This window comes from Arthrobacter sp. C9C5, from assembly GCF_013359735.1.
Classification (GTDB): domain Bacteria; phylum Actinomycetota; class Actinomycetes; order Actinomycetales; family Micrococcaceae; genus Arthrobacter.
The window spans coordinates 1-56533 of the sequence record NZ_JABFMX010000022.1 but is presented as its reverse complement, the minus strand read 5'-3'; the positions used below and the strand labels follow the sequence as shown (position 1 = coordinate 56533).

General features: G+C 68.0%; 48 protein-coding genes, 4 tRNA genes and 1 pseudogene (1 of these 53 cut by a window edge). 26 read left to right on the top strand and 27 right to left on the bottom strand.

Annotated features, from left to right (window positions below; all coding sequences use genetic code 11):
• Positions 1–635 carry the start of a HAMP domain-containing sensor histidine kinase gene (locus HNO80_RS15765; RefSeq protein ID WP_349627375.1) on the bottom strand. It extends 910 nt beyond the left edge of the window, so the window shows 635 of its 1545 coding nt (coding positions 1–635); it begins with the start codon at positions 633–635; its stop codon lies off the left edge, out of view.
• A gap of 21 nt (positions 636–656) precedes the next feature.
• Positions 657–1397: a response regulator transcription factor gene (locus HNO80_RS15760; protein WP_175323794.1), complete on the bottom strand. Its 741-nt coding sequence runs from the start codon at positions 1395–1397 to the stop codon at positions 657–659.
• 244 nt (positions 1398–1641) lie between these two features.
• On the opposite strand from HNO80_RS15760, the gene HNO80_RS15755 reads away from it, so the two are divergent.
• The 6 genes and pseudogenes from HNO80_RS15755 to HNO80_RS15730 form a co-directional block, all read left to right on the top strand.
• Positions 1642–2481, top strand: a complete 840-nt coding sequence (locus HNO80_RS15755; protein ID WP_217500992.1) for a hypothetical protein — start codon at positions 1642–1644, stop codon at positions 2479–2481.
• Positions 2482–3033: 552 nt separating this feature from the next.
• Entirely contained in the window at positions 3034–3903 is an 870-nt protein-coding gene (locus HNO80_RS15750; RefSeq protein ID WP_175323793.1) for a winged helix-turn-helix domain-containing protein, read from the top strand.
• A gap of 327 nt (positions 3904–4230) precedes the next feature.
• Positions 4231–4434: a dodecin family protein gene (locus HNO80_RS15745; RefSeq protein WP_146335814.1), complete on the top strand. Its 204-nt coding sequence runs from the start codon at positions 4231–4233 to the stop codon at positions 4432–4434.
• Positions 4435–4491: 57 nt separating this feature from the next.
• Positions 4492–5019 (top strand): SixA phosphatase family protein, encoded by a 528-nt coding sequence (locus HNO80_RS15740; protein ID WP_138767460.1) that lies wholly within the window; start codon positions 4492–4494, stop codon positions 5017–5019.
• A 114-nt stretch (positions 5020–5133) separates the two neighbouring features.
• Positions 5134–5676: a hypothetical protein gene (locus HNO80_RS15735; RefSeq protein ID WP_175323792.1), complete on the top strand. Its 543-nt coding sequence runs from the start codon at positions 5134–5136 to the stop codon at positions 5674–5676.
• Positions 5677–5706: 30 nt separating this feature from the next.
• Positions 5707–6579 (top strand): annotated as a pseudogene (locus HNO80_RS15730) (EamA family transporter); the annotation flags it as partial.
• An 812-nt stretch (positions 6580–7391) separates the two neighbouring features.
• On the opposite strand, the gene HNO80_RS15725 reads toward HNO80_RS15730, so the two are convergent.
• From HNO80_RS15725 to HNO80_RS15710, 4 genes are all read right to left on the bottom strand, one after another.
• Positions 7392–8033: a TetR/AcrR family transcriptional regulator gene (locus HNO80_RS15725; protein WP_175323791.1), complete on the bottom strand. Its 642-nt coding sequence runs from the start codon at positions 8031–8033 to the stop codon at positions 7392–7394.
• Positions 8030–10075, bottom strand: a complete 2046-nt coding sequence (locus HNO80_RS15720; protein WP_175323790.1) for a YhgE/Pip family protein — start codon at positions 10073–10075, stop codon at positions 8030–8032. The genes HNO80_RS15725 and HNO80_RS15720 overlap by 4 nt, the downstream gene beginning before the upstream one ends.
• On the bottom strand, positions 10072–10749 hold the full coding sequence (locus tag HNO80_RS15715) for an ABC transporter ATP-binding protein (RefSeq protein ID WP_175323789.1): 678 nt from the start codon (positions 10747–10749) through the stop codon (positions 10072–10074). The genes HNO80_RS15720 and HNO80_RS15715 overlap by 4 nt, the downstream gene beginning before the upstream one ends.
• Positions 10750–10880: 131 nt before the next feature.
• Entirely contained in the window at positions 10881–12338 is a 1458-nt protein-coding gene (locus tag HNO80_RS15710) for a dihydrolipoyl dehydrogenase family protein (protein WP_175323788.1), read from the bottom strand.
• Positions 12339–12438: 100 nt separating this feature from the next.
• Here HNO80_RS15710 and HNO80_RS15705 point away from each other — a divergent pair, with 100 nt between their 5' ends.
• Positions 12439–13278: a FadR/GntR family transcriptional regulator gene (locus HNO80_RS15705; RefSeq protein ID WP_349627374.1), complete on the top strand. Its 840-nt coding sequence runs from the start codon at positions 12439–12441 to the stop codon at positions 13276–13278.
• A 153-nt stretch (positions 13279–13431) separates the two neighbouring features.
• Here HNO80_RS15705 and HNO80_RS15700 read toward each other — a convergent pair.
• Positions 13432–13505, bottom strand: a tRNA-Arg gene (locus tag HNO80_RS15700).
• Positions 13506–13784: 279 nt separating this feature from the next.
• Here HNO80_RS15700 and HNO80_RS15695 point away from each other — a divergent pair.
• Together HNO80_RS15695 and HNO80_RS15690 are read left to right on the top strand one after the other, a co-directional pair.
• The gene (locus HNO80_RS15695; RefSeq protein WP_175323787.1) at positions 13785–15617 is read left to right on the top strand and encodes a phosphoenolpyruvate carboxykinase (GTP); all 1833 of its coding nucleotides are present in this window, start codon (positions 13785–13787) and stop codon (positions 15615–15617) included.
• Between the two features lie 249 nt (positions 15618–15866).
• Positions 15867–17246, top strand: a complete 1380-nt coding sequence (locus tag HNO80_RS15690; protein ID WP_175323786.1) for an FAD-binding oxidoreductase — start codon at positions 15867–15869, stop codon at positions 17244–17246.
• A 139-nt stretch (positions 17247–17385) separates the two neighbouring features.
• Here HNO80_RS15690 and HNO80_RS15685 read toward each other — a convergent pair whose 3' ends face one another.
• The 4 genes from HNO80_RS15685 to HNO80_RS15670 all read right to left on the bottom strand — a co-directional run bounded on the left by HNO80_RS15685 (position 17386) and on the right by HNO80_RS15670 (position 21140).
• Positions 17386–18546 carry a globin domain-containing protein gene (locus HNO80_RS15685; protein WP_175323785.1) on the bottom strand — a complete coding sequence of 387 codons (1161 nt, stop codon included), beginning with the start codon at positions 18544–18546 and terminating at the stop codon, positions 17386–17388.
• Positions 18547–18742: 196 nt separating this feature from the next.
• Positions 18743–19192 (bottom strand): RrF2 family transcriptional regulator, encoded by a 450-nt coding sequence (locus tag HNO80_RS15680; RefSeq protein ID WP_175323784.1) that lies wholly within the window; start codon positions 19190–19192, stop codon positions 18743–18745.
• 14 nt (positions 19193–19206) lie between these two features.
• Positions 19207–19716: a hypothetical protein gene (locus HNO80_RS15675; protein ID WP_175323783.1), complete on the bottom strand. Its 510-nt coding sequence runs from the start codon at positions 19714–19716 to the stop codon at positions 19207–19209.
• 5 nt (positions 19717–19721) lie between these two features.
• Positions 19722–21140, bottom strand: a complete 1419-nt coding sequence (locus tag HNO80_RS15670; RefSeq protein ID WP_175323782.1) for a phosphomannomutase/phosphoglucomutase — start codon at positions 21138–21140, stop codon at positions 19722–19724.
• 123 nt (positions 21141–21263) lie between these two features.
• Between HNO80_RS15670 and HNO80_RS15665 the strand changes: the two genes are divergently transcribed.
• The gene (locus HNO80_RS15665; protein ID WP_175323781.1) at positions 21264–23453 is read left to right on the top strand and encodes a RecQ family ATP-dependent DNA helicase; all 2190 of its coding nucleotides are present in this window, start codon (positions 21264–21266) and stop codon (positions 23451–23453) included.
• A gap of 69 nt (positions 23454–23522) precedes the next feature.
• Here HNO80_RS15665 and HNO80_RS15660 read toward each other — a convergent pair whose 3' ends face one another.
• The 3 genes from HNO80_RS15660 to HNO80_RS15650 all read right to left on the bottom strand — a co-directional run bounded on the left by HNO80_RS15660 (position 23523) and on the right by HNO80_RS15650 (position 27830).
• Positions 23523–25151 (bottom strand): phytoene desaturase family protein, encoded by a 1629-nt coding sequence (locus tag HNO80_RS15660; protein ID WP_175323780.1) that lies wholly within the window; start codon positions 25149–25151, stop codon positions 23523–23525.
• Positions 25152–25344: 193 nt separating this feature from the next.
• Positions 25345–25432: transfer RNA gene (locus HNO80_RS15655), tRNA-Ser, on the bottom strand.
• Between the two features lie 139 nt (positions 25433–25571).
• On the bottom strand, positions 25572–27830 hold the full coding sequence (locus HNO80_RS15650) for a prolyl oligopeptidase family serine peptidase (protein WP_175323779.1): 2259 nt from the start codon (positions 27828–27830) through the stop codon (positions 25572–25574).
• A gap of 74 nt (positions 27831–27904) precedes the next feature.
• Here HNO80_RS15650 and HNO80_RS15645 point away from each other — a divergent pair, with 74 nt between their 5' ends.
• Complete coding sequence (locus HNO80_RS15645; RefSeq protein ID WP_175323778.1) at positions 27905–29869, top strand: FAD/NAD(P)-binding protein; 1965 nt, start codon at positions 27905–27907, stop codon at positions 29867–29869.
• A gap of 172 nt (positions 29870–30041) precedes the next feature.
• Here HNO80_RS15645 and HNO80_RS15640 read toward each other — a convergent pair whose 3' ends face one another.
• Entirely contained in the window at positions 30042–34577 is a 4536-nt protein-coding gene (locus HNO80_RS15640) for an ExeM/NucH family extracellular endonuclease (protein WP_175323777.1), read from the bottom strand.
• A 424-nt stretch (positions 34578–35001) separates the two neighbouring features.
• On the opposite strand from HNO80_RS15640, the gene HNO80_RS15635 reads away from it, so the two are divergent.
• Both HNO80_RS15635 and HNO80_RS15630 read left to right on the top strand, forming a co-directional pair.
• Positions 35002–35418, top strand: a complete 417-nt coding sequence (locus HNO80_RS15635) for a hypothetical protein (RefSeq protein WP_175323776.1) — start codon at positions 35002–35004, stop codon at positions 35416–35418.
• Entirely contained in the window at positions 35415–35636 is a 222-nt protein-coding gene (locus HNO80_RS15630) for a helix-turn-helix transcriptional regulator (protein WP_175323775.1), read from the top strand. The genes HNO80_RS15635 and HNO80_RS15630 overlap by 4 nt, the downstream gene beginning before the upstream one ends.
• A gap of 44 nt (positions 35637–35680) precedes the next feature.
• On the opposite strand, the gene HNO80_RS15625 is transcribed toward HNO80_RS15630, so the two are convergent.
• From HNO80_RS15625 to HNO80_RS15610, 4 genes are all read right to left on the bottom strand, one after another.
• Complete coding sequence (locus HNO80_RS15625; protein WP_175323774.1) at positions 35681–36082, bottom strand: VOC family protein; 402 nt, start codon at positions 36080–36082, stop codon at positions 35681–35683.
• Between the two features lie 10 nt (positions 36083–36092).
• Positions 36093–36530, bottom strand: coding sequence for a helix-turn-helix transcriptional regulator (locus tag HNO80_RS15620; protein ID WP_175323773.1), 438 nt, complete (start codon positions 36528–36530; stop codon positions 36093–36095).
• A 74-nt stretch (positions 36531–36604) separates the two neighbouring features.
• Positions 36605–36835, bottom strand: coding sequence for a zinc-ribbon domain-containing protein (locus HNO80_RS15615; RefSeq protein WP_175323772.1), 231 nt, complete (start codon positions 36833–36835; stop codon positions 36605–36607).
• Between the two features lie 23 nt (positions 36836–36858).
• Positions 36859–37551, bottom strand: coding sequence for a TetR/AcrR family transcriptional regulator C-terminal domain-containing protein (locus HNO80_RS15610; protein WP_175323771.1), 693 nt, complete (start codon positions 37549–37551; stop codon positions 36859–36861).
• 230 nt (positions 37552–37781) lie between these two features.
• On the opposite strand from HNO80_RS15610, the gene HNO80_RS15605 reads away from it, so the two are divergent.
• Positions 37782–38039, top strand: a complete 258-nt coding sequence (locus HNO80_RS15605) for a hypothetical protein (protein WP_175323770.1) — start codon at positions 37782–37784, stop codon at positions 38037–38039.
• A 5-nt stretch (positions 38040–38044) separates the two neighbouring features.
• Positions 38045–38281 (top strand): hypothetical protein, encoded by a 237-nt coding sequence (locus tag HNO80_RS15600; protein ID WP_175323769.1) that lies wholly within the window; start codon positions 38045–38047, stop codon positions 38279–38281.
• 65 nt (positions 38282–38346) lie between these two features.
• Here the strand turns inward: HNO80_RS15600 and HNO80_RS15595 are convergent.
• Positions 38347–38434 (bottom strand) — tRNA-Ser (locus HNO80_RS15595).
• 158 nt (positions 38435–38592) lie between these two features.
• On the opposite strand from HNO80_RS15595, the gene HNO80_RS15590 reads away from it, so the two are divergent.
• From HNO80_RS15590 to HNO80_RS15560, 7 genes are all read left to right on the top strand, one after another.
• Entirely contained in the window at positions 38593–39576 is a 984-nt protein-coding gene (locus tag HNO80_RS15590) for an NAD(P)H-quinone oxidoreductase (protein ID WP_175323768.1), read from the top strand.
• A 141-nt stretch (positions 39577–39717) separates the two neighbouring features.
• On the top strand, positions 39718–40251 hold the full coding sequence (locus HNO80_RS15585) for a PadR family transcriptional regulator (protein ID WP_175323767.1): 534 nt from the start codon (positions 39718–39720) through the stop codon (positions 40249–40251).
• 174 nt (positions 40252–40425) lie between these two features.
• Entirely contained in the window at positions 40426–42717 is a 2292-nt protein-coding gene (locus HNO80_RS15580) for a carbon starvation CstA family protein (protein WP_502707872.1), read from the top strand.
• A gap of 11 nt (positions 42718–42728) precedes the next feature.
• Positions 42729–42920 (top strand): YbdD/YjiX family protein, encoded by a 192-nt coding sequence (locus tag HNO80_RS15575; RefSeq protein ID WP_175323765.1) that lies wholly within the window; start codon positions 42729–42731, stop codon positions 42918–42920.
• Positions 42921–43099: 179 nt separating this feature from the next.
• Positions 43100–43738 carry a bacterial proteasome activator family protein gene (locus HNO80_RS15570; protein ID WP_175323764.1) on the top strand — a complete coding sequence of 213 codons (639 nt, stop codon included), beginning with the start codon at positions 43100–43102 and terminating at the stop codon, positions 43736–43738.
• A gap of 7 nt (positions 43739–43745) precedes the next feature.
• Positions 43746–44201, top strand: coding sequence for a hypothetical protein (locus tag HNO80_RS15565; protein ID WP_175323763.1), 456 nt, complete (start codon positions 43746–43748; stop codon positions 44199–44201).
• A gap of 127 nt (positions 44202–44328) precedes the next feature.
• Entirely contained in the window at positions 44329–45174 is an 846-nt protein-coding gene (locus HNO80_RS15560) for an aldo/keto reductase (protein WP_175323762.1), read from the top strand.
• Positions 45175–45295: 121 nt separating this feature from the next.
• Here the strand turns inward: HNO80_RS15560 and HNO80_RS15555 are convergent, their stop codons facing one another.
• The 3 genes from HNO80_RS15555 to HNO80_RS15545 form a co-directional block, all read right to left on the bottom strand.
• Positions 45296–46378 carry a TRAP transporter substrate-binding protein gene (locus HNO80_RS15555; protein WP_175323761.1) on the bottom strand — a complete coding sequence of 361 codons (1083 nt, stop codon included), beginning with the start codon at positions 46376–46378 and terminating at the stop codon, positions 45296–45298.
• Positions 46379–46555: 177 nt separating this feature from the next.
• Positions 46556–46795 carry a hypothetical protein gene (locus tag HNO80_RS15550; RefSeq protein ID WP_175323752.1) on the bottom strand — a complete coding sequence of 80 codons (240 nt, stop codon included), beginning with the start codon at positions 46793–46795 and terminating at the stop codon, positions 46556–46558.
• 36 nt (positions 46796–46831) lie between these two features.
• A complete protein-coding gene (locus HNO80_RS15545) occupies positions 46832–47797 on the bottom strand; it encodes a hypothetical protein (protein ID WP_175323760.1) in 966 nt (321 codons plus the stop codon).
• Between the two features lie 70 nt (positions 47798–47867).
• Here HNO80_RS15545 and HNO80_RS15540 point away from each other — a divergent pair, with 70 nt between their 5' ends.
• Positions 47868–48341 carry a DUF2231 domain-containing protein gene (locus tag HNO80_RS15540; protein WP_175323759.1) on the top strand — a complete coding sequence of 158 codons (474 nt, stop codon included), beginning with the start codon at positions 47868–47870 and terminating at the stop codon, positions 48339–48341.
• A gap of 812 nt (positions 48342–49153) precedes the next feature.
• Entirely contained in the window at positions 49154–50833 is a 1680-nt protein-coding gene (locus tag HNO80_RS15535; RefSeq protein ID WP_175323758.1) for a trypsin-like peptidase domain-containing protein, read from the top strand.
• 307 nt (positions 50834–51140) lie between these two features.
• Here the strand turns inward: HNO80_RS15535 and HNO80_RS15530 are convergent.
• The 4 genes from HNO80_RS15530 to tmk all read right to left on the bottom strand — a co-directional run bounded on the left by HNO80_RS15530 (position 51141) and on the right by tmk (position 54769).
• A tRNA-Thr gene (locus HNO80_RS15530) sits at positions 51141–51213 on the bottom strand.
• A gap of 103 nt (positions 51214–51316) precedes the next feature.
• Positions 51317–52900 (bottom strand): alpha/beta hydrolase, encoded by a 1584-nt coding sequence (locus tag HNO80_RS15525; protein WP_175323757.1) that lies wholly within the window; start codon positions 52898–52900, stop codon positions 51317–51319.
• Between the two features lie 61 nt (positions 52901–52961).
• Positions 52962–54104 carry a DNA polymerase III subunit delta' gene (locus HNO80_RS15520; protein ID WP_175323756.1) on the bottom strand — a complete coding sequence of 381 codons (1143 nt, stop codon included), beginning with the start codon at positions 54102–54104 and terminating at the stop codon, positions 52962–52964.
• Positions 54101–54769, bottom strand: a complete 669-nt coding sequence (gene tmk, locus HNO80_RS15515; protein WP_175323755.1) for a dTMP kinase — start codon at positions 54767–54769, stop codon at positions 54101–54103. Before tmk ends, HNO80_RS15520 begins: the two co-directional genes overlap by 4 nt.
• An 89-nt stretch (positions 54770–54858) precedes the next feature.
• Between tmk and HNO80_RS15510 the strand changes: the two genes are divergently transcribed.
• Positions 54859–56055 (top strand): trans-sulfuration enzyme family protein, encoded by a 1197-nt coding sequence (locus HNO80_RS15510; RefSeq protein WP_175323754.1) that lies wholly within the window; start codon positions 54859–54861, stop codon positions 56053–56055.
• A gap of 9 nt (positions 56056–56064) precedes the next feature.
• Positions 56065–56418 (top strand): DUF2516 family protein, encoded by a 354-nt coding sequence (locus HNO80_RS15505; RefSeq protein ID WP_175323753.1) that lies wholly within the window; start codon positions 56065–56067, stop codon positions 56416–56418.
• Positions 56419–56533 lie beyond the last annotated feature (115 nt).

Sequence of the window (56533 nt, the reverse complement as noted above, 5' to 3'; positions counted from 1 at the left end):
GAGACCTTGGTGGCCACCTCGGAGAGCTGTTCCAGCGGCTTCATGGTCCGTCGGATGAGAGCCGTGCCGGCGAGGCCGATCAGTACGAGGCCGCCCGCGGACACCACCCCCAGGGTCCAGACGAGCGAGGCCAGCGTGTTCTGCTTTTCGTCCAGTGGAAGGCCGGTGACAATGACGTCGCCATAGGGTGCGCGCACGGCCGTCAGCCGGTAGTCGCCGGCCGAGAGGGTCCGGTCCACGGGCACGCCGTTCGGGGTCAGCGCCAGGAGGACTGCATTGTCATCGGAGGAGAGGCTCTTTCGGGTGGCGTCACCGGCCAGGAAGCCTGCGCTGGCCACCGTGCCGGCCAGCAGCCGGGCGTTGAGCGTCCCGATGCCCTGCCCCCGGGCTTCGAGCGGGTCAGGGCGCCTTCCCGCATCCTCCGGGGAGGGCCTGCCGAACTCGCTCGACCGGTGGGATGCCTGCTCCAGCTGGGTGTCGAGCTGCCGGGTGAGGAAAGCGTCCATGGAGGCGTAGCTGAAGACTCCCACGGCGCCGCAGATGGCCACGAGCAGCGCCATGGCGACGAGGACCAGCCGGGTACGCAAGTGCCACGTGGCCGGGTTGCGCCAGTCGCGCCCGGGTACGGGTGTCACGCCGGAAAGAGTGGGCACGGATCAGTCCGCCGGTTTCAAGACATAGCCGGCGCCGCGCACCGTGTGGATCATCGGTGCGCGGTTGGCGTCGATCTTCTTGCGGAGGTAGGAAATGTAGAGTTCCACAATGTTCGCCTGGCCGCCGAAATCGTAGTCCCAGACCCGGTCGAGGATCTGGGCCTTGCTGATGACCCGTTTGGGGTTTTCCATGAGGTAGCGCAGCAACTCGAACTGGGTGGCGGTCAGATGCAGTTCCTCACCCGCCCGGGTAACGTCCCGGGTATCGACGTTGAGCACCAGATCACCCACCACGAGTTCGGCTGTGTCCATGGCGGCCACCCCGGAGCGCTGAACCAGCCGGTGAAGCCGGAGCAGCACCTCTTCCATGCTGAACGGCTTCGTGACGTAGTCATCGCCACCGGCCGCCAGACCGGTAATGCGGTCCTGGACGGCGTCTTTGGCCGTGAGGAACAGCGCAGGAACTTCCGGTGCGAACGCGCGGATCCGGCTGAGCAGTTCGACGCCGTCGAACCCGGGGAGCATCACGTCCAGCACCAGCACGTCGGGGCGGAAATCCTTGGCAAGCTTCACGGCTCCAGGGCCGTCCGCCGCCACGGCCACGGACCAGCCGGCCATCCGCAGCCCCATGCTCATGAGCTCGGACAGGCTGGGCTCATCGTCCACCACCAGCGCGCGGATGGGCGAGCCGTCCGGATGCGTGAGCTGGGGCAGATTATTGGTCATGGAGTGCGAAGTGGCCATGGGACGACTCTCCGATCTGCCGTTGAGGCGCGGCTTTGGAGACCCTGTGCGGCACCTGTGAATCCCAGACTACCGAGCTGGAAGCCGCCCCGGGAGCGGGAGGCCCGGTTCGGTAGGGCTGCCGACCGGGCGTCCGGTGCCGGTGAAAGGTCACAGGCATGGCAGTCGGCCCGCACAGCCCCGGCACAGGATCGCTTACCACGCTGAGGTGGACACGAATCCGCACCCCGACAGGAGAAACACTATGAGCGGTCAGCAGCCCGAATCCGGTACCCGGCCAACCCCCGACCCCGGTTCCGACGCCCCCACCCCGGCAGCGCCGGCGCCCGTGACCACGCCCTATGCCGCCGGGCAGCCGGCGGCCGCGCCGGGGGCAGCCGGACAACCCGCTGATGGCGGGGCCCCCGGCTGGGGTGCGCCGGCCGCGCCGGGGTGGGGCGTGCCGTCAGCCGCAGCCCGGCAAACCTCGGCGGAGAAGTCGTGGACCCTAAAACGGGGACTCGCCGTCGCGGGCGCGGCAGTTGTGCTGGCAGCCGGCGCCGGCGTCGGCGTGTATGCCCTCACCTCAAGTTCGGCGGCGGCCAGCGGCACCGGGGCCGGGGCAGCCGGCGGGCCCGGCAGCGCCAACCAAGGCTCCGTTCCGGGGATGCCAGGCGCCCCGCAGGGAGGGTTCGCGGGAGGCGGAATGGCGGGGCAGGGCGATCACGACGACTTCGCAGCCGGCGGCATGGGCGGCATAGTTGGCGGGCTGTCCGCCGCTGTGCACGCCGAGTACGTCGTGCTGAACGGAAGCCAATACACCGCCATGGCCGAGCAGCTCGGAACAGTGAGCCAGGTCGGCGCGTCCTCCGTCACAGTCAAGAGCAGCGACGGGTTCACCCGCAGCTACGCCCTCGGCAGCAACCTGGTGGTGAGCAACATGGAACAGCGGCGCCAGCAGGCCGGCGGTACGGGCACCCAGTTGAGCGTGGCGGACATCGTGGCCGGCGGGACCGTGCGGGTCGTCGCCGCGAAGGACGGGTCCGGTTACACGGCGTCGTCGGTCCAGATTGTGGCGTCCACCGCCACCGGCCAGACCAACTGACCTCCGCGAACCTCCGCAGCGGGTGTGGCTGCCGGGCCAGACGGGCCCGGCAGCATGCCCACTCCGTGGACTAGGGGCGGCGGCGGAACTCTTCCGGGAGAATTCCACCATCTTTGCCTATAGTGAACGTTTCCCGGCGTGAGGCGCTGGCTGGCGAAGAATATTCGGTAAGAAGCGCCGAAAGGCCGCTAGTTCGACAAAACACGAATTGATTCGCAGGCTTATCAAAATTGTGATTTGCACTACAATCGCCATTTTCGTCTCACGATGCGGACTTTGGAGTCCATTGTTACTTGCTAGTTCTCATTGTTACGTTGCACACTTCAATTGTGAACAAGAACTCAACAGCACCTGCAGCCGCAGCTTCCTGGATCAGCGCACCAGCTGGTACTGAGATGCCCTGTTGTCGAATGCACGCCTAACTTCTACACCCCAGAACGTTTCTAGGCATTCGCCCCCAGCCCAGCGTCGGGCGCCCCTCCCCAGTTTTCATTGCGGGGAAATTAGCATTCGAGCCGCGATGACGGCCATTCACATTGAGGTAAGCATTCCATGTCAGTTGCATCCGGATACGTCCACATCTCCGTCCGTAACGCCAACAAGGCCGGCCAGACCGGCCTCCGCCAGGGCTTCGGCGGCCGTCCGAGCTTCGGCCCCGCCGGATCCGGCAACAGCTTCCCCGCCCCCGGCTATGCCGCGCAGGGCTACAACCCCAACTCCTACGGCCAGCTCCGCGCCGTCCCCGCCGCCGAACCGGCCCCGGCCACCGCGCCGACCCCCGTGATCGCCCCCGGCAACGGCAGCCCGGTCCGCCCCGTGCCCAACGACAACGTGGCCCGCGGCTTCGTGCTCTACATGGGTATTGACGAGGAGACCGCAGCCGCTGCCGGCACCTCGATTGCCAAGCTGGCCCAGGAAATCCGTGCCTACGCACAGTCGCTCGTGGCCGGCGCCGAAAGCTACGCCGCCGTCGCCGTCGCCCCGGCGTCCGCGCCGGGTTCCGCGCTCGACGTCGTCCGGTCCACCTTCGGCGATCCGACCGCCGGTGCCCGCCAGCGCGCCGAGAACGCCCGGCTGCAGCAGCCGCAGGACCCGCGCCCGTCCGGCGTGCTGATCGACCTCGCCCGCCGTGAAGTGGCGCTCGACGGCGAATCGCTGAACCTCACGTTCAAGGAATTCGAGCTGCTCAACTACCTCGTGGAGAACGGCACCCGCACCGTGGGCCGCGACGAACTCCTTGAGGGCCTGTGGCGCAATGCCGAAGAGGTTCCCAACGAGCGCACCATCGACGTGCACATCCGCCGGCTACGCTCGAAGCTTGGCCGCCTGGCCAATACCGTGCGGACTGTGCGCGGCCAGGGCTACCGGTTCTACGAGCACCCCGAGGTTGTTGTCTGGGCCGCTCCGGAATACTCCATCTAGCTTTTAGCTTTTCGCAAGGCGTCCGTCCCTTTTGGGGCGGGCGCTTTCGCTTTCGCGGCACGATCCCTCGGCGCCTGCGCTCGCGCCGCCGCACCCTAACCTCGCAGGGCTCGGTCAGGAATCCGACGGCGGCGCTCACGCAACAACGGCGCTTTCGGGATGTGCCGCTGCGCTGCAGCGCCCTCGCAATACGCAGTGGTCGCCTTCAGTGGTCCGGCTGACGGAGCATGCGCCTCGGCCGCCGGTGGGGCTGCGGCTTTGGACTCTGTTGTGTTTCCTGCCGTCGGCGTAGTCTCGGTCCCGTCGATCCGACTATTGGGAGGAATCATGTCTGTTGCACGTATTACTACCCTGAGCTCCAACTCCAAGACCTCGTTTGACGCCGCCATCAAAGAAGGCGTCGACCGGGCCAACAAGACCTTGCGGAATGTCACCGGGGCCTGGGTCAAGGAGCAGAAAGTTGAAATCAGCGACGGCGCCGTCGTGGCCTGGCATGTGGTGCTGGAAGTGACCTTCGTCCTGGACGACTGACAGGTCGCCCGCTGTGGAGCGCGCTCGTGGCGAAGCCGGCCGCACTAGGATTGAGCCATGAGCGCGCATCACATCAAACGTCTGGTGCTCATGCGGCACGCCAAGGCGGACTGGCCGGGCGGCGTCGCCGACCACGAGCGGCCGCTCGAAGAGCGCGGGCACCGGGAAGCGCCGCTGGCCGGGAAATGGCTCCTTAAACACGGCGTGGTCCCCGACTTCATCCTCTGCTCCAGCGCCCTGCGGACGCGGCAGACCTGCACCTGGGTGTGCAGCGAACTGGGGGACAAGGCCCCGACGCCGAAACTCGAGGACGGCCTCTACGGCGCCTCGGCCCTGCGCATGCTGGCGGTCATTAACCACGTCCCGGACACCGTCACGACGCTCATGGTGATCTCCCACATGCCCGGCGTGCAGGACCTGGCCATGCATCTGGCCTCCCGGGACTCCAACCATGACGCCTACATGGACGCGGCCACCCGCTATCCCACCAGCGGCCTGACGGTTTTCGAGACTGAGAAGTCCTGGGCCGAGCTCGACGGCCAGGACGCACGGTTGACCCACTTCAAGGTGCCCCGCGCAAAGTAGCAGCCAGCGCGCCGGCCGACCGATGGTCAGCACTCTCATTGTGTTGTTTACTGATGCTGTTATTGCTTTTACTGCCGGTGTTTTCTTAGCGACCGAGGGAAAAGGTGGATCAACGTGGATTCAGGACAGCTCGTAGGGATTATCGTCGGCATCGTAGTGGTGCTCGCGATCATCGCAGTGGCAATGTATCTCAGCCGCAAGCGCAAGACGGAGGCGGACCGCAAGCGGGCCGCCGAAATGCGTGAAAAGGCGGAGGCCGACCAGCTGGCTGCGAGGGACCATGAGGCCAAGGCGGCGCGGGCGGAAGCCGACGCAAAGGCCGCCGAAGTCGAAGCCGAACGCCTCCGCATGCAGGCCCGCGGCACGCAGCAGGAGGCAGAGACCGTCCGTGCCGGTGCCGAGGAGCAGCTCCGCCGGGCCGACGACGTCGATCCGGATGTCGTAACGACAGAACGCGGCGATGCCCAGGCCCAGGAGATCCGCACCCACGATGCCCGCCCGCACGAGGAACTTCACCCAAACGAGGAACTGCGCCGGGACCGGGGTGACCGCGATCGCAAGGCAGGAACCGGCGACGCCGCGGGGTTCCGCGAGGAGACGGTGGCGGAGCGCCGCGACACCGAGGACCCGCATGGCGAACGGCCGCGTAATCTCTGAGGCGCGGCAACGGCGACGGCCGCGGGTGCGATGACCCCTCGACATTCCGGACTTGCCCTGCTCGTCGCCATCCTGTGGGGCGTCAACTTCGTCGCGATTGACCTTGGCCTGCACCCCGACGGCGCGCAGATGCCGCCACTGCTGTTCGTGGCGATGCGCTTCGCCCTCGTGGTGTTTCCCTGCATCTTCTTCATCCGCAAGCCGGACGTCAGCTGGAAGGCCATCATCGGCGTCGGGCTCCTGATGAGCGCAGGCCAGTTCGGCCTGCTCTACCTGGCCATGGCCCTCGGCATGCCCGCGGGCCTGGCCTCGCTCGTTCTTCAGGCCCAGGTCCTGCTGACGGTGCTGCTGGCGGCGGGGATCCTGGCCGAACGGCCGACCCGGAGGCAGCTCGCCGGCGTCGTGCTGGGGATTGCCGGGCTTGCCGTCGTGGCCGTCGGCCGCAGCCTCGTGGCCCCGCTGCTGCCCCTGCTGATCGTGCTGGCCGCGGCGCTGTCATGGGCCGGGGGCAATATCGTGGCGCGGAAAGCGAAGGCGGCCTCCGGGCTCGGGCTGGTGGTGTGGTCCGGTGCCGTCGTCCCGTTGCCGCTGGCCGGACTCTCGCTGCTGGTGGACGGCCCGGCGGCGGTGTCGGATGCCCTGCTGCAGCTCCAGCCGGTGACGATGCTCAGCGCGCTCTACACTGCCGTGTTCGGATCCCTCGTCGGGTACGGCATCTGGAACCGCCTGCTGGGGCTGTACCCGTCCTCCGCCGTCGTTCCCTTCACCCTGCTGGTCCCGGTGGTCGGCATGACGACGGCGTGGCTGGTGCTGTCCGAGGTGCCCTCGGCGGCGGAAGTCGCCGGCGGACTGCTGCTCCTGGCCGGGGTGGCGACCGCCGTTCTGCGGGGGCCGGGAACGCGGAATCCCGGCACGCGGAACGCCAGTACGGGAAGCCGCGGGGACCAAGGCGGCGAAGCCCGGAGTGGTCAGCGCCGGGTGGGGGATTTGGCTGCAGGCCGGGCCGGGGCCTTGACCGGCGGTTTGACCGGCGCCTTGGCAGCCGGCGTGGACGCCGACGACGCCGACGGTGACGCCGGCCGCTTGGCGACCGGCGCGGCGGACCGTGGCGCCGAAGCCCGCGGCGCGGAAGCCCGCGGCGCGGCGGAACGCGGTGTTGCGGGCCGTGCTGCGGAGGCGCGGGGCGCCGCAGACCGCGGCGTCAACGCCCGGGCGGCAGGGCGGGCAGCGGGCCTGCGGGGTGCCGTCCCACTGGACGCAGAAGCCGGGCGCCGGGATGCGTAAGGGGCGCGGGGTGTGGAGCGGCGGCCGGGCAGCACGGTGCCGGCGAGCAGCAGGACCAGCGTGAGCGCTCCGGCGGCTGCCGAGAGGTAGAAGTACAGGTCCGGATGCTCGGCATCAACGTTGGTGGACAAGGCGTTCGGATCCGGGTTGAAGGCCAGCCCCCACTGGCGCAGGAACGCGATGCCAAACGCGATGAAGAGGATGCTGCCGACCCCGCTTGCCAGCAGCGTCTTGTACCGCCGTCGGACCAGCACCTCGGCCACGGACGCCACATAGGCGACGGCGGAGGCGGCCAGGAACCAGAGCCCCACCGTTTCGTGCAGGGTGACGCCGGTGAGGGCCAGCAAGGCCAGGGCGGCGAGGGACGCTCCGATGGCAGTCTTGCCGCTGTTACCCATGTGGCGCATGTGACTAATCATCCCCGAGCGTGGCTACTTCACAACGTAGCCACGCATGATCGCCATGATTGCGGCGACACTTTGCGCCCGGGTGCGCTCGGGGTTGTAGGTCTGGCGGTCCAGCCCCACCACAAAACAGGCCCCGAAGATCGCCGTCTCCAGGCTGCCGCGGGACAGTGCGGGATCCACCGGGTACTTGGCGGCCACGGCCTCGATCGCGGTGCCAATCACCCCGAGCAGCCGGCCGCGCAGCTCGGTGAAGGTGTCCTGCCACTCGCTGGGCGTCCGCCAGTTCTCGCTGACCCACAGCCGGGCGAAGGAAGGGTATTCGGCCATGAAGTCCATCGCCTGGCCGATCATCTCGTCCATTGCCTCCAGCGGATCCGCCGACCCGTCCTTGACGCTCAGCAGCCGTGCCATCAGGATGTCCACGCCGTGCCGCAGCAGTTGCGCGATCAGATCCGACTTGCTGCCGAAGTTGTAGTACACCGTGCCCTTGGACACCCCCGCGGCCGCGGCGATCTCGTCGACCGTCACGCCAGCGGCCCCGCGCTCGCCGATCAGCTCCATCGAAGCCTCGAACAGCTTCTGCTTGGTCGCGTTGGTGCGACCGGGCCGCAGCTTCTTCCCGGCGTCGGCGTCGGTCGCCACGTCCACGCGGGGCTTGGTGCTCATACGGCGATCTCCGGCTTCAGGGTCTTGAGGGTCCAGAACTTGTGTTTCCGGACGGCAACGGCGGACATCGCCAGTCCCAGCAAAGTGTAGCCAACCAGGCCCAGCATGGTGGGCAGGATGCTGGCCAGATCGGCTCCGTAGATCAGGTGCCGCATGCCGTTGACCACATAGCCCATCGGCAGCAGCTGGTGCACCACGTGCAGCGGCTCCGGCGTGGTCTGCCAGGGGAAGGTGCCGCCGGAGGAGACCAGTTGCAGGACCAGCAGGATCAGCACCACCAGCTTGCCGGGCGAGCCGAGCAGCGCCACCACGCCCTGGATGATCGCGCTGAAGGCCATGGCGGCTGCCAGCATCAGGACCCACATCAGCACGGGATGGGCGGGATCGAGGCCCAGCCCCACATCCACCACGAGGGTCAGCAGGCTGGCCTGGACCGCGGCGACCGCCAGGAACGGCAGCCAGCCCCCGACGGCGATCTTCCACGTCGGAGCGTTGGACGCCAGGGCGCGCTGGGTGACCGGCCGCATCGCCTGGATCAGCATGAAGACGCCGATCCACAGGGCCAGGGTCAGGAAGAACGGTGCCAGTCCGGCCCCATAGGAACCCGCCTTGGCCTGCGAAACGTTGCTGACCGCCACGGGGTCCGCCATGACCTTGGCGAGGCTGTCCTTCTGTGCGCCATCCGGGTTAGGTACCTTGCCCGCGCCCTTGGCCAATTCGGTTGCGAGGGTCCCGGCGCCGTCGGACGCCTTCGCCGAACCGCTCTCAAGCCGCGCTGCGCCGTCGTCGAGCTGCTGGGCGCCCTGGGCGAGTTTTTCCGCGCCGGCCAGGGCGTTCTGTTGGCCGGCGGCGAGTTCCGCGGTGCCGCCGGCGAGCTGGTCCGCCCCGGCGGAGGCTTTCCCGACGGCGTCGCTCAGGGCCGGGGCCGCGCCCGCCAGCTGCGCGGCACCCGCGCTGACTGCGGCGGAACCGTCCGCCAGCTGCTGCACTTGGGCCGCCGCGCCCTTGAAAGCGCCGGCCGCTCCAGAAGGTGCCGGGGCGGTGTTGGCATCGTAGTCGGCCAGGATGGCGTCGGCCTGGGCCTGGGTAATGACGCCGGCGGCGACCAGGCGGCCATTGGAGGCCACCACCCGGCCGCGCTGGGCCTGCGCCGCGGCCTGTTCCGCGGACGCGAGCTGGGCGGCCATGCCCTGCAGCTTGGTGTTCAGTGCGGCGTTTCCGGCGGCCACCTGGGCGGCGCCGTCGGCCAGCCGCTGCGTATCCGCGGGCAGCGTGGATGTCTTGTCGTTGAGCTCGCGCAGTCCGCCGGCGAGCTGCCCGGCCCCGGCGTTCAGGGTGTTGGCCCCGTCGAGGAGTTTGCGCTGCCCGGCCACCAGTTCGCCGGTCCCGTTCCTGAGTGAGGAGGTGCCCTGGTGCAGGCTGGCCGCGCCGTCGTGGAGCGACGAGACCCCGCCGGCCAGGTCCCGAGCGCCGTCGGACGCCTTGAGCATCTGGGAGTGGATGGTGCCGAAGCCGGTGAGTAGCTGGTTGGCGGTCTCCTCGCCCACTTCCTTCGCTACAGTCGAGTGGACGGCGGTGGTGAGCTTGTCCACGATCGTGCCGAGCAGGTAGTTGTTGGCGTCGTTGGTGGTGACGTTCAGCATGGCCTGGTTGGCGGCGTCGAAGCTTCCCGGTGAGACCAGGTTGGCGGAGAAGTCCCGGGGGATCTTCAGCGCGAACGCGTACTGGCCGCTGCTCACGCCCTGGTCCGCCGCCTCCGCGCTGGAGACGGTCTGCCAGTTGAAGACGTGGCCCTCGACGAGGCTGTCGGCGACCTTCCGGCCGGCCTCCAGCCGGGTGCCGTCGGCGGAGCTGGCGCCGGTGTCCTCAACCACCAGGGCTGCATCGATCTGGTTCAGCTTGCCGTAGGGATCCCAGTTGGCGTACAGGTACACCGCCCCGTAGAGCAGCGGCACCAGGGTCAGCGCCACGATGGTCAGCTTGGGCAGCAGGCCGCCGGTCATGCGCTTGAGTTCGGAACGGGCCAGCCGCAGCACGGTCATCGGGCCTCCTCGGTTTCGGGGTCTTGGTGGGCGGCCGCCGGTTCCGGCGCGGGGACGGCATTGCCGATCTCCCCGGCTGGACCGGTCCACCCCGGCGGGACGCTGCCGACGGTGGCGACGACGGCGAGCGGACGCCCGGCGTCGTACGCCAGCTCCTGAAGCCGCGGCAGCCAGTCGGCCGGATCGCCGCTGTGGCGGTCCGGGGAATCGACCACCAGCAGGTCGGTGTGCGGATTGGCCAGGGCCAGCGCCGTCAGCAGCTCGAGGCGGCGGTCGGCGGGCAGCTCCTCGGCCCAGCGCCCGGCGATGTCCTCGAAGCGGTTGACCTTGAGCCACGGCGTGCTGAGCAGCGCGCCCCGGTAGCGGCGGGGGATCAGGGCGAGGTCCTCGGTGACCAGGTCGCGCACGCTCAGGTGCTGCTCCGGCTCGTTCACCCCGGGGGAGTCCACGACCGCGCTCGCCTGCCGCAGCTGCTTGATCCGGGTGCCGCCGTCCCACTCGAGGGTGCCGGCCGAGGGCTCCATCCGGCCGCTCAGGGTCAGGGCCAGGGCGGTGCGCTGGTCCTGGCGTTGGCCGGTGACGAGCAGGAGTTCACCCCGGGCCGCCTGCAGCGAGGTGGGCGGGAGCAGGTAGTCCCGCCGGCCCTTCACGTGAAGCTGTTGAACGCAGAGCAAGGGAAGCCTTTCGCAGAAATGATCTACTCCTAGGCTAACTAAACTGACCGGTCAGTTCAAATAGATGTGGGCGAGCGGACACTTGAGGCCCCGGAATCGTTGATTTCGGGGCCTCAAGTGTCCGTTCGCGCTTAGAGGCCGTAGTCCTCGAGCAGCCGCAGCCACACCTCGCTGATCGTGGGATAGGACGGGACGGCGTGCCAGAGCCGGTCCAGCGGGACTTCTCCGACGACGGCGATCGTCGCCGCGTGCAAGAGCTCGGCGACGTCCGGCCCGGCGAAGGTTGCGCCCAGCAGCACTTTGCGGTCCTCGTCGACCACCAGCTGGGCCCAGCCCTTGTAATGCTCGGAATGCAGCGAGGAGCCTGCCACTTGGATGGGGAGCTGCACGGAGGTGGCCCGGTAGCCGTCCCTTTCGGCCTGTTCCAGGCTGCGGCCGACATTTGCCAGCTCGGGGTCGGTGAAGACCACATTGGGGACGGCGTGCTCGTCGGCCGTTTGGGCGTAGCGGCTCCACGGGGCCGGCTCGCCGGTGAGCGTGCCCTTGGCGCGGGCGGCAATCGCGTCGCCGGTGGCCCGCGCCTCGTATTTGCCCTGGTGGGTGAGCAGGACCTTGCCTGCGGCGTCGCCGACGGCGTAGAGCCATGGGCTACTGTCGTTGCCGTCGGCTCCCCGGACGAGCCCGCTCGCGTCCGTCTTGAGCCGCGGGGGCTTTCCGTCGTCGGCGGACAGTCCCACGCTCTCCAGCCCGATGCCTTCCACGGCGGGGTGCCTGCCGGTGGCGACCAGGAGCTTGTCCACCGTCACGCTGCCGCCGCCGTCGAGCGCCAGGGTCAGGGAGCCGTCGTCGTTCTCATGGACGCTTTGGGTGCCGGTGCGGAGGTGGAGTTCGACGCCGTCGGCGCGCAGCCCGGCCTGGACCAGCTCGGCCGCCGGTGCCGGAAAGGCTCCCAGCAGCCCGCCGCGGGCCACGACCGTCACGGCCGACCCGAGCCGGGCAAAGGCCTGGGCGAGCTCGGTGCCGGCCACGCCGCCGCCGAGCACACCGAGCCGCGCCGGGATCTCGTGCGCGGAGGTGGCCTCCCGGGTGGTCCAGTAGTCGACCTCCTCGAGGCCCTCAATGGGCGGGATGGTCGGGCGCGACCCCGTTGCCAGGACGACGGCGTGGCGCGCCACGAGCGCGTAGCTGTTGCCGTCCACCCCGGCCACCTCCGCCCGGCGGGCCCCGGTGATCCAGCCGTGGCCGCGGATCAGCTCGATCCCGGTGTCCTCGACCCACTTGACCTGGCTGTCGTCCTGCCAGTTGGAGGTGAAGTAGTCCCGCCGCTTCAGCACGGCTGCGGCGTCGAGCACCCTGGTGACCGCCTCCTCGGCGCCGGGCACTGTCTGGGCGCCATGGAGTGCGGTGCCGGGCCGGAGCAGGGCCTTCGAGGGCATGCAGGCCCAGTACGAACACTCGCCGCCCACCAGCTCCGCCTCCACTAGGACGGCCGTCAATCCGCCCCGCACAACGCGCTCGGCCACGTTCTCGCCCACCGCGCCGGCCCCGATCACGATGACATCGAATTCACGCTCAAAGTGTGCCGTCATGGCAACAGCCTAGCCCCGCCGGGAGCGGCTTTGGCGGCACCCTGTGCAGGAGGTGGGACGTCCGCTACCCTGAGGATCACCTTTGGGGAGGAGTCCAGCCGTGTGCGCAGCCAGTCCGAACGCGGGCAACGCCGGGCCGCCGCGCCGGTTGGGCGCGCAGGCCCGGCTGCGCGCCCTTCAGGCCGACATCATCGAGCTGATCCTTGAGCGGGAGCTGGGACCGGGCGACCCGCTGCCTACCGAAAACGAGCTGGCCCCGTTACTGGGGATCGGCCGGAACACGCTGCGGGAAACGCTAAAGGTCCTCCAAGCCCTGGGCGTGATCGAGATCCGGCACGGCTTCGGCATGTTCGTGGCCGGGAGCAACTTCGAGGCCCTGGTTGGCGGGCTCAGCTTCCGGGCGCGGATGTCGCTGCGGCACCGGGGGCGGGAGGCGCTCGAGCTGATCGAGGCGCGGCGGCTGCTGGAGTCGGGGCTGATCGGCGCGTCCATGGCGCGCATGACGGCGGACCACCTGGCGGGACTTGAGGCGGCGGTGCTGCGGACGGAAGAGCTGGCCCGGTCCGGGGAACACTTTGTCGAAGCCGACGCCGACTTCCACCGCAAACTGTTCGAGCCGCTGGGCAATGAGCTGCTGCTGGGCCTGGTGGACGCGTTCCAGACGGTCTACCGCCGGATCCAGCTGGAACTGGGCGGCGACGGCCGGCCGTTGACCGCCGAGGTCCGCGCCGACGTCGGCAGCGCCTCGGCCGGCACGGCTGACACGGCCGGCGTCCGTCCCGCCGTCGACACCGCCGACCTCGATCCCGCCGCGGGGGCTGCACTGCACCGAGGTATCTACGAGGCCGTGGCGGCGGGCGACGCCGTCCTCGCCGCGGAACGGTTGGGCAGCCACTTTGACGGGATGCGCCGGCGTATCGCGGCTGCCGTGGGGGAGTAGGGCGCCGGGCCGTTGCCCGGGTTTCCGCTACGGTTTGAGACCGGTGCGCCCCGGATCCGGCCTGCCCCTGTCCGAAACCGCCGCGGATTTCCGAAACGAGCCGGGAAAACAAAAGATCCGCACCGGCGGACCGGTGCGGATCTTTTCTATCTGTGCGCCCAAAGGGATTCGAACCCCTGACCTTCTGTTCCGTAGACAGACGCTCTATCCAGCTGAGCTATGGGCGCATTCTCGGCTCTTCGGGAACTTCTCGCTCCCCCGAACCTCGAATTACTTTACGCGAGATGGGCCCGGAGTTCCAAATCGAGAGCCATGTAATCTGCCTGACTAGACCGGTCTACGTGACCTTGATCACAAAAAGAACAGCGCTTGGAGATATTAAACCCTGAATTTCCGGGGATTTTGGAACTCGGCTCCATCGTCAACCCGTATTTGGGCCTGAAGCTGAACCACCCGCGAGACCTAGCATTTAGGACACACCACTGAACCCGAGGAAGGGAACCGTAATGGGCGATCTGGCGCGACTGCCGCTGCTTGAGAAAGCACCCACCACACATGCTGGACTGCTGGCATGGGTTGAAGAGGTTGCTGAACTGACCCAGCCGGACCGGATCCACTGGGTTGATGGCTCGGAAGAAGAGAACACCCGGCTCACGGACGAGCTCGTGGCGGCCGGAACCCTGACCCGGCTGAACGAGAAGCTGTTCCCGAATTCCTTTGCGGCATTCTCAGACCCCGCCGACGTCGCACGCGTCGAAGAGCAGACCTTCATCTGTTCCGAGAACGAACGCGATGCGGGCTTCACCAACAACTGGATGGCTCCGGCGGAGATGAAGGAGAAGCTGCGCGGCCTGTTCAGCGGCTCCATGCGCGGCCGCACCATGTACGTCATCCCCTTCGTCATGGGCCACCTCGACGCCGAGGACCCGAAGTTCGGCGTGGAGATCACGGACAGCGCCTACGTTGTCGCCTCCATGCGCATCATGGCCACGATCGGCACCGACGTGCTGAACAAGATCACCGCCACCAACGCCTTCTTCGTCCCGGCCCTGCACTCCCTGGGCGCCCCGCTGGCCCCGGGGCAGGCCGACGTTGCCTGGCCCTGCAACCCGGACAAGTGGATCGTGCACTTCCCGGAGGAGCGCTCCATCTGGTCCTTCGGCTCCGGCTACGGCGGCAACGCCCTCCTCGGCAAGAAGTGCTACGCCCTGCGCATCGCCTCGGTCATGGCCCGCGACGAGGGATGGCTGGCCGAGCACATGCTCATCCTCAAGCTGACTTCGCCGGAGAAGAAGAACTACTACATCTCCGCGGCGTTCCCCTCGGCCTGCGGCAAGACCAACCTCGCCCTGCTCGACCCCACGATCGAGGGCTGGGACGTCGAAACCCTCGGCGATGACATCACCTGGATGCGGATCGGCAAGGAAGGCGAACTGCGCGCCACCAACCCCGAGGCCGGCCTGTTCGGCGTCGCCCCGGGCACCGGCTGGGGCACCAACCCGAACGCCATGCGCGCCATCGCCAAGGGCCACAGCATCTTCACGAACGTCGCCCTCACGGACGACGGCGGCGTGTGGTGGGAAGGCATGACCGACGAAGTCCCCGCGCACCTGACCGACTGGCAGGGCAACGACTGGACCCCGGCGTCGGACCAGCCTGCCGCGCACCCCAACTCCCGCTTCTGCACCCCGATCTCGCAGGTCGACATGCTGGCTGAGGAGTACTACAGCCCCGAAGGTGTGGAGCTCTCCGCGATCCTCTTCGGCGGCCGGCGCAAGACGACGGTTCCGCTGGTGACCCAGGCCCGCAGCTGGACCAACGGGATCTTCATGGGCTCCACGCTCTCCTCGGAGACCACGGCCGCCGCGGCCGGTCAGGTCGGCGTGCTCCGCCGCGACCCGATGGCCATGCTGCCGTTCATCGGCTACGACGCCGGCGACTACCTGAAGCACTGGATCAGCGTCTCCGGCAAGGCCAACCCGGAGCGGCTGCCGCACATCTTCCTGGTCAACTGGTTCCGCCGCACGGCCGACGGCGACTTCGCCTGGCCCGGTTTCGGCGACAACGCCCGTGTCCTCAAATGGGCCATCGAGCGCATCGAGGGCAAAGCCGACGCAGTGGAGACGCCCATCGGATTCGTCCCGACCGGCCATTCGCTGGACCTTACCGGCCTGGACCTGACCCACGCCCACGTCGAGGATGCCGTCCGCGTGGACCGCGAGGAATGGGACGCCGAGCTGGCCTCCATCGAGGAGTGGTACGCAAAGTTTGGCGACTCGCTGCCGGACGCGCTGCGCGCCGAGCTCGGCTCGCTCAAGGAACGGATGTCCGCGCACTAGCAGGCGGCTGATCCAACGACGGCGGCCCCGCACCTTGAAGAAGGTGCGGGGCCGCCGTCGTTCCCTCATCGATTGGCAGGCGGCGGCTGCCGGGACTTAGGTCCCTAGCCCGCAGTCGGGAGGGGCCCTTAGGCTCGTCGCATTCATCAGCCGGGCCGGCCGCTGACTGCCGGGGATGCGGGGAACATTCCGGGCGCACGGTGACGTGCCCTCCGCCTGCCGCGGCGGGCGAGACCCCAGGAGCGCATCATGCTTGTCACTGACGATATCCAGGCCCTCTCCGAAGTTGTCAGCGGCCCGGTCGCTTTGCCGGGCAGTCCCGAATTCGCGGCCGAGACGTTCGCCTTCAACGCCGCTACCGTCCACCGGCCCGACGTCGTGCTGGGCGCCAGCACCGCGCAGGACGTGGCGGCCGGGGTCAAATGGGCCGCAGAACGCAGGCTCCCGGTGGCGGTCCAGTCCACCGGGCACGGCGCCGACTCGGTGGTCGAGGGCGGCCTGCTGATCAACACCAGGCGGCTGCAGGGGCTGCACATCGATCCGGTGGAACGCACCGCCCGGGTGGGCGCCGGGGTGAAGTGGCGCAGTGTCCTGGAAGCGAGTGTTCCGCTCGGACTCGTCGGACTGCACGGCTCAAGCACCGACGTCGGCGTCGTGGGGTATACGGTCGGTGGCGGTCTTCCGGTGCTGGGCCGCGCCCACGGCTTTGCGGCGGACCATGTCCGCAGCATGGAAGTCGTCACCGCGGACGGCGCGCTGCGCCGGATCGACGCCGAGGCCGAGGCCGAGCTGTTCGCGTTGATGCTCGGCGGCAAGGGCAACTTCGGGATCGTCACCGAACTCGAGTTCAGCCTCTTTCTGCTGGGCGAGTTCTACGGCGGCGGCATCATCTACCCGGGCGCCGATGCGGCCCTCATCCTGGCTGCCTTCCGGGAGTGGCTGCCCACGCTGCCGGATCACGCCTCGCCCTCGATCTCGCTGCTGCGGCTTCCGGACATGGAGTTCGTTCCCGGGCCGCTGCGGGGGCAGTTTGTGGTGCACCTCCGCTTCGCCCTGATGGGGAACCGGGAAGACGGCGACGCGCTGCTTGCCCCGATGCGCGCCGTCTCGACCCCGTTGATGGACACGGCCGGGCCCATGAGCTACCTCGACGTGGACCAGATCCACATGGATCCGGCGGATCCGCTCCCTTTCACGGCAGGCGGAGCGATGCTGAAAGACCTCGGCGACGAGACCCTGACCGAGCTGCTGAAGCACACCGGCGAAGGGTCGGACTGTCCGCTGCTGCTGGTCGAAATCCGGCCGCTGGGTGGAGCTTTGGCCCGCGAAGGGGCACTGCCGAACGCCGTGTCGGGGCGGGACGCGGCGTTTCTGCTCTTCCTGCTCGGGTTCAAGATGCCGCCGGTTGCCGAGGCCGTCTCGGCAGCCATCCGCACGGTCCTGGCTGCGATGGCTCCGCACTCCACCGGATTTACTCTGGTCAACTTCCACGGCGAACCCGGCGATGAGGCTGACCGGGCCAGGGCGTGGTCGCCCGCTGTTTACGAACGGATGAGGGCCGCGAAGTCCAGCTACGACCCCGGCAATCTCCTGCGGTTCGGCCACACGATCACCGGTGTGCCGTCATGAGGTGAGGTGTCTCTCATCGATTGTCCCCACCGGTTCCCTAGCCTCACAAGTTCGGTTAAGGAACCCTGCCGGCGTGGGCCCTCCGCAGCGGCCCTTTTGACCTCCCAAAAGGGCATCTGCGGAGCAATCGATGAGAGACTCAGTTGGCAAGCCAGATGTCCGGCCCGAAGACCTCGTAGTGGATCTTGGTGGCGGGGATGCCCGCATTGATGGCCTCGTTGCGGATGTTCTTCATGAACGGCAGCGGGCCGCACAGGTACAGCGAGGCGTTGGCCGGCAGGTCCACGTCACGCAGCGACATGAAGCCCTCCTTCGCCCCCGCCTCCGGCCGTTCGAGCCAGAGCTGCAGCTCGGCCGCTTCCAGGCGCTCGACGTCGTCCGTCATCTGGGAGCGCAGCGCCCAGCTGTCCAAGGTGCTTTCCGCGTGCAGGACCAGGACCTGACGGTCCGAGCCGGCCTCGGCGAGGGAGCGCAGGATCGAGGCCGACGGCGTGCAGCCGATGCCGGCCGAGGCCAGGACCACGGGGCCGTCGCTCTCCTTGAGCGTGATTTCGCCGTAGGGGTTGGAGATCTCGAGGATGTCCCCGACCTCGACGTGGTTGTGCAGCACAGGGGAGACCTCGCCGCCGTCGTCGAGCTTAGTGGTGAAGCTGCGGCTGGTGCCCGCGTCGCCGGAGAGCGAGTACTGGCGGACCTGGCGCAGGCCGTCCGGCAGGGTGACCTTGACGCTGACGTACTGGCCGGGGAGGGCCGGGGTGATGGGGGTGTCGTCGGCCGGTTCCAGGGTGAACGTCATGGAGCCGGTGCCGGCGGGGGTCTTCGCGGCGACCTTCCACGGGCTCCACATCTTGCCGTTGGCCTGGCTGGCGTAGAGGCCCTTCTCGAGTTTGATCAGCGCGTCGGCCATAAGCCAGTAGACCTCGGTCCAGGCCTCGGCGATTTCCGGGGTGATGACCTCGGCCAGGTCCTCGGCGATGGCGGCGAAGAGGTGCTCGTAGACCACCTGGTACTGCGGCTCGGTGATGCCGAGCGAGGCGTGGCGGTGCGCGATGCGCGACAGCACGGTCTCCGGCAGGGTGCCCGGGTTGCTGACGAGGTGGCTGGCGAAAGCGGCGATGCTCCCGGCCAGGGCCTGCTGCTGGTTGCCGGAGCGCTGGTTGGAGCGGCTGAACAGCCCGTCCAGCAGCTCGGGGTGGGCGCCGAAGAGCCGGGCGTAGAACTTGGGGGTGATATCGCCGATGCGGGAACCGACCAGCGGCAGGGTGGCCTCGATGACGGGGAAGGACTTGTCCGAGAGCATGCTGACTCCTGAGATAGTGGCCCGGGGTCTTCAACCGGACCGTTTCTGAAATACACGCATTTGAAATGCGAGTATTTATGTCTCAGTTCTACACGTCGTAGAAAAGGGTTGCAAATCGGCTGACGCCCGGGCGGGGCGGACTCCGGCGGGGGATCGCGGCCTCCGGAGCGGGGGGCCGCGCCCGGTTACAGGCCCGCTACAGGCCGGGGCGCAGGCCGATGGCCTGGAAGACCGGATTCATTTGCCGGGAGGTCGGCAGCGATGCGACGACAATGTCATCAAGCTCACGGTAGAACGCCTCGCGGGCGCGGCCCAGGGCGCTGCGCAGCCGGCACTCGTTGATGAGCGGGCAGGCGCCCGCGGCGGCCACGCAGTCGGCCGGGTCGGTCCGGGTGTCCAGTGCGCGCAGCAACTGTCCGACGGTGGCGGCCCGGCCGGCACCGCTGAGCCGGGACCCGCCATTGCGGCCGCGCTCGACGTCGATCAGGCCGAGTTCGCGCAGCTTCGCCATCGCCTTGCTGACGTGGTTGTAGGGCGTGCCGACGGCGTCCGCGATGCTCTGGGTGGTGAGCAGTTCGCCCTCAGCCGCGGCCGCGAGCACCATCATCGCGCGCAGGCTCACGTCCGCGAAGGCGTTGATCTTCATGGCACCCGCTTGGTCTAGTCCACCCAGACGGCGGGTTCGTTGGTGTCGGCGGAAAGCTCGCCAAACTCCAGCTCGTGTGTCGCCGGATTCGCGCCGTAGGGCAGCACCGCCGCGAAGACGGAACCGTCCTGGTGCTCGGCGGCCACGTGGATCGCGTCCGAGTCCTCTTCCAGCAGGGTGATGTCGCAGACGATCGCGGCGGCGCGGAACTCGTCCCGGTGCTGCCGGAGCAGCTCGGTGAGGTCGTTGATCATGCCGTCGGCGTCGAAGTCGGCGTCGCTGTCCCCGGCCGCGTCCGCCGGGGTGACGGCCACGAGGCGGACTTCGCCGTCGTTCTCCACCACCAGGGCGAAGGGCAGGAAGCCCCCGTTGCGCTCGAGCTGCTCCTGGGCCGCCCCCACCCCGGTGCCGAGCAGGTTCTCTAGGTCGGTGGCGCTGGCATCCGGCACCGAGCCGCGCCAGGAGTCCTCGGCCGGATCCGCCGGCTGCAGGACGGCCCCCTGGGTCTCCGGCGAATCGGTCATGGCGATCAGCCCCGGACCAGGGCCAGGACCCGGTCGCGGACGCGTTCCATGGTTTCCTTGTCCGTGGCCTCGACGTTCAGGCGGAGGAAGGGCTCGGTATTGGACGGGCGCAGGTTGAACCAGTAGCTTCCGTCCGCGGCGATGAAGGTGCTGCCGTCGAGGTAGTCCACCTCAACGTCTTCGTCGTAGAAGTCCACGCGGACGCGCTCCACGGCAGCGGCCTTGTCCTCGATTTCCGAGTTGATCTCGCCGGAGGACTTGTAAGGCTCGTATTCGCGGCCGAGCTCGGACAGCGGGCCGTCCTGCTCGCCGAGGGCAGCCAGGACGTGCATGGCGGCCAGCATGCCGGTGTCCGCATTCCAGAAATCGCGGAAGTAGAAGTGGGCGGAGTGCTCGCCGCCGAAGATCGCGCCTTCGGCCGCCATCACGGCCTTGATGAAGGAGTGTCCCACCCGGGTGCGGAACGCGCGGCCGCCGTCGTTGACCACCAGTTCGGGCACCGCCCGCGAGGTCAGGAGGTTGTGGATGATCGTCGGAGTTTCCTCGCCGTTGGCCTTGGCGCGGGCGATCTCGCGGCGCGCCACCATGCCGGTGACGGCCGACGGCGAGACCGGCTCGCCCTTTTCGTCGATTACGAAGCAGCGGTCGGCGTCGCCGTCGAACGCCAGGCCGATGTCCGCGCCGTGCTCGACGACGGCGGCCTGCAGGTCCCGGAGGTTTTCCGGCTCCAGCGGGTTCGCCGGGTGGTTCGGGAAAGATCCGTCGAGCTCGAAGTAGAGCGGGATGATCTCGAGCGGCAGCTTGGGCAGCAGCGTGTCGCCCAGCACGGCGGGGGTCGTCATGCCGGCCATGCCGTTGCCGGCGTCCACCACGACCTTGAGCGGACGGGATCCGCTGAGGTCAACCAGGCTGCGCAGGTACTCGGAGTAGTCCTTGAGGACGTCGCGCACGCTGATCAGGCCGCGGGTGCCGTTCGCGGGGATGGTGCCGGCGTTGAGGTATTCCTCGGCCAGGGCCTGGATCTCCTTCAACCCGGTTTCGGAGGAGATCGGCACGGCGCCTGCCTTGGCCATCTTGATGCCGTTGTATTCGGCCGGGTTGTGGCTGGCGGTGAACGTGGCGCCGGCCGCGTTCAGGGCGCCGCAGGCGTAGTACAGCTCGTCGGTGGAGATCAGGTCAAGCAACTGGACGTTGGCGCCGCGGGTAGCCGCTCCGTTGGCGAAGGCCCGGCTGAACTCGGGGGAGGAGGGGCGCATGTCACCGCCGACCAGCACAGTCTGCCCGGCCAGGTCCAGGACGTCCACGAAGGCAGCCCCGACGGCTTCGACGATTTCCGCGGTGATTGATTCGCCCACAATTCCGCGCACGTCGTAGGCCTTGAAGGAAGCCGAGAGGTCAAAAGTCTTCGTCTGGTCGCTAGTCACGGCTCCTATCTTACGTGGAAGCTGCAGCCGACCGTCCGGACCGGCCGCGTATGTGGACACGGCTTATCCACATACGGTTCCGCCCGCTTCGTGGCTGTCGGAGGGGACTGGGATACTGAAGCAATGGCCAATAACCAGAACGCTGCAGTCCTTTCCGCCCCCGAATCACCCTCCGCCGGGGGTACCGGGACGCGTGAGCAGGCCCAGGCGGTGCTGCGCGAACTTGTGGGGCACCCCGATGCTGAGTTCCACGACGGCCAGTTCGAGGCCATCGAGGCCCTCGTGGACGGCGGCCGGCGCGCCCTTGTCGTGCAGCGCACCGGCTGGGGCAAGTCGGCCGTGTACTTCGTCGCGTCCCTGCTGCTGCGCCGCCGCGGCGCGGGCCCAACCCTGATTGTGTCCCCGCTGCTCGCGCTGATGCGCGACCAGGTCGCCGCCGCCGCGCGGGCCGGGGTCCGGGCCGTGGCCATCAATTCGGCCAACCAGCTCGACTGGGACACCGTCCGCGAACAGCTCGCGGCCGACGAGGTGGACGTGCTTCTCGTGTCCCCGGAGCGGCTCACCAATCCGTCGTTCCGGGAGAACCAGCTGCCCGAACTGGTCCGCCGGACCGGACTGCTGGTGATCGACGAGGCTCACTGCATCTCGGACTGGGGCCACGACTTCCGCCCCGACTACCGGCGGATCGCGGACCTGATCACCCAGCTGCCGGACAGCGTCCCGGTCCTGGCCACCACCGCTACCGCCAACTCTCGGGTGGTCCACGACATCGAGGAACAGCTCGGCGAGGGCGTGCTGACCATTCGCGGCGCCCTGGGCCGTGAGTCCCTGCGGCTGGGCGTGCTGCGGCTGCCCGACTCCCGGGAACGGCTGGGCTGGCTGCTCACCCACCTGAAGGACATGCCCGGCAGCGGCATCATCTACACCCTCACCGTGTCCGCCGCGGAAGACACCGCCCGCCTCCTGGCCGAGGCCGGCCACGAAGTGCTTGCCTACACCGGCCGGACCGACCCCGCGGACCGGGAACGCGCCGAGCAGCTGCTCAAGGACAACCAGGTGAAGGCGCTGGTGGCCACCTCCGCCCTCGGCATGGGCTTCGACAAGCCGGACCTTGGCTTCGTGGTGCACCTCGGGGCGCCGTCGTCCCCGGTGGCCTACTACCAGCAGGTCGGCCGTGCCGGTCGCGGCGCGGCAAATGCCGACGTGTTGCTCCTGCCCGGCTCCGAGGACCGGGACATCTGGCAGTATTTCGCCACCGCGTCGATGCCCTCGGAAGAAAAGGCCTCCGCGGTCCTGACCGCGTTGGCCGAGGCCGGCACCGCGGTGTCCACCGTGGCGCTTGAGGCCCGGGTGGACCTGCGCCGGACGCCGCTGGAACTCTTGCTGAAGGTGCTGGCCGTGGACGGGGCCGTCGAGCGCGTGGGCGGCGGGTGGCGTTCCACCGGCCAGCCGTGGACCTACGACGCCGAGCGGTACCGCCGCATCGCGGAGGCACGCGTCGACGAGCAGGACTCCATGGTGATCTACCAAGACACCGCCGGCTGCCGGATGGAGTACATCACCTCGGTCCTCGACGACGAGACGGCAGCGGCCTGCGGCCGCTGCGACAACTGCGCCGGCCGTTGGTTCCCGGCCGACATTGCCGCCGACGCCACCGAAGCGGCGGGCGCGACCCTGAACCGGGCCGGCATGGTGCTGGAACCGCGGCTGCAGTGGCCCAGCGGTATGGACCGCTTGGGCGTGAACGTGAAGGGCAAGATCAAGCCGGACGAAAGCCTGGCCAACGGTCGGGTGCTGGCGCGGCTGACAGACCTGGGCTGGGGCGGCGCGCTGCGCGAGACCTTCGCCGCGGGCGCCCCCGACCGGGCTGTGGACCCGGGAATGCTGCGGGCCTGCGTGCAGGTCCTGCGCGAATGGGGCAACGGCGATGCACGTAACCCCGGCTGGAGCGGCGCTGGCCGTCCGGCCGCGATCGTCAGTGTCCCGTCCCGGGGCAAGCCCGAACTGGTGGAGTCGCTGGCCCGCGGCATCTCCGAGATCGGCCGCATCCCGTACCTGGGCCAGCTGCAGCTCGCCCACGGCGGACCCACGGGCGGCCGCGGCGGAAACAGCGCCTACCGTCTAGCTGGGGTCTGGGACCGACTCGTGGTCGGGCCCGAGCTCGCTGCGGCGCTGGACGGCATCCAAGGCCAAAGCGTCATGCTGGTGGACGATCTGGTGGACAGCCGCTGGACCGTCACCGTGGCCGGACGTGCCCTGCGGCTCGCGGGCGCCGGGGCAGTGTTGCCGCTCGTGCTCGGCCAGGCAGGCTAACCCGAGGCCATCCCGGCCCGACCTCCTGGACCGCGCGCCTAGCAGCTGAGCGCGCTTAGCTGCGCGCGCTCAACTGCGGGGCGGCCGCTCGGACTCCAGCACGGCCATGGCGGCGTTGTGGCCGCCGATGGCGCTGACGGCGCCGCCGCGGCGGGCACCGGAGCCGCAAAGCAGGAGCTGCGGATCGTCCGTAGCGACTCCCCAGCGCTGCGCCGGGGTGTCCAGGGGTGCGTCATCGTCCACGAAGGGCCAGTCGAGGCCGCCGTGGAAGATGTTGCCGCGCGGCATGCCGACGGCGCGTTCGATATCCAGGGTGGTCTTGGTTTCGATGCACGGCCGGCCATCCGGACCTGTCAGCAGCAGCTCCTCGACCGGCTCGGCGAGGACACTATTGAGCGACCGCAGCACCGCGGCCTGCAACTCCGCCCGCCGGGCCTCGTTGTTCTGCGCGGTGATCAGCCTGTCCGGGACGTGCAGGCCGAACACCGTGAGGGTATGCGCGCCGGCCGCCTGCAGCTCCGCGGACAGGATGCTGGGGTCGGTCAACGAATGGCAGTAGATCTCGCACGGCAGGGGATCCGGAACATTCCCTCCCGCGGCGGTGAGGTAGGCCGCATCCAGCTGGGACCACGTCTCGTTGATGTGGAACGTGCCGCCGAAAGCCGCTTCCGGACTGACGGTGTCGTCCAGCAGCCGGGGCAGCCGCTTGAGCAGCAGGTTCACCTTGACCTGGGCACCCTCGCGGAGATGGTTCGGGTTCTGCGTGGAGTGCGTGGCGGGTGCAGCCCCGGCCGGCGCGGCGTTGCGCAAGCGGTCCAGGACCACGGGGGCCACATTGGACAGAACCCGCGCGGCGGAGACGGTGTGGTCCGCGCCGTCGTGCCGGTAGCTGACGACGCCGCCCGGGCGGACGGAGGTGACCTCCGCCGCCGTAAGGATGGTCGCGCCCGCGTCCCTGGCCGCGCGTTCCAGCTCCCCGGACACCGCGCCCATCCCGCCCACGGGCACGTCCCAGGCACCGGTCCCGCCGCCGATCAGGTGGTACAGGAAACAGATGTTCTGCTGGAGGTCGGCGTCGTCGGCGCGGGCAAAGGTGCCGATCAGGGCGTCGGTCAGGACCACGCCGCGGACCAGGTCGTGCCGGAGTGCCTCGGCGATGGCGCGCCCGACCGGCTGCTCAATCATGGCCTCCCATGCCTCCGCCGCCCCGGCCCCGAGGGCGAGCGACCTCGCCGCCGACCGGGTGGGCAGGGGGGACGTCATGGTGGGCCAGAGCGCCCGGGTGAGCTTCCCGCAGCCCGCGTAGAACTCGTTGAAGGCGCGGAACTCGTCCTCGGAGGCCCCGATCGCACCGAACGAGGCGGCCGTGGACGCGGCGTCCTCGTTGTCGATCAGGAGTGCCCGGCCGGGATTGGCCGGGTCCGGGGTGTACGAGGAGTACCGCCGCCGCGCAAGCGTGATCCGCAGGCCGAGGTCGTCGATGATCTGCTGCGGCAGCAGGCTCACGAGGTAGGAATAGCGTGAGAGCCGGGCCCCGACGCCGTCGAACGCCTGCGCGGACACCGCGGCGCCGCCGGGGTGGTCGAGTTTTTCCAGCAGCAGGACCTTCAGGCCGGCCTTGGCCAGGTAGGCTGCCGCGGCCAGGCCGTTGTGGCCGCCGCCTACGATGATCGCGTCAAACGCGTGGTTGATCGACATGCGCCCATCCTGCCATCCGGACGGGCCGTCCGTTCGAAGCGGCCCCGCCACCGCGCCGGGACGCCCCGGACGCCCGAGGGGTTTCTCAAGTTTCCGCCGAACGTGAGGGAGGGCCGGGTTGGTTCCCGCCGAACGTGAGAGAGCGTCGGAACCGGGTACGCAAAAGGCCCCGGTCCAGGACCGGGGCCAAACGCGGAGACGGGGGGATTTGAACCCCCGGTGGAGTTGTGCCCCACACTTCATTAGCAGTGAAGCCCATTCGGCCGCTCTGGCACGTCTCCAATTGCTATTACTAGCCAACCAAGGATACGCAGAAGGGGCCATGCAGTGCAAAACGGTCGACGCGGGGTCACTTGCGGCCCGTCCGGCGGCCCGGGATGGGCCGTGAGTGACCCCGCCTCGCGGTGTTGCGTCGCGGGCTCAGGCGGTCCGGCCCGCCAAGGCCCGCCAGAGGAAATGCTGGCTACGGCTCTGCAGCGCCGCGGCCTGGCGGTTGTCCGAGGCGCCGGCGTGGCCGCCCTCGAGCGCTTCGTGGAACCAGACATTGGGGATGCCCATGGCCTGCATACGGGCGGCCATCTTGCGAGCCTGCACCGGCCCCACCCGGTCATCCGAAGTCGCAGTCCAGATGAAGGTCTCCGGGTACTCCACACCGTCGCGGAGCAGGTGGTAGGGCGAGAAGGTCCGGATGAACTCCCACTGTTCGGGCACATCGGGGTCGCCGTATTCGGCAATCCAGGAGTACCCCGCGGACAGCTTGCTGTACCGGCGCATGTCCAGCAGCGGCACCCCGCAGGAGACGGCCCCGAACAGGTCCGGGTACTGGGTGAGCATGTTCCCCACCAGCAGGCCGCCGTTGGAGCCGCCCACGCAGCCGAGCCGCTGGCGGGACGTCACGCCGCGCGAGATCAGGTCCTGCGCCACGGCGGCGAAGTCCTCGTAGGCGCGGTGCCGCTTGTCCTGCAGCGCGGCGCGGTGCCACGACGGCCCGTACTCGCCGCCGCCGCGGATATTCGCCACCACGTAGACCCCGCCCCGGCTGTGCGGCGAGTCGCCCTCGGCGCCCGCTGATTCCTCCGTGCGCCGCTCCAGCCAGGCCCGGCCGACGGCACCGCTGTAGGCAGGGGTGCGGGAAATCTCGAATCCGCCGTAGCCGGAGAGCTGCGTGGGGTTCTGGCCGTCCAGCACCAGGTCCTTCGCGGCGATCTGGAAGTAGGGCACCCTCGTGCCGTCCTTGGACACCGCGAAGTGCTGCTGAACCTCGTACGCGTCCTCGTCGAAGAACGACGGCGCGGTCCGCACCACCTCGTGCGTGCTGACGACGCCGTCCGCGCCGGCGCGCGTCAGCGTGCCGCGGGTCAGCGTGCTCGGCGTCGCAAACCCGGTGGCGACCAGCCAAAAGTCGTTCCCGGCCCCGTCGTCTGCGCCGCCGTCGCCGTCGTCCTCGCTGCCGTCTTCGCTGCCTTCTTCGTCGTCGACGGCGTAGGCGTTGACGTCATGCAGCGGCGGGCAGGCGTCGAGCACGCTAGAGGCCCAGGCGACGTCCGTGCCGGGCCGCTGCGGGTCGAGCACCCGGATCTCGGAGGAGACGTCGCGGAGCAGGTTCAACAGCAGGAAGTCCCGGGTCCAGCTCCAGGACTGCAGGGAGGTGTGCGCATCCGGAGTGAACAGCACGGACAGTTCCCGGCTGCCGGCCAGGAAGTCCTCGAAGCGCGCCGCCAGCAGGGACCCGGCCGGGTAGCTCGTTCCGTCCACGGTCCACTCGCCCTGCGGACGGAAAAGCAGCCATTCCCGGTGCGAGCTAAGGTTCACGTCCTCGGGCACGTCCAGCTCGACCCAGACGCCGTCGCGCAGTACCGAGGTGCGCTTTTCGAAGAAGCTGATCCAGTCCACGGCGAACGTCCGCTCGAAGCCGGGGGTGGAGTCGTGCGCCAGGAGCGCCATCATGTGGTCTTCCGGGATTTCGAAGAGCCGCTCGGCCGAGGCGAGGGACTCGCCGCGGCGCAGGACCACGCCGGTCCGGGCGTAGGAGGAGGTGGTTTTTGGCAGTCCTGCGGCGGTGCTTGCGACCAGCAGGGTGTCGGCGTCCAGCCACGAAACGTTGCCCTTCGCGGTCGGGAGGTCAAAGCCCCCCTCCGCCGGGTCGACAAAGCTGCGGGTCTCGACGTCGAACTCGCGGTAGCGGTTCGCGTCGCCTCCGTCGGGGGAGAGCGCCAGCAGGGCCAGCCGGTGCGGCTGCCCGGCCGCGGGGCGGAGGAAGCTGGCGCCGTGGAAGACCCATTCCTCGCCTTCGGCCGCGGCCAGGGCGTCGACATCGAGCAGGGTTTCCCATGCGGGTGAACCCGCCCGGTAGCTCTCCCAGTCCGTGCGCCGCCACAGGCCCTTGGGATTGTCGCGGTCCTTCCAGAAGTTGTAGTACCACCGGCCGTGCTTGCCCACCATGGCGATCCGGTCGGTGGAGTCCAGCACCTCCAGGATCCGGTCTTCGAGCTCGCCGTACTCGGCGTCCTCCAGCAGTTCCTCGGTGCGGGCGTTTTGTTCCCGGACCCAGGCCAGTTGTTCCTCGCCGTAGATTTCCTCCAGCCAGATGTTCTCATCGACGGGTTCGGGGGCGATCCCTGAAAGCGCGCCGGAGGGCTCGCCGGGCGCGGTGGGGTACTCAGCTGAAGAGGTGGTCATGGGCCCATCCAAGCAACACCGGTGCCGGGCAGGCAAGTCAAGGCGGCAGCCCGGATGCGGATACGCTGGATGCCGTGGGTAAATCGCAGAGCATCCGGACGGCACTGATTGGCGCCGGTCCCCGGGGTACCAGCGTGCTGGAGCGGTTGCTCGCCAACTGGGCCGCGACCACCCCGGAATCCGGCCTGCACATCGATGTGATCGACCCTTATCCCGCGGGCCCCGGCCACGTCTGGCAGCCCGGGCAGTCCCGGCTCTACCTGATGAATACCCAGTCCTTCTATCCCACGGTGGTCCCGGAGGACCCGGAGCTGGCGGCGCCGCTGGCCGGGTGCACCTTTGACCAGTGGCGTGAACTGCAGCGGAAGGATCCGCACCCGGCGCTGTCCGCCGACGAACGCACCGAGTTGTTCGGCCTGGGTTCCGCCGACTTCCCCAGCCGTGCGCTGTACGGCCGCTACCTGAGGTCCACTCTCGAGGCGCTGCTGGAGGAGCTGCCCGCCGGGGTCACCGTGGATTTCCATCAGACCACCGCGACGTCGGTCCGGCCGGCCGCCGGCCCCGGGAACGCCGGGTTCGACGTCGCGCTCGCCGACGGTACCGAGCTCACCGTCGGGTCCGTGGTGCTGGCACTCGGCCACCTGGAATCCCGGCTCAACCCGGAGCAGCGTGAGCTCCAGGCGGCGGCGGACGAGCTGGGGCTGAAGTACCTGCCGCCGGCCGCCCCGGCCGACGTTGACTGGTCCGGGGTCCCCGCCGTCCAGCCGGTGCTGGTGCGAGGTATGGGCCTGAACTTCTTCGACGTGATGGGCCAGCTGACCGAGGGTCGCGGCGGCAAATTCCTGCCCGCACCGGACGGGGTGGGGCTGACGTACCTGCCGTCCGGCCGGGAACCGTCCATCATCGCCGCCTCGCGCCGCGGAACCCCGTACCGGGCGAAGGCGACCCTGGCCGGCTACTACCCGGCAGCGGTGTCGCTGAGGTACTGCACCGAGGAAGCGTTCTCGAAGTTCGCCGCGGCCGGGATCCTGCCCGCCTTCGACCACGACCTGTGGCCGCTGCTGCACCGGGATGTCGTGTGGGCCTACTACTACACCCTGGCGCGCTCGCAACCGGACGCCGTGGGCGCGGATCCCGCCGGATTCCTGGCCGAACTGGAGGAGGCGCTGCAACCGCACGCCCACTCGACCGTGAAGTGGGAAGAGGCCGCCGGCGCGGTGATCGACGCCCACGTCCGCCCTGCCTACCGGCTGGACCTGCTGGGCCTCGCCGCGCCGCTGGCCGGCCGCCGCTTCGCGTCCCGGGCGGACCTGAATGCCGCCGTCGTCGACTATCTGCTCGACGACGCGAGGCGCTCCGCGCTCGGTGAGGACGATCCGGTGAAGATGGCTATTGGCGCCCTGCATCACGGCCGGGCAGTGCTGAAGACGGCCGTGGCCGACGGCGGCATCACCGAGCAGTCGTGGGTCGCCGGCCTGCGCGGCTGGTTCGAGTCCTTCGTGGAAGGGCTCGCGAGCGGCCCGCCTGCCCTCCGTGCCGAGCAGCTTGCGGCCCTGGCCCGGGCCGGGGTGGTCAGCTTCGTGGGACCGGACCCCAAGTTCGGCGTCGACCGCAAGGCCAGGGCCTTCACGGCGGCCTCCCCGTGGGTGGCCGGGCGGGATAGCGACGGTGGGGAGGCCGTGCAGGCCACGGTGCTGATTGAGGCGCTGGCCCCGGCCAACCGGGTGGCAATCAATGCCTCGCCGCTGCTGGAGCAGCTGCTCGCGGACGGCCTGGTGCGCCCGCGCCTCATGATGAGCGTGGAAGGCACACCCGTGCAGAGCTCCGGGCTGGAGGTGCTCCCGCATCCCTACCGGCCGGTCGGTGCGAACGGATCGGTCACGGAGGGGATCTACGTGCTGGGCCTGCAGCTCTCCGCCGCGCAATGGGGCACCGCCATCGCGGCAGAGGCGCGGCAGCAGCGGGGGCCGGTCTACCGCAGCGGACAGCGCACGCTGCGCGATGCTGACGAGATTGCCCGGGACATCCTCGGCCGGTAACGCCCTAGTTCTCGGCGTCGGGGTGGATGCTGCGGCGTTGTGACGGCGGGAGCCCCCAGGGCCAACAATAAATAAGCATGCTCCCTCCCCGGACCGGGCAGTGGACACTTGCACAATATGTCCACCGCTCCGGCTGGGGGAGGGGCATGCTCACTCGAAGTGGCTCAGCGAGTTAGCCCCGCAGGCATTTCTGGTACTTGACCCACGCGATCGAGTACTTGATCCAGCCCGCCACGTCGTACCACTTCTTGGGCGGCACCGGCGCGGTGCACTTCGGCGGGACGGGCACGCTGGCCGCGACTGGCACGTCCGCCTTCACCACGGTGCCGGATTCGACGGCGGTGAGCACCAAGGTGCCCGTGCCCGCAGCGGCGCCGGCCGGCACCATCACGCTCACGGTGGCCGCACCGGCGGTCACTGGCACGCTGCCGAGTGCCGTCACGGTGCCCGCGGCGTCGGTGAACTCGGCCCGCAGCGAGGTGTTGACCGGGCTGCCCAGCGAGGTGAGATCCAGCTTGGAGACCGCCAAGGTGATGGGCTGCCCGCTCTTGACCTCGGCAGCGGTGGTGTTCACCACGGCCACGGAGCGCCGGGCGAAGTCCGGCGAGACCGGGGTGTGCGTCTGCAGGTACTTGATCCACGCATCACGGTCCACGAGTCCGGAATCCTTGGTCCCGGCGCCCTCCTTGAAGATACGGAAGTTGTCGCCGCCGGTGGCCAGGAAGTTGAACGTCCCGATCCGGTAGGACTTCGCCGGATCAATCAGTGCCCCGTTGATCCGGATCGCGGTGATCCGGTCACCGGCTGCCCGGGCGGCGTCGTAGGTGTAATTGACGTTCTTGGACAGGCCCAACTGCTGGTAGGCGCGGCTGGGGACCGTGCCGTCCGGGTTGGTCTGCCACTGCTGCTCCAGCAGCGTCTTGAACTGCGCGCCGGTGAGCGACGTGGTCCAGAGGTTGTTCACGAACGGCAGGACCGCGTTGGCCTCGGCGTAGGTGATGGTGCCGTCGGGTGCGTAGTACAGCTCGTTGCGCAGGCCGCCCGGGTTGACGACGCCGATTTCCGCGGCGCCGAGCTCCGGTGCCTTGAGCGCGTCCACGAGCGAATCCGCCACGAGGTTGCCCAGGGTGGATTCGCTCGCGCGGTCATCACGCACGGCGGGGGTTCCGCCGAACGCGGTCGTGATGTCCGCGGTGACCTTGCCGACCGGCTGGTTGCCGATCACGGCCGCGTCCGTGACCGCCTTGTCCACGATCGCCTTCACCGCAGCCACCCGCGGGTACGCGGCGACCAGGTCGGCCGCCGGGTCCGTGGTGCGCTTGACGTTGGCCGCCTTGTAGCCAGTGACGGACATGGTCTTGGTGTCGATGGTGAGCTGGATCTGTCCGATGAACTCGCCGTAGTTGCCGGTCTGGACGATCGGACGGGTCTTGCCCGTCGGCTGCCCGGCAGAATCCAGCACGGGTGCATCCCAGGCGTACTGCTTGTGGGTGTGGCCGTTGAAGATTGCGGCGACATCCGGGGTGACTTCCTGGACCATCTTGGCGAAGGGTCCTCCGGCGGCAACTTCCTGTTCCAGGGTGGCGCCTTCGGGAGCGCCGGAACCGGCGCCGTCGTGGTTCTCGACGATGATCACGTCGGCGAGCTTCTCCGCCTTGATCTTTGCGGCGACCCGGTTGATGGCATCGACGGGATCGCCGAATTCGAGGTCCGCGATCCCGGCCGGGGTGACCAGCGAGGGCACTTCCTGCGTGACGGTGCCGATCACGGCGACCTTGATCCCGTTCATGTCCAACACGGTGTATTCGGGCAGCGCCGGCTCGGTGGTGCCCTTCTTGTAGACGTTGGCGCCGAGGTACGGGAACTTGGCGTTGTTACCGCCGGCGATGACGCGGTCGCGCAGGTCGGCCCAGCCGCCGTCGAACTCGTGGTTGCCCACGGCCGAGGTGCGGAGCTCCAGGGCATTCAGGACATCGATGGTCGGCTGGTCCTTGGCCACGGCCGAGGCGAACAGCGAGGCGCCGATGTTGTCGCCGGCGGAGAGGAACGCGGTGGCGCCGGGGGTCGCGGCGGCCCGGAGCTTCTCGATGGTTCCGGCGAACTGCACGGTGTTGGAATCGATGCGGCCGTGGAAATCGTTGATGCCCAGGAAGTTCAGGTCAACGCTGGCCGGGGTGGTGGGCAGGTCCAGTCCGACGACGACCGGATCGTGGTCGCTGGCGCGGAACTGGTTCGGAGCGTGGTAGTCGGTGACGTTGTTGTTGTAGCGGCTGTATTCCAGCGCCACGGACTCCACCGAGTTGATGTTCCAGATGTCCGCGCCGGTGACGACGGCGTTGGCCGACGGGGAGGCGAGGATGTGGTCCAGCGAGCCCACCAGGCCGCCGAAGAGGTAGGAGTGCTTCGCGCTGCCGTCGGCGTTCTTGGCCTTTTCGTCCTGGTTGACGTACCCGGCCGCCGTGAGGACGTTGATCGGGTCCTCCTTGGCGTAGGAGTTGAAATCGCCGATCAGGAAGACCTTGTTGGTGCCCTTGGACTTCTGCAGCTCGTCGGAGAAGGCCAGCAGGGACTGCGCCTGGGCGGTGCGGGCGAGGTTGGAATTGCCCTGGCCCTTGTCGGTGTCGTCCGGCGTTGCTGCCGAACCCTTGGACTTGAAGTGGTTGGCGATCGCGATGAACTTCTTGTCATCGGAGGCGCCGACCGGCTTGAAGACCTGGGCCAGCGGCTTGCGGGCACTGGCGAAGGCAACCGTGTCGTTGTGGATGATGGACTCGCCGATTGGTTCGGCCGCTGCCTTTTTGTAGATGAAGGCGGTGCGGATCATGTCCTCGTCGGACAGCGGGGGCGCGTTCGCGGGGGTGCGGACGTAGTCCCAGATGCCGGGGGTGGCGACGTTTAGGGCGTCAACCAGCTTGGCCAGGGCGTCGTCCCGGTCCTTGGCGAACTGGGCCGAGTTCTCGACCTCCATCAGGGTGACGACGTCGGCGCCGGACTTCGAGATGGCGGCAACGATCTTGTCCTGCTGGCGCTTGAAGTTTTCGGCGTTCGCGGCGCCGCGGACGTTGCAGCCGCCGCTGACGGTGATGGGGTTGCCCGCCCGGTCCGTGTAGAACTTGCAGCCGGCGACCTGGTCGCCGGTGGTGGGGAAGTAGTTGAGCACGTTGAACGAGGCAAGCTTGAGGTTGCCGCCCACCGCCGTCGGGGCCTCCGCGCGGGTGTCGCCGAAACCGGCCGGCTGGACCGTGTCCGCGTTGGAAGCGGTCAGCTGGGTCAGCGGCTGGAACTTCCAGGCGCTGTTGGCGTAGCTGAGCACCACGTTGGTCTTGAACGTCACCGGCGAGCCCACCCGGACGTGGTCCGCGGTAGTCAGGTACGGCAGCGTCAGCGCCTTGTTGGTGGCGTCCCTGAGGAAGTTGGTGCTGGCGCCGTCGTCGAGCTTGATGCCGCGGGCGGCGTTGGCTGCGACGGTGGCGGTGTATTCGGCGGAGCCGTAGGGGGCGACGGCGGTGGGCTGCTCCAGCGGGGTGGTGCCGCCGGCCAGGCCGATTTCGCCGTACTGGTTCAGCGAGTAGTTGTCCGCGACCGTGACCGGACCCTGCGGCATCAGCAGCATGGCCTCGAGGGATTCGCGGAACGCCTCATCGGCCGGAAGGGCGAAGCCGGTGGCCTTGACCTCGGGGGCGGCCTCGGTCAGCTTGGTGACTCCGGCAGCGCCGGCGACGTTGAGCTGGGTCATGCCGTAGTACTCGGCAACATCGCCGGTGACCTCGACGTAGTCGCCGATCTGCACCGCGGCGACGGCGGAGGGCGCGTAGACGAAGATGGCGTCCGACGCCGTGTGGTTGGCCGGGGTCAGATCGCCGCCGGTTCCAGGCGTCTGGATGTAGAAGCCTGCGAAGCCGCCGGTCGGGAAGGTCGCCGTGACCTTGCCGCGGGTGATCACGGAGGTGCCGGCGAGCGGGCTGGCCGCGCCGGTGCCTTGGATCTCCGCGATGCTCTTGGCAGTCGGGGGAGTGACCGGTCCCGGATCGACCGGGGTGCTTTCACCGTTGGCCGCCTTGGGCGTGATGGCGCCGTTAAGCGTGAAGTCGGCGGCGTTGTTGTTGCTGTCCGCTCCGCCGCTGCGGTTCATGCTCTTGACGTCCGTGTTGCCCGACGGCGCCGTTGCCGCCTGGGTTTCGAAGGTGTTGGAGGTGCCGTAGCCGAGCAGGTCGGCGACGTTGGTGGGTTCGACGACGGAGCCGGTGGCCAGCGGGTTCAGGGCGGTGGCCTGCTTGGCCAGGACGATCGTTCCGCCGGCGCCGGCCGGGTTGAACCCGGTGGCGGTGACGTCGGCGGCGGGCAGATCAAGTCCGACGGTGCCGTTGCTGCCACCCTTGAGCAGGTAATACCCCTTGGCGGCGACGCTGCCGGACAGGGGCACCGTGGTGCTCGGGGCGGTGGTGCCCGCGGCGGAGCGGTACTGGATGGACCAGCCGTCCAGCGCGACCGGGGTGTCCGAGGTGTTGTACAGCTCCACGAACTTGTTCTTGTAGGCCGCTCCGGCGCTGCCGCCGCTGAGGTAGGCCTCGTTGATGATGACTGGCGAAGTTCCGGCGGCTGCCGGTGAGACCTCCAGTGCGGCGGCCGGCAAAGCGGTCAGCGGTGCTGCGATGAGCCCCGCGGACAGTGCTGTGCCCAGCGCTGTTTTCCAAGGTGTGATTTTCATCCGCTCTAACTCTCATTAGGGTGCCCGGGTAAGGGCTGGGTGCGATGTCCGGGTAGGTGGGCCGCGGACTGGCCGGTCTGCTCGTGGTCAAGCAGATCCGGCACAGCAAAACAGGGGTGAATGAACACAGGGTGGATTGCATGTGCATTCGGCGAGACGGCCCCCAGCGGACCGCCTCACAGCCGGCACGGAACTCCAACAAGGTGCCCCAGCGACGGTGTTGGTATGACTCTTTTGACGGCCCGGGGCTATCCCCAGACCTGGGCAGTCAAGAGAATACCGGCCAGTAGCCGCTCGGAAAGCGGTTGGCTGGGAATTCTAAACGCAGTTTTTTGCAAGGATTTCACGGCGGGCGTGCGTGGCCGCCCGCCGTGAGGTGACAAGCACCCTTGACACCCTGACCGGCGGGACGCACACTGGTCGCATGACAAACAAACTTGACAGGCAGGACCGTAGCGAAGGCGATCGCGCGCGGGCTCGCGCCTACCATCTCGAATTCTGGCCGGGCATGGCCGCCTATGCGGTGGTGCTCGCGGGTGTGCTGCTGTGGGGGGATCTCGACGGCGGCAGTCCCTGGCGATTCCTCTGGGCCGTGCTGCCGGTAATCCCCGCACTCTGGATCGTCCGGGCGGTCCTCCGGCACGTGCTGCGGAGCGACGACTATCAGCGGCTGCTGATGCTGCAGGGACTGGCTGGCGGCTTCGCCGTGGCCATGATCGCCTCCGTGACGCTGGCCTTCCTGGAAATAGCCGGACTGCGGATCGACGGCACCGGCTGGTTGATCTACGGCGCGGGTATGCTCGGGTGGATCCTCACCGGAGCAGTTGCGGGACGACGGTGAATAACCATCTGCGGACGCTGCGGGAGGGGCGGGGCTGGACTCAGGGTGTGCTCGCGGACCGGCTCGGCGTTTCCCGGCAGACCGTAAATGCACTGGAAACGGGCCGCTACGATCCCGCGCTGCCCCTGGCCTTTCGAATCGCCCGGTTGTTCGGGCAGCCCATCGAAGCCATCTTCATCCCGCCTGAGGACGAAGTAAACGCCTCTGCCGGCCGCTGACAAGGCTGCCGGCAGAGGCGTCCGTTCGGAGGGCCGCCTTCCTGTCAGGCCTGGTTGAAGCGGACCATGTTGCCGGACGGGTCGCGGAAGGCGCAGTCCCGCGGCCCCCACGGCTGCACGATGGGTTCCTGGAGCACCTCGGCGCCGGCGGCGCGGACAGCCTCGAACGTTGCATCCAGATCGTCCGTGCGGAACACGATCACGGGCAGCACCCCCTTGGTGAGCAGCTGCTGGAGCGCGTCGCCGTCGGCCTTGGAACGGCCGGCGTGCGGGGGCGAAAGCACGATCTCCAGGTCGGGCTGGGCGGCGCTGCCGAGGGTGACCCAGCGGTGGCCGTCCGAGCCGACGTCGTTGCGCACCTCCAGGCCGAGCACGTCGCGGTAGAAGGCGAGGGACTCGTCGACGTCGTTGACGGTGACTTGTGCGTACTGCAGTGAAATGTTCATGACTCACACGCTACGACGGCGGGAGCGGGTGCGCTTCTTCAATCCTGCTCGGCTTCCGAGACGGCCGCGTGTGCTGTCGGGCGACGCAGGACGGCATGGCCTTCACCGCGTGGTGCTCCCGGTCGCGGTAGGTGCTGGGGGTCATCCCGACCACCTCGGTGAACCGGGAACTGAAGGAGCCAAGCGAGGTACAGCCGACTTCCATGCACGCGTCGGTCACGGTGGCGCCGGCCCGCAAAAGCGCCATGGCACGCTCGATCCGCCGCGTCATCAGGTAGTTGTACGGCGTCTCGCCGTAGGCCGCCTTGAACTGGCGGGAAAAATGCGCGGGGGACATAAGGGCGCCGGCGGCCATGGTGGGCACATCGAGCGGCCGGGCGTAGTCGCGGTCAATCAGGTCCCGCGCCCGGCGCAGGTGGGCCAGGTTGGCCAGCTCCTGCGGTGTCATGCCGCCATCTTAGCGCTGGCCAGGAGCCGTGCGGGATACTTCGCCGGGCCGGCTACCTGCTCGACCCCGGTCTTTCACCAGGCCAGCGATTTTGCCTGCCGCGACTTGATGGCCGAGATCTGGCCGCAGTTCGAGCAGGTGATCCGGTAGGTCCTGGAGGTGGTGAAGACGGGGATGAAAAACAGCGTGAACTTGGTGGCGCGTTGCTGCAGGTGGTGGTGAACGAACTGGCCGCAGTGGTGGCAGGTGGCCAACCGCCCCGGCAGATCGTTGAGGACAGTCTTAAGGCCGAAAAGGAGGAACATTCGGTGGCACCTTTCGAAAGTGATCAGGCCGTCGGCGACAGGCGGGCTGCGAGGCCCGTCAGCAGGATGGTGATGCCCTCATCCAGTTCGGACATTCCGTCGTAATCGGCGAGGACCGGGGCCAGTGCCCGGAGGCGGGGAAATTCCTTCGGGGGCAGCCGGTGCAGGCCCAGGCGGAGAAGGGCCTCATTTTCCTCAGGATCCACGATGAATTCCTGCAGTTCGTTGAGGATGTGGCCGTACAGGTAGCCGTAGTAGGCGCGGTAGACGTGCAGGGCGTCGGCCGGGCCGAAGCCGGCGTCGATCAGCAGGGCGAGAATCTGTTCCAGCGGCCGCAGGGTCCCCAGCGGCCGGAGGCCCAGAGGCGTGGACAGGGGGCGTGTCACGAGCAGCGGCACGACGTTCGGGTGCCGGAGCGCGAGCTCGCGCAGGCAGTGTGCGATGCGCCGCAGTTGGGCCTGCCAGTCCGGGTCGTCCGGAACGATTTCCAATTCATTGAGGACCAGCTCCGAGACGCCGTCCAGGAGGGCGGCGCGGTTTTCGGCATAGCGGTACAGGCTCATGGGGTCCCGGCCGAGTTCCTGCCCGAGCCGGCGCATGGTGAGCGCTTCGAGTCCCTCGGAGTCAACCAGCGCCAGGGCCGCGGACAGCACAAGCTCCCGGCTGAGGCGGCTCTTGGGCGCCGGGGCGGGTGCCGGCTTTTCTGCGGGGGACATGGGTTCCGATCGTGTCGGGCGGGGCCGGCCCTGCAACGGGGCCGTCCCTGGAGAATTGATCAACTAGCTTGCCTACACTGAAGTCTACGCCTACAGTCTACATTGTAGATAAGTCCCGGATCTGCCGCGCTGCGGCGTCCAGACCCGCTTGGCGCCCCGTGCATAGCGTTCAAGTACCTGCTGCTGTAGCCCTCGGCGGCACCCTGTGCACCCAGCGGAAACGAGCCACCATGGCAGATTCGCAGTATGACCAGTTCCTTCAAGAAGCCACCACCCCCGACGCCGCACCCGGCTCCGTCCTCGGACGGGATTCTCTCTATGGCGTCTACACGAGCTGGTGCTTCCTGTCCCGGGCAGTGCCGCGGCCCGAAGACGCCTTCTGGGCGGCCATGAAAGAGAAAAGGATCCGTCCCGGACACACGCCCCTGCGCATGAAGGGTCCTGCGGCCGCAGACTATATTCTGTCCAGCTACCCCGGGCTGGTCTAAGCCAGATGACCGTCACCTCCGGCACCTACCGGCCGGTCAGCGCCCACCAGCCCCGGGGGCGCCGGCCCTGGTTTGCAGGCTGCCACAGCGACCGGCACCTCCTCGCAGGTTCCGCCGCGGTGCTGGACGCCCGGGACGAAACCCTCGCCCTGGCTGTCACCTGCACCCGGTGCGGCCTCTCCCGCGTCCTGGCAACCACCGCAATCTTCGCCGCGGCCATTAGCCGCCGCCGGAACAGGTAAGGCCGGCGGCGGCAATCTTTCGATCGCCGCCACCGGCCTCTGAACCGCGCAAATCTGCGCTCCCGCGGAAGGTAAGAGATTCGAACTCTTGGTACGGGGTTACCGCACACTGGTTTTCAAGACCAGCTCCATCGGCCGCTCGGACAACCTTCCCTGAAGAGTAGTGTTTCATAGCCGGTAGGCAGCCACAAAAGTGGCGGCGCTCGCAGACGACGCCGGATTGGCCACCTACTCTGGAAACGGGAGTTGTCCGTGCCGTGTGCCGCGGGCGCCCCGCCCGCACGAAATCAGTTAGGAATCGGGAGTTCTCCATGAAGGCTGTCTACATCTCAGAGCCCGGCGGTCCGGAGGTCCTGGAGGTCCGCGAGGTCCCGGCGCCCGTTCCCGGCCAGGGCGAGGTGCTGATCGATGTGGTTGCTGCCGGGCTCAACCGGGCGGACGTCCAGCAGCGCATGGGGTTCTATCCGCCGCCCCCGGGTGCCTCGGAAATTCCCGGACTCGAGGTGTCCGGCCGAATCGCGGGCTTCGGCCCCGGTGTTACCAAGCCCTTCTCCATCGGGGACAAAGTCGTGGCGCTGCTGGCCGGCGGGGGCTACGCCGAGCAGGTGGCCGTTCCGGCCGGGCAGGTCCTGAGGATTCCCGACGGCGTGGACCTGGTCACCGCCGCGTCGCTGCCGGAAGTCGCGGCCACGGTCTATTCCAACCTCGTGATGACGGCCCAGCTGCAGGCCGGGGAAACGGTACTCATCCACGGGGCCACCGGCGGCATCGGCACCATGGCCATCCAGCTGGCGAAGGCCCTCGGCGCCCGGGTGGCGACCACCGCGGGCACCGCGGAGAAGGTCGGTACCGCGAAGGCCTTCCTCGGTGCCGACATTGCCATCAACTACGCGGAGGAGCACTTCCCCGAGAGCCTCCGTGCCCAGAACGGCGGGAAGGGCGCCGACGTCATTCTCGACGTCGTGGGCGCCAAGTACCTCGGACAGAACGTGGACGCCCTGGCCGACTACGGCCGGCTCGTCGTCATCGGGCTGCAGGGCGGCACCAAGGGCGAACTGGACCTCGGCCAGCTACTTCGAAAACGGGCGGCCATCATTGCCACCTCGCTCCGGCCCCGCCCGGTGGAGGAAAAGACGGTCATCATGAACGCGGTCCGCGACGCCGTGTGGCCGCTGCTCGCGGACGGCCGGATCCGGCCGCTCGTGGCGAAGACCTTCCCGCTCGACCAGGTCCAGGCAGCCCACCGGTACTTCGACTCCGGTGAACACGTGGGCAAGGTCCTGCTCGTCACCTAGCCCCGTGTGACGGATAGCATACGCGGATAGGCATATGCGTAGTGGCTGTCCCGGGTAAACGACGATAATGTAATTCCATACGCGGTATACACGCGTCTTGGGGCGCGTGTATGCCGTCGTCCTGCTACCGTCGGGAGCACCATGTCTATCCGCCACAGCCTTCTTGCGCTGCTGCAGGACCGGCCGCGCTACGGGTATCAGCTCAGGACCGAATTCGAGGATCGCACCGGCTCATCCTGGCCCCTCAACATCGGGCAGGTTTACACCACCCTTGACCGCCTCGAACGTGACGGCCTCGTCCAGAAAGACGGCGCCGACGGTGAAGGCCACATCATCTACAGCATTACCCCGGCGGGCCTCGCCGAGGTCCGGGACTGGTTCCACGCTCCCGTGGGCCGTGCCAATCCGCCGCGCAACGAACTGGCCATCAAGCTCGCCCTCGCGCTGACGCTGCCCGCCGTCGACGTCGGCGGACTCATTCAGGCGCAGCGCGCCGTCTCCATCCGGGCGCTGCAGGAGTACACCAAGTCCCGGCGCGAGGCCGTCGTGCATCCTCGCCCTGCGGACACGGCCAGGCTGCTGGTCCTCGACTCGCTGATTTTCCAGACCGAGGCGGAGGTCCGCTGGCTGGACCTCTGCGAGGCCCGCCTGATGCAGCTGACCGGCCCGGCCTGACCGGCACCTTCGTTGTGACGCCGTTCACCGCGGACTCTGCACCGCTTGGCGAGCCGCGGGGCGCGGCGGCCCCGGCTCCATGTCCATTCGGATGCCGCGTTGATAGGGTGCCATGGGGCAGATCTGACTGCAGATCTGTCAGATGGGGTTTCTCAAGGAGGAGACATGGGCACAATGCCAGATGGCGGGCCAAACACCGCACGGGTCGACGACGGCATCACGCCGGTTCCGGGCCTTCCGGCCACGGCCGTCGACGAGTCCGTCCGCGAAGCGGAAGAGCGCAAGTGGACACCGGCGAAAATCGCGCTCTGGGCGGCGATCGCACTGCTGGGCGGCGTCGCCTGGTTCATGCTCGCGATCGTCCGCGGCGAGACGGTCAACGCGATCTGGTTCGTGTTCGCCTCGGTCTGCACGTACCTGATCGGGTACCGCTTCTATTCCAAGGTCATCGAGCGGTACATCACCAAGCCGAACGACCGCCGCGCCACCCCTGCCGAATACAAGGCGGACGGCAAGGACTACGTCCGGACCGACCGTAACGTGCTGTTCGGCCACCACTTCGCCGCCATCGCCGGCGCCGGCCCGCTCGTCGGCCCGGTCATCGCGGCCCAGATGGGCTACCTGCCCGGCACCATCTGGATCATCATCGGCGTCGTCCTGGCCGGCGCCGTCCAGGACTACCTGGTGCTCTTCTTCTCCATGCGCCGCGGCGGACGTTCGCTCGGCCAGATGGCGCGTGAGGAACTCGGCGTGATCGGCGGCACCGCCGCCCTCATCGCCACCCTGCTCATCATGGTGATCATCGTGGCCATCCTGGCCCTCGTCGTCGTCAACGCCCTCGGCGAAAGCCCCTGGGGTGTGTTCTCCGTCGGCATGACGATCCCGATCGCCCTGTTCATGGGCGTCTACCTGCGCTACCTCCGCCCCGGCAAGGTCATGGAAGTCTCGCTCATCGGCTTCGTACTCCTGATGGCCGCCATCATCGGCGGCGGCGCCGTGGCCGGCACCGAGTGGGGTGCCGCGTTCTTCCACCTGGACAAGGTCACCATCGCCTGGGGCCTGATCATCTACGGCTTCATCGCCGCGATCCTGCCCGTGTGGCTGCTGCTGGCACCGCGTGACTACCTCTCCACCTTCATGAAGATCGGCGTGATCGTGATGCTGGCCCTGGCCATCATCGTGGTGCGGCCCGAAATCACGGTCCCGGCGTTCAGTGAGTTCGCCTCGCGCGACAACGGACCCGTCTTCTCCGGAGCCGTGTTCCCGTTCCTGTTCGTCACCATCGCCTGCGGCGCCCTCTCCGGCTTCCACGCCCTGATCTCCTCCGGCACGACGCCGAAGCTGATCGAAAAGGAACGCCAGACCCGCCTGATCGGCTACGGCGGCATGCTGATGGAATCCTTCGTCGCCATCATGGCGCTCGTTGCGGCGATCTCGATCGACCGCGGCATCTACTTCGCCATGAACGCCCCGACCGCACTGACCGGCGGCACCGTGGAAACGGCTGCGCAATGGGTCAACAGCCTGGGCCTGGCCGGGGTCAACATCACCCCTGACGTCCTGGCCCAGACCGCCAAGGACGTCGGCGAGCAAAGCATCATCTCCCGCTCCGGCGGCGCTCCCACGCTCGCCGTCGGCCTGGCGCACATCATGCAGCAGTTCATTGGCGGCACCGCGATGATGGCCTTCTGGTACCACTTCGCCATCATGTTCGAGGCGCTCTTCATCCTCACGGCGGTCGACGCCGGCACCCGCGTCGCGCGGTTCATGCTGCAGGACTCGATCGGCAACTTCGTGCCGAAGTTCAAGGACCACTCCTGGCGGCCGGGGGCCTGGCTCGCCACCGCGGTGATGGTCGCCGCGTGGGGCTTGGTGCTGCTGATGGGCGTCACGGACCCGCTGGGCGGCATCAACACGCTGTTCCCGCTGTTCGGCATCGCCAACCAGCTGCTGGCGGCCATCGCCCTGTCGGTGGTGCTCGCCATCGTGGCCAAGCGCGGCACCTTCAAGTACCTCTGGATCGTGGCGCTGCCGCTGGCCTTCGCGGCCGTCGTCACCATCACCGCGAGCTTCTACAAGATCTTCTCGCCGGTCCCCGCCGTCGGGTACTTCGCCAACAACGCGGCGTTCGCCAAGGCACTGGCCGATGGAAAGACCTCCTTCGGCACGGCCAAGACGCAGGCCGCCATGGAAGCCGTGGTCCGCAACACGATGATCCAGGGCTGGCTCTCGATCATCTTCGTGGTGCTGAGCATCATCGTCATCATCACGGCGCTGATCGCGACGGCAAAGGCCTTCCGCAATGCCTCCGCCGGCATCGCCAACGTCGAATACGAGGATCCGGCCCAGCCGTCCCGCGTCTTCGCGCCGGCCGGGCTGTTCCCGACAGCGGCCGAGCGGGAGCTGGACGCGAAGTGGAAGAAGCTGCCCGCAGACCAGCGGCTCGAACACTCCGCACGGCACTGACGGTTGCTGCCATGAATGCACTCGTAGCGGGATTCCGGGGCTTTGCTGAGTACTTCAGCGGTGTCCTCGGGGCCGATGCCTACAAGAAGTACCTGGAGCACCACGAGGCCTCGGGCCACGACGGTCCGCCGATGTGTGAACGGGACTTCTGGCGCGACCACACGGACCGCCAGGACAGCAACCCGCAAGGCCGTTGCTGCTGACACCGCTATCGCAATCCGGAAGGCGCCGACGGGAACACCCGTTCCCGACGGCGCCTTCCGTCGTTTTCGGGACACGACGCCGGGCCCTGCGCCGCGCACTGCGCAGGCGCTTTGCCGGGGTGCGGCACGGGGCGTCATCCACCCCTGCCCTCCGCTGCCGCGCGTGAGAGTATGAAGCCATGAGCGATCCGATCGACACTCAGTCCGGCGACGGCACTCCTGTGGAGGGCATCACCACGTCCACGGCACCGCGGGACGCACCCGACAACGAATCAGCGCCCATGGGACCGGCAACGCGCAGCCGGGCCAGCCACCTCCACGACCTGGTGGACGAACCCGCCAAGGTCATGCGGATCGGCACCATGCTGAAGCAGCTGCTCGACGAGGTGAAGTCCGCCCCGCTGGACGACGCGGCGCGGATCCGGCTGGCCGAAATCCACGAACGTTCGATCAAGGAACTGGAAGACGGGCTCGCGCCCGAGCTGGTGCAGGAACTTGAGCGGATCCATCTGCCGTTCCCCGAGGACGGCACCCCTTCCGACGCGGAATTGCGCATCGCCCAGGCCCAGCTGGTCGGCTGGCTGGAAGGACTCTTCCACGGCATCCAGACCGCGATCGCGGCCCAGCATGCCGCCCGCGAGCACGCGGCCGCGCAGTTGCAGCTCCGCCAGTTGCCGCCCGGCACCATGATCGCGCCCGGCGTTATCATCGGGGAAAACGGCGAACCCCAGCGCGCCGCCGAGCCTCAGCCCGGCGCGGATCCCACGCAGCCCGCCCGACCTGCCGATCCGGACCACGGTCCCGGCCAGTACCTCTAGGCCACCGTTGGGTTTCTTTAGCGCGGCACGGCAGGGACGCAAGGACGACGCCGAACTCGGCAAGGGCCTGTGGCGGCGCGCCCACGACCGGTTCGTCCGGGGACTGGACCGGTACCACCAGGTCCTCGAAGGCGTCGAGGACGAGGCCCTCTACTCGGAGCTGGTCGAGATCGCCAACGAACTGTCCGCCTTGGCCGGGCGGGTCCGGCAGATCTGCATGGAGGCGCAACGCCGTTCGCCCAGCGACGGCCTCGACATCCCCGGGGCCCTGGCCGGCGTGCACCGCTCCCTGTCCACGGCCGGCAACTCGCTGGCCATGACCGCGGAAGCAGCGGCGATGCTGCGCCTCGCCGTCGGGCCGGTCCCGGTCGGCGCGGCGTCCGTGCGCCGCCGCGCGGAGTCCGTCGTGGAACACATCGACGACGCCGAACGGCGGCTCGCTGAGGCAGCAACGGAAGGCTGACGCTGCGCCGCCCCGCGGCGGGCGACCGGGCCGAAACACCGGGTGTTAAGGATATTCCCGGTTAAGCGCCTAGCTTAGCGGCGTCAAAACACTGGCCTGAGGGGCAGCCGGTTGGCAGGATGGACGAATGACTTCTTCACCCGAACTGACATTCAATGACGGCAACACCATCCCGCAGCTCGGCTACGGCGTGTGGCAAGTTGAGGACGACATCGCCGAGAAGGTCGTCGTCCAGGCGTTCGAGGCCGGCTACCGGCACATCGACACCGCCAAGATCTACGGAAATGAAGCCGGGGTAGGCCGCGCGATCGAGCGTTCGGGCCTGAAGCCGGAGGAAATCTTCATCACCACCAAGCTGTGGAACGCGGACCAGGGCTATGAGTCCACCCTGAAGGCGTTCGAGGAATCCATGGAACGCCTCGGCCTCGAGACCCTGGACCTCTACCTCATCCACTGGATGCAGCCCAAGCAGGACAAGTACGTTGACACCTGGAAGGCGCTCATCGAGCTGCAGAAGCAGGGCCGCGTGAAGACCATCGGTGTCTCCAACTTCACCAAGGAGGGGCTGCAGCGCCTGATCGACGAAACCGGCGTCGTCCCGGCGATCCACCAGATCGAGCTGCACCCGTTCTTCAACCAGGCGGAGCTGCGTGAGTTCAACGCTTCCAAGGGCATCCTCACCGAGGCATGGTCGCCGCTGGGCCAGGGCGGCGAGCTGCTGGAAAGCCCGGTCATCGCCCAGATCGCGGCCAAGCACAACGCCACTCCGGCGCAGGTGGTCATCGCCTGGCACCTCGCGATCGGCAACGTCGTGATCCCCAAGTCCGTCACCGAATCGCGGATCCGCGAGAACTACGCGGCCCTGGACGTCACCCTGGACGAGACGGACGTGCAGGCCATCAACGGTCTGGACCGCTCCGCAGAGGGCGCCGGCCGCATCGGTGCAGACCCGGCGGTCTCCGACTTCGCCTAGCCATCCCGGCGAAATAGGGTTTCCTCCCAAGAGGTAAGAAGTGAGCGGTCCAGGGCTATTGGCCTTGGACCGCTCTTTTCGTCGGTCTTCTTTGCGTCGGCTACGGGTGGTCCCGGCGCCGTCAGGCGCCGGGGCTGCAGGGGGCGACGTCGAAGGCCCCGTCTGGAGCCTCGGCCAAGGTGCGGATCTTTGCGATGAGCGCCCGCGTGGCGGAATCCTTTTCAAGCTGCGCGTAGACCGGGGCCGCCGCAGCTTCGAAGGCTGCGATCTGCTCATCCGTGGCTGCGACGATCGTGCCGCCGTTTCGGCAGTAGGCAGCCGCCTCGTCGGCGGTATGGACCATGGAGCTGGATACTGATTCCCGCGTCTTCGCGGCGGCCTCCATCAGGATCCGCCGGTCGTCTGCGGCCAGGTGCGAATAGGTCTTGGTGTTAATGGCCAGCGAGTTGACCTTCATGTACAGCGGCAAATTCCCCGTTGTCGTGCTGGGCCGAGGAAAGGTTCCGGCCCGGGTGAAGGACGACTCGGCGGCCTTAACCGTGCCTTTATTCAGCGCGTCGGTGAACAGTTCCCCCGCCAGTGACTGCGGGCTGGCCCCCAAGGCCTTCAGGGTCGCGTATCCCGTGCTGGAGCCGGGGGCGCGGACAACTTTTCCAGCCAAGTCGGCCGGTGCCGTCACGGGTCCGTCGAAGGAAAAGAGCATCCGCGGGCGGTCGGGCAGCAGGGCGAGCCCGGTGAGTCCGATCGGCCTCAGGCCCGCCATCATGCTGCCGGCGATCTCTGGTGCGACGATCTTCGCCACCACCTGCTCCGAGGCCCGGAGGAAAGGTGCTGAGAGTGCCGTGAAGGACAGGACACCCTCCGACTCCCAAGTCCGGGTGGGGATCAGCGCCATGTCGAAGTCGCCGCCCTCGGTGGATTGGGCAACGGCTTGATCCCATGCGCCTGCTTCGTCGGCGGCCGCTTTGAGCACGAGTTCGATCCGGATCGACCCGCCGGAGAGTTCCTTCACCTGGCTGGCGAATTCCCGGACTTGCGCTGCAGAATGACCGTCGGGACCGCCAGCGGTGGCCAAGGTCAGGACCGTCGCGTCAGCGGACTGCTGATCAGCCTGCGAAAGTCCGCTGGCGGCCCCGCATCCGGCCGCCGTCAGGACAAGGGCTGCCGCCGCCATGATCGCCGCACCACGCATCCGTGTTTGCATGCTGGCCTCTTTTCGGGTCCCAAGGCGAAGCTCCCCCCGGTGCTGACACCGGAGAAGAGGAAGCCTTCACTTCGAAAGCTACTCCTTTGGGCCGTCCGCCAACAGGCCAAACGGACGGACTTCCAGGTTTCCTGACGAGCCCGGACCTTCACACAAGGTCCGCAGCTGCCCGCCGTTCTACGCCGCGGCCCGGCCCTGACGCGGCCGCACGGCGTCGATGATCGCCCAGCCGTGTTCGTCTTGGATGCGCCGGCTGGCAAAGCGCTCGGCAGCGGCGGCGTCGTCGAACGCTTCGGTACGGATCCGGCCGCACTCGGTGTCCAGGTAGGTGACTTCCCAGTGCTCTGCCGCGGACGGGGTTGCTGCCTGCCGGGCTGCTGTGAACTCCTGATGTTGGAAATCCTGATGCTGTTCCATGAATTAAGTCTGCAACCGCCCTCTGACAGTAAGTGCTCATCCGCCCGGCGTGTTGCCCAGCCGCAGAACCCGTTCCCGGGTCAGGTCCTCCCGGCGGCGGTCCTTCTCCGCCGTCCGGGCTGCCTGCTGCGCGGCGGCGGAGGCCAGTTCGAGCCGCTTGCGGGCCTGCCGCAGCCCGGCCTCGGCACGCGCCAGCTGTTCCCTGAGCCCGGCAGCCTCCTCCGTCAGTGCAGCCGCAGCGTCCGTCGCGTCCTTGAGTTCCCCGGATGTGCGTTCTGCTTCGGCGGCGCTGGAGCGGGCGGCGTCGGAGGCCTGCCGGAGGGCGGCCTGGGCGCGCTCCCTGGCCGAGGGACTGGGCGCCGGCCGTTCCTGCCGGACGGCCCGCAGGCGCGGCTGGCCGGCTGTCGGGGGCGTGCCTGGCGCCGGGGACGCGGCGTTCTCCGGGGGAGTGGCCGGCGGTCTTGCCCCTGGCGCATCCGGGACGGCGACGGCGCCGTCGAGGTCAACGACGTCGACGCCGTCGGCGGAGAGTGCCCGGAGCAGCCGTCCGCTCTGGACGGCGGCAGCGGCGCCCTCGTCAGCCGTGGCCGCACGCAGGGTCTGTTCCACTTCCGCCGCGACGGTGCCGCTGATTTTCCGCCCCTGTTGCTCCGTCACGGTGCGGGCTGCGTCGACCGCGCAGGCCAGCATGGTCCGCCGCTCGCGGGAGAGGCTGCGGAGCGTTGCCGCGTCCAGGGCGGCCTGGGCCCGGCGCATTGCGAGTCCCAGCTCGGCCAGGTCGCGGAGTGTTTCCGGCCGCCGCCAGGCGAGCATGTTGACGGCCCAGGCGCTCACCGAGGGTTTGGGCAGGGAGCGCACCTCCGCCGCGCGGGAGCGTAGCTCCGGCGTCGCGGAGGTTGCGGAGAGCAGTTCCTTGGCCGCGGCATTGCGGCCTGCGACAAAACCGTCGAACGGCATCCCATAGAGCTGCCCAGCAATGTCCGCGAGCTCAAGTTTTGCCATGCAAGAATCATAGAAGCTCCGGCCCCCACGCCGGGGGCGCGCAGCACACGTCCACCGTAGGAGATTCCACGTGATTGAAATAGGCGGCCTCCCGGCCCACATCCTTCTGGTCCACGCCGTCGTGGTGCTTGGCCCGATCGCCGGCCTCGCCGCCATCGCCTACGCGGCGGTAACCCGCTGGCGGAGGTACCTGGCCTGGCCGCTGGGTGTTCTCTCGCTGGGGCTGGTTCCGGTCGCGCTCGTAACCGCACAGGCGGGGGAGCAATTGCAGAAGGCCCGTCCGTCGACGGAGTTGGTCCGGGAACATGCCGAACAGGGTGACGTGCTTAAGGTTGTCTCGGTCATCTTCTTCGTGATCGTCGCGGCGATGATTGTCGTGAGCTTCGAACCGATCGGCCGGCGGTTCGCCTTCCTCGGTGGCCTGCGCGAAAACCGGGTCCTGCGGACCGTCTTGCTGGTTGCCGGAGCCCTGGCCGGGGCCTTCTTTCTCTACCAGAGCATCATCACCGGTCACTCCGGGGCCGCTTCCGTGTGGGCCCGCTGACGGCGTACTGAAAGTGCACTGACGGTGCGGAGGGCGCGCCCGGGCCTCGGGCCCGGCGCGCTCTCCGCACTGTCATGAGCAGTAGCACCAGGGCAGCCGCCTGCAGCGCGGGCCGGGCCCCGTAGAGGGCGCCATAGAGCGCGCCGCCGGCCAGCGCGCCGAGTGCCGCCGCGCCCATGGCCGCGGCGTAAAGCAGCGGCACCACGGGCGCCAGAACCGCCACAGCAGCGGTCAAATCTTAGGAGATGACGCCGAACGCCGTTTATCCGCCAGACCTATCCGGAATCGGGCTCGCCCAAACGCTCACCGAGAAATTCGACTCCATAGGCAGGCGTCCCAGCCTGGCTTCCGACGCCGGAGCGCCGAGCGGAGGTGGTAAGGCCAGCCGACATTGGCAACACCGTCGTCCCCAGTATTTCTGTCAAGGGTAGGGCGGCGGTGATGATGCAGAAGTGGCTTTATCGCTGGCTATCATTCCGGTGCCGGCAATTACGCCCAGTCTTATTAAGGAGTGACGGGTCTTCCGCGACGCCGGCATATCGTTCGCGCAGACTATGGGAGGCATGACGCCACAGCTAATCAAAAAAGGTCCAAATACCCTGCCGCCGGTGGAGTGAAATTTCGACAATTTAGGAGGGCACTCTTAGGGGTCCCGATAGATCAGGTTTCGCACCGAACCTTGCATGCTGAGGCAATCGAGTTCCCGCGATGTGGGCCAAGAAAAATGGACCTCCGATCCGCACCTGCTTTTCTGACCCATGTGAACGCTTCTCACCGACAACAGCGAACGGTCATGCGACAGGAAAAAGAAAATGAGGATCTTCTCCAGCACGTCACCCGTTGGACTTCGCGCCATGACAATGATGGCATTGACCGCGTACACAGTTGTCGCGGTCCCTCAAGCCGTTCCGAGTAATGGCACCCTTGACTCGGTCCGTCTATTCGCCCAGTCCGAGCCAGCCACCGTCTGGATCCAAGGTCAGGTTTCAGCGCCTCTAGTTAGCTCGACGCCTTCCATGAATATTGAGGTGCTGGTCAACGAGCTAAAGGTCGAAGCCGGACAGGGCCAGATCACTTCGGCAGCTCAGATCCCCGCGAGGACGCTGGAGCTCGTTACCCAGTACCCCGACCAGACCATCAAAGCCGGGGCCGCCAGGCAGATCCCGTCCACATCCAGTTGGACGGGATCAGGCTTCATCGTGGACGAAAACGGCTATGTCGTTACCAACGCCCACGTCGCAGCACCGAGCGACGAAGAAAGCAAGAAAGAACTGCTCGAAGCTGGCCAAGCCAAGCAACTTGAGATCGATGTACCCAAGCTACTGGCCGAACTGGTGTCGGCCGGGCTGTTGGCCAGCAACGCGGCAGCGCAATCAAGTGTGAAAGATAGCTTCACCGCCGCCTATGCCAAGTGGTTAGTCGCCAATAGCCAGCTCGGCAGCATGAAAAAGGAGTTCTCAGTCCTTGAAGGCGCCAACCTCGCCGGAGTTGCCACCCTCCCTCTAGCCGTACCCGCAACGCTGGTGGCGGCGGGGGAACCGACCCCAGGCAAGGACGTAGCCGTACTAAAAGTTGAGCAGAAGAACCTTCCCACGCTGCCCCTAGGGGACGACGCGTCTGTTCGCACTGGTGACCGCCTCTTCGTCATTGGCTACCCCGCTGCAGGCACGGTTGGCAGAGAAAGCCTCACGGAACCGAGTCTGAGTTCCGGCACCGCAAGCGCTCGTAAGAAGACAGATGCCGGCTTCGATGTCCTGCAAACCGATGCTGCCATCAACCGGGGCAACAGCGGAGGGCCCGTACTCAACGAAAAAGGTGAGGTCATCGGCATAGCCACGTTCGGCAAAGCCGACCCTGCATCCGGAGCCCCCCTCCCCGGTGTTAACTTCCTCATGCCGGTGACGCTCATCAAAGAATTTGTTGCGCGATCAGGCGCCCGTCCCGCTGAAGGCAACTTCACGAAGCAATACAAACATGGGCTGGACCAGGAGGCCGGCAACCACTTCAAGGCTGCGCTGGAGACGTTTAGCGGACTCAACACCGTCGCCCCGGGTCATCCCTACGTTCAAAAGCACTTGAGCGAAGATCAGGCAGCCGTTGCGGCCGGTCGAGACGTGCCTGAGCAAAGCCCCGGACCTCAAGGGATCGAACCGCTTTGGATCGTCCTGTCTGTCATCGCTCTCGTCCTAGTCATTTCCGCGATATTCGTCTTCCGCCGCAGAGAGGCGCTAACCCGACGAGAAGCTCCAGCTTCGGCTGAAGGACACGCAGCTTCCTTTCAGACGGACAGTAGTGAACCTCGGGGGCAATCCAATGAGGTCTTGGGCGCCACACTTCCTTCAAACGTCGCCACCCTTAGTGATAAATCCGAGCAGCAAGTGACCGAACACCATTGCACCCACTGCGGCGAAAGACTCTCCGATCAAGACCTCTACTGTGGCCGATGCGGCGCGCCCACGCCCGAGGTATCCGGACCCGCGAGTTCGCCATAGCAGGTCCCAGACAAGACCCGGATTGCCGCCCGATGGGCCGATCACGCTGCGCGTCGACTCGTTCAAGCTGCTTCCGGGAGGCAATCCGGTGGGATCAAAAATTGGGCAGGGTCACCCACCTGTTGGTGCGGTCTGTTTGCAGCCTAACGAAACGCTCTTCGGGAAATTCTCCGGCCCAGCCGGGCGCCTTAGGCTGCGGCCCTCGAAGTGAGGCCACCTGAGTCAACGGTCGAATCCGTGGGAAAGTCGATTGTCAACGAAAACGACAGAACCCCCGGAAATCGTTGATTTCCGGGGGTTCTTCTCGAGCTTCCTATCAGAATCGAACTGATGACCTTCTCATTACGAGTGAGACGCTCTACCGACTGAGCTAAGGAAGCAACCGCGTGAAACCCCGGCGAACCGGGCGGATCATGCAAGAGACAACTGTAATGGAGCTTCCGCGCCCGGGTCAAAATGAGCGGCGCGGAAGCCGTCCAAAGCTCAGCAGACGGTGTTGTCCGCCGGTGTCTTGCCGTCCACGAGGTACCCGTCCACGGCCTTCTCAACGCAGCTGTTCGAGCGGCCGTAGGCGGTGTGGCCCTCGCCCTTCCAGGTCAGCAGCGAGGCGGTGCCCAGTTGCTTGCGCAGGGCGACGGCCCATTCGTACGGTGTGGCGGGGTCGCCGGTGGTGCCTACGACCAGGATGTCGGCCGTGCCCTTGTACTGGGCCGGAGCCGGGGTGCGGAGGCTCTTGTAGGGCCAGTCCTTGCAGCTCGTGCCGCCGTACGCAAAGTAGTAGCCCAGCGTGGGGGAGAGCTGACGGAGCCGCTTCTCGTCGGTGCGCATCGCCGCCGTGCCGGATTCCATCGAGTAGTCGAGGCAGTTGATGGCGTTGAAGGCGAACGCGGAGTTTGCCGAGTAGGTGCCGTTCGGCTCACGGTCCGCGCCGAAGTCGGACAGCCGGAGCATCGGGGACAGATCGCCCTTCATCGCGCTGTCCAAGGCCTGGGTCAGCACGGGCCAGTTGTCGTCGTTGTAGAAAGGCAGGATGAAGCCGCTGACGAACATGGACGCATTGACCACCCGGCCGTCCTTGGCGGGCTGCGGATTCGCCTCCACGGCCGCGATGAGGTCCTGGATCTGCCGGACGGCCTCGTCCGGGGTTCCGCTCAACGGGCAGCCGGTGTTCTGGAGGCAGTTGGTCACATACGCGCGGATGGCCTTCTCAAAGGCCTTCGCCTGGCCTGCGGTCAGCTCCTCATTGCTCAGCGAGGGGTCCAGGGCGCCGTCCAGCACCATCCGGCCCACGTTATCCGGGAAGAGCGAGGCGTAGGTCGAGCCGAGGAAGGTGCCGTAGGAGTAGCCCAGGTAGTTCAGCTTGGTGTCGTTCAGGACGCCGCGGAGGATGTCGAGGTCCCTGGCGGCGCTGACGGTGTCGACGTGGGCCAGGACCGGCCCGGTCTTCTGGGCACACTTGGCGGCGATGGCCTTGTTGTCCGCGAGGGCTTCGGCCAGTCCGGCGTCGGTGTCCAGCTTGTAGATCTTGGCGCGATTGGCGTCGCGTTCCCGGTCGGTGAGGCAGGTGACCGGAGCGGAGCGCTTCACCCCGCGCGGATCGAAGCCGACGACGTCGTAGTTCGAGCGCACCTTCTCGGAAATGTTCGTGGAGCCGGCGTCCCTGACGAAGTCGTAGCCGGAACCGCCGGGACCGCCCGGGTTAACCAGCAGGCTGCCCTTCTTGTTGCCGCCCTTCGAGGCCAATTTGATGGCGGCAAGTTCGATCGTGCCGCCGTCGGGCTTGCTGTAGTCCAGCGGAACCTTGACCTTGGCGCACTGGAAGTCCCCCTCGCAGCCCGACCACTTGAGCTGCTGGGAGTAGAAGCTCCGCAGCTCGGCCGGGGCGGCGGCGGCGATCGAAGGGTCGGCCGTTACGGAGGAGCTCTTTGGACCGCCGTCGCCGGGGCCGAAAAGCGTGCAGGAAGACAGCACCAGGGACAGCACCAAGCCCAGCGCCAAGGCACCGGCCGCCCGCACCCCGAGCCCCAATGTTCGGCTGCCTGCCGGGGGTGGTGGTGCTGACGTCATGCGGTTCTCCTTGGGGATGTGGAACTTGGCGGATCGAAGCGGGTGCAGCATTGCCGACGGGTCAAATCAGGCTGGCGGCCATGGACTCGATGGCCAGCAGCGGGGCCACATTGGTCGTCGTGATCCGTTTGCGGGCCTTGTTGATGGCATCCATCCGGGCAAGTGTCACCTCGGCCGTTGAGCGTCCGGCGAATTCCTGCAGCTCGCTCCTCAGCTCAACGTTAACCAGTTCCACGGCGTTCCCCATCTGGATGATCAGCACATCCCGGTAAAAGGACAGCAGGTCGGTCAGGGTACGGTCAAGCGAGTCGGTGACGGAGCGCTTGGCACGCCGCTTCTGGTCGTCTTCGAGCTGTTTGACCTGGCCGCGCATGGCTGGCGGAAGCGGCCCGCTTTCGGGTGCCCCCAGCGTGGCGAGCAGCGCGGCCTTCTCGGCGGCGTCGCGCTCGTCGTTGGAGCTGTTGGCTTCCTCGGTGGCGATCTTGACGAGCTTGTCCGCCATCATCACGGCCGCGGTGATGCCCCGCAGGTGCAGCGGGAACCGCACGGTCTCCAGCCGGCGTTCGCGGGCCTCGGGGTCCCTCGCCAGCCTGCGGGCGATCCCCACGTGGCTTTGAGCGGCGCGGGCGGCGCGTTCGGCAACCTCCGGTTCGACGCCGTCGCGCTTGACCAGGAGGGCCGCGACGTCGGCCGCCGGCGGAAGCCGCAGCGCCACCGGGCGGCAACGGGAACGGATGGTCACGAGCACGTCCGCGGGGGACGGCGCGCACAGCATCCAGATGGTGCGCGGGGTGGGCTCCTCGATGGCCTTGAGCAGCACGTTGGTGGTGCGCTCCGCCATCCGGTCCGCGTCTTCGACGACGATGATGCGCCAGCGGGCGGAGGAGGGCCGGTTGCCCGCGGTCGAGACCAGTTCGCGGGCCTCGTCGATGGTGATGGTGACCTTCTCGGTACGCACGAACGTGACATCCGAGTGCGTCTCGCCAACGATGGTCTGGCACGCGGGGCATTCGCCGCAGCCCCGCTTCGTGATGTCTTCCTGGTCGCAGTTCAGTGCCGCGGCAAAGGCCTTCGCGGCGTTGGACCGGCCGGATCCCGGCGGGCCGGTGAACAGCCAGGCGTGCGTGAGACCGTCGCCCTCCGCGGCCTGGCGCAGTTGGGCGACGACGGCCGGCTGGCCTTGGAGGTCGTCCCAGACGCTCATGCCGAGCTGCCCTGGCGGAGCGAGAGCAGCGTCTCGACCCGTTCGAGGATCCGGGCAGCCAGCTCCGGCACGGGCAGGTGCGCCGCGAGGACCAGGTATTTTTCCGGCCGGGCCGCTGCCAGCGCCAGGAAAGCGGCGCGGATCCTGGCGTGGAATTCGTCCGCCTCCGATTCGAGCCGGTCCTCCGCGGCGTCGCCGGCGGTCCGGCGTCGGCGGCCGTCGGCAGGGTCGACGTCGAGCAACACCGTCAGGTCCGGCTGCAGGCCGGAGGTGGCCCAGTCATTGATCTCACGCACCGCTTCCGTGCCGAGGTGCCGGCCCGCGCCCTGGTAGGCGACCGAGGAGTCGATGTACCGGTCGGTGAGGACCACCTCGCCCCGCTCCAGCGCCGGACGGATGACCTGCGCGGCGTGCGCGGCGCGGGACGCTGCAAAGATCAGGGCCTCGGTGTGGGCGTCGATGTGCCCGTGGCCATGATCCAGCACCAGGGACCGAAGCTTCTCGCCGATTGGCGTGCCGCCCGGCTCCCGCGTCCGCAGCACCGTCAGCCCGCGGGACTCGAGTGCTCCGGCGAGCTCCGCGGCCTGGGTGGACTTGCCGGCACCGTCGCCGCCCTCAAAGGCAATGAACAGTCCGGGGAAGGGGCCGGGAGTCTGGGTAGTCACTGCTCTAGCCTACCGACAATCACCGACACCATGGCGGCCCGCGCGTAACGCCTTACGGGCCCGGCACGGCTCCGAAGTACCCTGTCACCATGAGTCTCTCCGAAGAACAGGCAGCCTCGCTCTCGGCCGAAACCGTGGTGGTGGCCGCGGGCCGTCCCCCGCGCGAACGGGACGCCCCGGTCAACCCGCCGATCGTGCTGTCCTCGACCTATTTCGGCACCGGCCCGCTGGGTCCCGGCGACCGCGGCTACGGCCGGTATTCCAACCCCACCTGGGACCCCTTCGAACAGGCCCTGGCGCAGCTGGAAGGCGCCGCGCTGCCCGGCCTGCTGTACGCCTCTGGCCTCGCCGCCGTCAGTTCCGCGCTGTCCCTGGTTCCGGCGCAGGGGGTGCTGGTAATGCCATCCCACAGTTACGCCGGTTCGCTCGTGATGGCGACGGAACTGGCGCAGAAGGGCGCGCTGGAGCTGCGCACCGTGGACATTTCGGACACCGACGCCGTGCTGGAACAGCTGGCGCCCGCCGGCGGAACGCCTGCCAACATGCTGTGGCTGGAGAGCCCCACCAACCCGATGCTCGGCGTCGCGGACATCCGTGCGCTCACTGCGGCGGCGCACGCGGCCGGCGCCCTCGTCGTCACCGACAACACCTTCTCCACCCCGCTCGTGCAGCAGCCGCTCAGCCTCGGCTCCGACGTCGTCTTGCACTCGGTCACCAAGTACCTGTCCGGCCATTCCGACGTCGTGCTGGGCGCCCTCGTGACCTCCGACGCCGAGCTCCACGCCAGGCTGCTGCACCACCGCACCATCCACGGCGGCATCGCCGGGCCGTTCGAGGCATGGCTGGCGCTGCGGGGGCTGCGCACCCTCGCCTTGCGGATTGAGCGCTCGCAGGCCTCCGCTGCGGTGCTCGCGGAGCGGCTGAGCCGGCACCCGCGGGTCGGCAGCATCCGGTACCCGGGGCTTCCCTCGGACCCCGGCCACGAAAGGGCCAAGGCGCAGATGAAGGGTTTTGGCTCCGTGCTGTGCATCGAAATGGCTCCGGTGGACGGTCCCGACGGCGGGCTCAGCGGCGCGGAGGGGGCCGACCGGATGATCCGGGCCCTGCAGTTGTGGCTGCCGGCCACCTCGCTGGGCGGAGTGGAATCCCTGATCGAGCGCCGCCGCCGGCACACGGCGGAGCCGGAGAGCGTACCGGACAACCTGGTCCGGCTGAGCGTCGGAATTGAAAACGTCGAGGACCTGTGGGCCGATTTGCAGCAGGCTTTGGCAACACTGGACGGCTAGGCTGGGGGCATGGACGGAAGAACGCTGATTGAAATTGCCGACAGAGGGATCTACTTCCTCATGGCGGTCGTAGCCCTGGGGCTTGAGGTGTGGGCGTTCTTCGATTGCCTGCGGCACAAGGCCAACGCCTTTGAGGCGGTATCCAAGCGGACCAAGACGTTCTGGCTCGCCCTGACCGGCGGCGCCCTGGCCATCGGCCTGCTGTCCATTGTTGGCGGTGGCGGCGGGTTCTTCGGCCCGCTGGGGCTCTTCGGCCTCGCGGCCGTGACGGCGGCATCCGTCTACCTCGCCGATGTCCGCCCCGCGGTGAAGGATGCCGGCCGCGGCGGCAGCCGCAACATGGGGCCCTACGGCCCCTGGTGATCCCCACCGGCTCCCTCAGCTCGCAAGCTCGCTCAGGGAACCCTGCCGGCGTGGGCCCACCCACCGGCTCCCTCAGCTCGCAAGCTCGCTCGGGGAACCCTGCCGGCGTCGGGCC

Bases quoted from the DNA above. Each gene is read 5' to 3' on its own strand.
- HNO80_RS15760 (WP_175323794.1), bottom strand. From the start codon at position 1,397: ATGGCCACTTCGCACTCCATGACCAATAATCTGCCCCAGCTCACGCAT.
- HNO80_RS15755 (WP_217500992.1), top strand. From the start codon at position 1,642: ATGAGCGGTCAGCAGCCCGAATCCGGTACCCGGCCAACCCCCGACCCC.
- HNO80_RS15750 (WP_175323793.1), top strand. From the start codon at position 3,034: ATGTCAGTTGCATCCGGATACGTCCACATCTCCGTCCGTAACGCCAAC.
- HNO80_RS15745 (WP_146335814.1), top strand. From the start codon at position 4,231: ATGTCTGTTGCACGTATTACTACCCTGAGCTCCAACTCCAAGACCTCG.
- HNO80_RS15740 (WP_138767460.1), top strand. From the start codon at position 4,492: ATGAGCGCGCATCACATCAAACGTCTGGTGCTCATGCGGCACGCCAAG.
- HNO80_RS15725 (WP_175323791.1), bottom strand. From the start codon at position 8,033: ATGAGCACCAAGCCCCGCGTGGACGTGGCGACCGACGCCGACGCCGGG.
- HNO80_RS15720 (WP_175323790.1), bottom strand. From the start codon at position 10,075: ATGACCGTGCTGCGGCTGGCCCGTTCCGAACTCAAGCGCATGACCGGC.
- HNO80_RS15710 (WP_175323788.1), bottom strand. From the start codon at position 12,338: ATGACGGCACACTTTGAGCGTGAATTCGATGTCATCGTGATCGGGGCC.
- HNO80_RS15695 (WP_175323787.1), top strand. From the start codon at position 13,785: ATGGGCGATCTGGCGCGACTGCCGCTGCTTGAGAAAGCACCCACCACA.
- HNO80_RS15690 (WP_175323786.1), top strand. From the start codon at position 15,867: ATGCTTGTCACTGACGATATCCAGGCCCTCTCCGAAGTTGTCAGCGGC.
- HNO80_RS15685 (WP_175323785.1), bottom strand. From the start codon at position 18,546: ATGCTCTCGGACAAGTCCTTCCCCGTCATCGAGGCCACCCTGCCGCTG.
- HNO80_RS15680 (WP_175323784.1), bottom strand. From the start codon at position 19,192: ATGAAGATCAACGCCTTCGCGGACGTGAGCCTGCGCGCGATGATGGTG.
- HNO80_RS15675 (WP_175323783.1), bottom strand. From the start codon at position 19,716: ATGACCGATTCGCCGGAGACCCAGGGGGCCGTCCTGCAGCCGGCGGAT.
- HNO80_RS15665 (WP_175323781.1), top strand. From the start codon at position 21,264: ATGGCCAATAACCAGAACGCTGCAGTCCTTTCCGCCCCCGAATCACCC.
- HNO80_RS15660 (WP_175323780.1), bottom strand. From the start codon at position 25,151: ATGTCGATCAACCACGCGTTTGACGCGATCATCGTAGGCGGCGGCCAC.
- HNO80_RS15650 (WP_175323779.1), bottom strand. From the start codon at position 27,830: ATGACCACCTCTTCAGCTGAGTACCCCACCGCGCCCGGCGAGCCCTCC.
- HNO80_RS15640 (WP_175323777.1), bottom strand. From the start codon at position 34,577: ATGAAAATCACACCTTGGAAAACAGCGCTGGGCACAGCACTGTCCGCG.
- HNO80_RS15635 (WP_175323776.1), top strand. From the start codon at position 35,002: ATGACAAACAAACTTGACAGGCAGGACCGTAGCGAAGGCGATCGCGCG.
- HNO80_RS15625 (WP_175323774.1), bottom strand. From the start codon at position 36,082: ATGAACATTTCACTGCAGTACGCACAAGTCACCGTCAACGACGTCGAC.
- HNO80_RS15620 (WP_175323773.1), bottom strand. From the start codon at position 36,530: ATGACACCGCAGGAGCTGGCCAACCTGGCCCACCTGCGCCGGGCGCGG.
- HNO80_RS15615 (WP_175323772.1), bottom strand. From the start codon at position 36,835: ATGTTCCTCCTTTTCGGCCTTAAGACTGTCCTCAACGATCTGCCGGGG.
- HNO80_RS15610 (WP_175323771.1), bottom strand. From the start codon at position 37,551: ATGTCCCCCGCAGAAAAGCCGGCACCCGCCCCGGCGCCCAAGAGCCGC.
- HNO80_RS15605 (WP_175323770.1), top strand. From the start codon at position 37,782: ATGGCAGATTCGCAGTATGACCAGTTCCTTCAAGAAGCCACCACCCCC.
- HNO80_RS15600 (WP_175323769.1), top strand. From the start codon at position 38,045: ATGACCGTCACCTCCGGCACCTACCGGCCGGTCAGCGCCCACCAGCCC.
- HNO80_RS15590 (WP_175323768.1), top strand. From the start codon at position 38,593: ATGAAGGCTGTCTACATCTCAGAGCCCGGCGGTCCGGAGGTCCTGGAG.
- HNO80_RS15585 (WP_175323767.1), top strand. From the start codon at position 39,718: ATGTCTATCCGCCACAGCCTTCTTGCGCTGCTGCAGGACCGGCCGCGC.
- HNO80_RS15580 (WP_502707872.1), top strand. From the start codon at position 40,426: ATGCCAGATGGCGGGCCAAACACCGCACGGGTCGACGACGGCATCACG.
- HNO80_RS15575 (WP_175323765.1), top strand. From the start codon at position 42,729: ATGAATGCACTCGTAGCGGGATTCCGGGGCTTTGCTGAGTACTTCAGC.
- HNO80_RS15570 (WP_175323764.1), top strand. From the start codon at position 43,100: ATGAGCGATCCGATCGACACTCAGTCCGGCGACGGCACTCCTGTGGAG.
- HNO80_RS15560 (WP_175323762.1), top strand. From the start codon at position 44,329: ATGACTTCTTCACCCGAACTGACATTCAATGACGGCAACACCATCCCG.
- HNO80_RS15555 (WP_175323761.1), bottom strand. From the start codon at position 46,378: ATGCAAACACGGATGCGTGGTGCGGCGATCATGGCGGCGGCAGCCCTT.
- HNO80_RS15550 (WP_175323752.1), bottom strand. From the start codon at position 46,795: ATGGAACAGCATCAGGATTTCCAACATCAGGAGTTCACAGCAGCCCGG.
- HNO80_RS15545 (WP_175323760.1), bottom strand. From the start codon at position 47,797: ATGGCAAAACTTGAGCTCGCGGACATTGCTGGGCAGCTCTATGGGATG.
- HNO80_RS15535 (WP_175323758.1), top strand. From the start codon at position 49,154: ATGAGGATCTTCTCCAGCACGTCACCCGTTGGACTTCGCGCCATGACA.
- HNO80_RS15525 (WP_175323757.1), bottom strand. From the start codon at position 52,900: ATGACGTCAGCACCACCACCCCCGGCAGGCAGCCGAACATTGGGGCTC.
- HNO80_RS15520 (WP_175323756.1), bottom strand. From the start codon at position 54,104: ATGAGCGTCTGGGACGACCTCCAAGGCCAGCCGGCCGTCGTCGCCCAA.
- HNO80_RS15510 (WP_175323754.1), top strand. From the start codon at position 54,859: ATGAGTCTCTCCGAAGAACAGGCAGCCTCGCTCTCGGCCGAAACCGTG.
- HNO80_RS15505 (WP_175323753.1), top strand. From the start codon at position 56,065: ATGGACGGAAGAACGCTGATTGAAATTGCCGACAGAGGGATCTACTTC.